This window comes from Streptomyces sp. NBC_00271 (assembly GCF_036178845.1).
In the GTDB taxonomy this organism is placed as follows: domain Bacteria; phylum Actinomycetota; class Actinomycetes; order Streptomycetales; family Streptomycetaceae; genus Streptomyces.
This window is the reverse complement of sequence record NZ_CP108070.1, coordinates 8,034,028-8,091,698: the sequence shown is the minus strand read 5'-3', so window position 1 is coordinate 8,091,698 and position 57,671 is coordinate 8,034,028. Positions and strand designations below refer to the sequence as shown.

Sequence of the window (57,671 nt, the reverse complement as noted above, 5' to 3'; positions counted from 1 at the left end):
CACGAGAAGTGTACGGGACCCGGAAGGTGCAGGGTGACGCCGCTGTCCACAACCGGCCGGTGGTCCACAGATCCCGGCCATGATCCGTCAGATGCGGGACCGTTCTCGCATGCGAGAGAAACGATGTGTGCGCACGTGGCTGGGGTTGCTGTTGGGAATGACGGTGACCGTGCTGGGCGCGACCGTGGTGGGTGCGCTGCCCCCCTCAGCCCTGGCCCGGGCGAACGGTCCGGCGCCGCCGTCCCCCGCCGGTCCACCGGCCCCCGACACGACGGTTGTGCCGCTCGCCCGCCTCTGGCCGGTGGGTCTGCGCCCCTCGGTCCTGCGGGGTTGGGACCCGCCGGCGACGCCGTACGCCCGCGGCCATCGCGGGGTGGACCTCACGGCGTCCCCGGGCGCCCCGGTCCGCTCCGTCGCGGCCGGCCGCGTCTCCTTCGCGGGGCGGGTCGCGGGGCGTGGCGCGGTCGCCGTCGAACTGACGGGCACGGGCGCTCCGCCCCTGCGGACGACCTTCACCCCGGTACGGGCGACGGTGCACCAGGGCGACGAGGTGACCGCGGGTGAGGTACTGGGCACGCTCGAACCGGGCGACGCCCACTGCGCAACGCCTTGCCTGCACTGGGGCCTGCGAAGAGACAGAACCTACTTGAACCCCCTGTCCCTGCTCCCACCCTGGCTCCTGCACAGGGATCCGTCCCGCCTGCTCCCGGTGACGAGCGCGCAGCCGTGAGAAACGGGAGAACCACTGGCCGCGACCACGCCTCAGGCCTGGCTGCCCGGCTTGCGCGGACTCAGCCCCGCGTGGACATGTGCGACGAACACCCGAAACGCCGCTCGCCGACCGGCCTGTGCGGAGCCAGGACACGGGTGAGGCGTGGAGCCAGGACATGGCTGAGGCCAGGAGAGGCGTATTCATCCGCGGCAGGAGAGGCAACTCCATCCGCAGGGGGAGCGGCGCCTTCACACAAAGCCGGGCCGGGCCGGCCGCGCCGTCCGCGCCGTCGCCCGGCGCCGGGCACCCGGCGCGCAGGGGCTCAGCCGCGTACGCCCCGCAGCGCCATCCCCACCGCGGCGTCCGTGATCGCGCCGGGCTCCTCCGCGGCCCCCAGCTCGATCCTCCGGACCGCCGCGTCGACCACACCCTGCAGGAGCATCGCGGCCAGCCGGGGCTCGGCGTGGCCCATCTGCCGCAGCGCGTCGACGATCATCGCCACCAGCCCGCCGTGCGCCGCGCGGATCTTCTCCCGGGCCCCGGCATCGAGCTCACTCGCGGAGATGGCCACGACAGCCCGGTGCCGCCGGTCCCCGACCAGCGCCAACTGCTGCCGAACGTACGCCTCGACCTTGCCCTCGGGCCCGTCCGCCGCGGCCATCGCCGCCGAGACCTCCGCGGCCCAGACCGGAAAGTCCACCTCGCACAGCTCTTCGACCACGGCCGCCCGGGACCGGAAGTACTCGTACACGGAGGACCGCGCGAGCCCCGTGCGCTCGGCGAGGGCCGGGAAGGTCAGCGCCTCCGTCCCGCCCTCGGACAGCAGGGATCGGGCCGCATCCAGCAGGGCGGCTCGCTGCATCGACCGGTGCTCGGCCACGGAGGCCGCTCGAATCCTTGGCACGCCCTCCACTTTACGGACGGACCGCCCCGGACGGCAGTCACTCCCACCACCCGATGGGAACGCGCCAGCGAGGGGGAGTGACCGGGCAGGGACGATTCAGCAGCTTGCCCCGCTCGAGGTCAGCGCCCGAAACTCGCCAGCTTGGCGCGCAACTGCAGCACCGACTTGGTGTGGATCTGGCTCACCCGGCTCTCCGTCACTCCCAGCACGTTCCCGATCTCCGCGAGCGTCAGGCCCTCGTAGTAGTAGAGCGTGACCACGGTCTTCTCCCGCTCCGGCAGCGTGTTGATCGCCCGTGCCAGAAACCTCCGCAGCTCCCGGTCCTCGGCGACCTCCACCGGATTGTCCGCCGCGGTGTCCTCCAGCGTGTCCATCAGACTCAGCCGGCCACCGCCCTCGCCGCCGACGTGCAGCAACTCCTCCAGCGCCACCACGTTGGCCAGCGACAACTGGCTGAAGACCGCGTGGAGTTCCTCCACCCCGATCCCCATCTCGGAGGCCACCTCACCCTCCGACGGCGTGCGCCGCAGCCGAGCCTCGAGCGTCGCGTACGCACGCTCCACATTGCGCGCCTTCTGCCGCACCGACCGGGGGATCCAGTCCAGCGCCCGCAACTCGTCGATCATCGCGCCCCGGATCCGCGTGATCGCGTATGTTTCGAACTTGATCTCCCGCTCGATGTCGAACTTCTCGATCGCGTCGATCAGCCCGAACACCCCCGACGAGACGAAGTCGGCCTGCTCCACATTGGCCGGCAGACCCACGCTCACCCGCCCGGCGACGTACTTCACCAGCGGCGAGTAGTGCAGGATCAACTGCTCGCGCAGCCGCTCGTCCCCCGTCGCCTTGTACGACCGCCACAACTCGTCGAGCGTCGAGGGAGCGGGCGGGCGCACGCTACCGCCGTCGCGGGCAGCTGGGGGGATCGCCGCCCGATCGGACCCGGAGGTGTGCTGGGGCATTCGTCGCCTTGTGCCGTTCTGCCGTGAACTGGGGGTACCTGGGTGAGCTGTCGCGCTGATGTCGAGTTGCCTGTCCTGCGTCGGAATCCACGTGAGCGTAGCGTGACTGGAGCGTCGCAGTGCGCGAAGGGGAGCGGATCAATCGTGCGCAGATACGTTCCGCTGTGCGTCCCCCGGGGGCATGTTCGTCGCCCTCCGTGATCGCCGAGAGACATCAACTGCGGGAATTGCCAAGGCTGTCGGCGTTCGCCCGGACGGCCGAACACGCTCGGTCAGCACCCGCGACGATCACCGCGGACCGAGATCATTGCCTGGCGTGTCAACTTCCAGCCGTCGCCGTGTCGTTCGACGAAACCAAGTGATCGGAGTTCGTACAGCCTCGCGACCGCGTCGTCCGTGGTGGTCCCTGCCCCGCGGGCGATGTCCTCCGCTCCCGCCAGACCGCGCGCCGGCAGCGCGGCCAGCACACGTCCGGCGCCCGGATCCAGCAGGTCACGCGGCAGCACGGGCCCGCGCCGGTCCTGGGCCAGCTCGCCGATGTCGCCCACCAGTTCGGCGACGTCCGCGGCGTCCGTGACCAGGACCGCTTCGCCGCGCAGCAGCTCGTGCACCCCGGCCGACAGCCCGCTGGTGACCGGGCCCGGCACCCCCATCGCGAACCGCCCCAGCCGCTGCGCCGCCCGCGCCGTGACCAGTGCGCCACTGCGGTACGCGGCCTCGACGACCACGGTCCCCCGGGTGAGCGCGGCGATGACCCGGTTCCTGAGGATGAATCTGCTCGGCGTGGGGTGGTCGCCCGGCGGCAACTCCCCCACGACCAGCCCCTGTTCGGCGATCCTGGTGATCAACTCGGTGTGCCCGCGCGGATAGGGCCGGTCGACTCCGCAGGCCAGCACGGCGACGGTGGCGCCGCCCGCCCCGAGGGCGCCCCGGTGCGCGGCGCCGTCCACCCCGTAGGCACCGCCCGACACCACCACCCAGCCCCGCTCGGCGAGCCCGGCACCGAGCGTGCCCGCCATATGGGCGCCGTACTCGGTACAGGCCCGGGCTCCGACCACGGCGACCGAGCGCAGCGCCCATATCCGCAGGCTGGGCCGCCCCCGCACCCACAGACCGGTGGGACGCGTGTCGCCGAGGTCGTCGAGTTGCGCCGGCCACTCGGGGTCCCCGGGGCACACGAACCGGGTCCCCTCCTCACGCGCCACCGCGAGGTCCCGCTCCGGATCCGCCCGCTCCGCCCGGGCCCGCAGTCCCGCCCAGCGCTTGTCCGTCACTCCCCGTGGCTGCTCGCCGCCCGCGACGAGCCGCCGGACCGCCTCCGCGGCACCGACCGCCCGCAGCCAGCGCCCGCAGACCTCGTCGCCCGGTTCGATCACCCGCGCGAGGAAGGCCCGCCGGAGCCTCTCGTCCTCCTGGCTCACGACAGCGCGCCGATCGCCATCGGCACCCCACGGGGGACCCCGGTGCGCAGTTGCAGGGCGAGGGCGACGTCCGTCGCGCCGGGTCGGTCGTGTCCCACCAGGTCCGCGACGGTCCAGGCGACACGCAGCACCCGGTCGAGGCCGCGGGCGGTCAGCGCACCTCGCTCAAGGCTCCGCTCCGCCTCGTCCATCGCGCCCAGGGACGCGTACCAGCGGCTGCGCAGCTCCCGGCCCGGCACTTCGCTGTTCGTCCGCCAGGGCGTGTCCGCCAGCCGCGCGGCGGCCCGCTCCCTGGCCGCCCGCACCCGGTCGGCGACCGTCTCGGTGGATTCGCCCCGCGCACCGCGCTCGGTCAGCTCGGACCGGGTGACGCGGTCCACCTCGACTCGCAGGTCGACGCGGTCGAGCAGTGGCCCGGAGAGCCTGGCCTGGTAGCGGCGGATCATGGAGGGCGGGCACTCGCACAGGTCGTCCCGCTGCGAGAAACGGCCGCAAGGGCAGGGGTTCGCCGCCAGCACCATGAGGAACCGCGCCGGAAACCGCACCACCCCCGCACTGCGCGCGATCACCACATGCCCAGCCTCCAGAGGCTGACGCAGCGCATCGAGAGCCTGGCTGCCGAATTCTGGCGTTTCATCCAGAAAGAGCACCCCGCGGTGAGCCAGGGACACCGCGCCCGGCCGCGCGATCCCCTGGCCGCCGCCGACGAGGGCCTGCATGGTCGCCGAGTGGTGCGGGGCGCAGTAGGGAGCGATGTCGACCAGGGGTTTGCCCGGTGGCAGCAGGCCGGCGACCGAGTGGACGGCGGTGACCTCCAGGGATTCGCCCTTGGTGAGCCGCGGCAGGATGGCCGGCAGCCGCTCGGCGAGCATCGTCTTGCCCGCTCCCGGGGGACCTTCCAGGAAGAGGTGGTGGCCGCCCGCCGCCGCGACCTCCACGGCGGTCCGTGCCGAGTGCTGACCCACGACGTCGGCGAGGTCGTGGTCGTGCTGGGCCGCGCCCATGCTGTGCATGCCGGTGGCGGCGCCTGTGCCCGGCATCCGCAGTCCCGCCATCAGCGGATCCGGTCGCCCCTGCTCGTCCGGATCCTCCTCGGGCACCGGCTCGTCCGTGAGCACCGCGATCAGCTGGCGCAGACTGCGCACCCCGAGCACCGAGATCCCCGGTACGAGCGAGGCCTCGGCCGCCGCGCACTCGGGCACCACCACCTGCTCGTACCCGGCGTCCGCCGCGGCCAGGACCGCCGGCAGCACGCCCCGCACCGGCCGTACACGTCCGTCGAGGCCCAGCTCGCCGATCATCACGATGTCGGAGAGCACCCGGGGATCGATGCGTTCGGCGGCTCCCAGCACCGCGCAGGCGACGGCCAGGTCGAAACCGCTGCCGCCCTTGGGTACTGATGCCGGGCTCAGGCCGACCGTGAGCTTCTTCTGGGGCCACGCCGAGCCGGAGTTCACCACCGCCGCCCGGACCCGGTCCTTGCTCTCGGTCAGGCTCTTGTCGGGCAGGCCGACCAGGGTGAAGGCCGCGACGCCCGGCTCCAGGTCCGCCTGGACCTCGACGACCACGCCCTCGACGCCCACGAGGGCCACCGCACAGGTACGCGCGAATCCCATCAGGCCACCCCCCGCGCGTGCTCGACCACGGGGGCGCCGCGATCGGGAAGGACGACGCCGATCAGATCGATGCGGACGCCGCCGGGTGGTGCCCCGCCGTGTTCCTGGAGCCAGCGTTCGGCCAAGCCGCGCAGGCGCTGTGCCTTGGCCGGCGTGACGGCCGCCATCGGGTGCTCGAAGGCCCCCGCCTTGCGCGTCTTGACCTCGCAGACGACGAGCGCGTCCCCGTCCCGGGCCACGATGTCGATCTCGCCGGTCCTGCCGCCGCGCCAGTTGCGCGCCAGGACCGTCATCCCGGTCTCGGTCAGCCGCCGTGCGGCCAGATCCTCGCCGTACTTACCCAGTGCGTTGCGTGCCTCAGGTGTGTTCATGTCGGCACCACCTCCGGCGCCAACACTGAGGCCACTTCGACCGGCTATTGGATCTTGGTGGACAAACGGCCGACTGTGGACAACTCCCTCACCCTCACGAGGGTTCTTGGCCCGTCATCAACCGCCCGGCAGTTCCAGATCGCTCTTGTTCAGCTCCTCGATATTCACGTCCTTGAACGTGAGGACCCGTACCTGCTTCACGAAACGAGCAGGTCGGTACATGTCCCACACCCAGGCGTCCGCCATGGACACCTCGAAGAACACCTCGCCCTGGACCGAGTGCACCTGCATCTCGTAGTCGTTGGTGAGGTAGAAGCGCCGTTCGGTCTCGATCACATATTTGAACAGACCGACGACGTCGCGGTACTCCCGATAGAGCTTCAGCTCCATCTCGGTCTCGTACTTCTCGAGGTCCTCGGCGCTCATGGCATGTTCCCCTTCAGCCGTGCGTCCCCCTATTGTGCGCCAGCCCCGCGAGCCTCTAGACGATTTCGGTGTCGAGGATCTCGGGCCTGGCCGGAGGACCCTCGTCGAGCAGCCTGCGCAGCAGCCCGGCGAGTCTGGTCGGATACACCGTCTCATGTGCCTCGGTCAGTTCCCGGCACGTCCACCAGCGTGCTCCGGCGACACTGCGCCGTTCCAGCTCCGTCAGCCCGGCGGCGACGGTTCCCTTCTGGCTCGTACGGGCCAGGAAGTACCACTCGTCCTGGTCCCAGCGTCGCCCCGCGAACGGGAACGAACAGCTCCGCTGCCACAGCACCGGGCCCAGCTCGACCTCGGTGATGCCGGTCTCCTCCACGAGTTCCCGCAGCGCGGCCTCCTGGCGCGTCTCGTCGCCCTCGAGGCCCCCGCCGGGTGTGAACCACCAGTCGTCCGCCGGATCGTCCGGCTCGTGACCGTGCAGCAGCAGAATGCGGTCCTGCTCGTCGAGCAGCACGACCCGGGCCACCTTCCGGGGCCCGCCGCCGTCGGTGTCCTCGGCCGAACCTCCGTACGACGCCTCAGGCGGCACCGGCGAGCTCCGTACGCGTCCGGCCGCGCCGGCTCAGCCGCGTGGCGATCGGGCCGTACGCCGCCCCGCCCAGCACCAGCACCGCGCCGACCACGATGGCGGTCAGGACCAGCCGCAGCGGCCCGGGCGAGGAGATCCCGCCCAGTGTCTCGAAGCCCGTGGGGCGCGCCAGCATGCCGTCCATCGGCCAGGCGATGGCGTCCACCCGGCCCTTCACCGCGCTGCGCGCGACGGTGCCGTTGAAGGCCTCGGTGAGGTGGGCCGTGGAGTCCAGTGAGCCGCTGCGCTCGTCGCCGAGCAGGAAGAGCCGGTCCTTGGGTACCTCGACGGTCGGGATCTGGGTCGACTCCGCGGCCTGGCCCTTGGCGAGATACGGCTCGTCGATCTGCTTGCCGTTGACGGTCAGCTTGCCGTTCGTGCAGCAGGCGACCGTGTCACCACCGACCGCGACGACCCGCTTGACGAGGAGCATGTCGCCCCAGCTCTTCTGCTTGAAGACGATGACATCGCCGCGCTTGACGTCACCGCCGTCGATCCGCTGGGCCAGAATGCGATCGCCCGCCTTGATGGTCGGCACCATCGACTCGGTCGGCACGGTGTACGGCTGGTATTCGATCGCGCCCCAGGCGAAGCCGCCGAGAAAGAGCACACAGCCGAGGGCCACGGCCAACCCCGACAGCACGCTGCCGAGCCGCCCGCGGCCCTCGTCCGTACGACCTGACGTCCTGCTCATCCCAGTGCTCCCCCAACTCGGAGAATCGATCCCGCGGCCCCACCTGCGGGCCGCGGAAGATCGGCGATCTGGGACGGCACCCTACCCGGCGGTACCCCGACCAGAAACCCTCGGGTTTCCCGCGGTAAGGCGACGCCTGCGCCACAGCACCAGCGGCACCGCGCCGGCCAGCCCGAGCGCGCCCGGTGCGGCCGCGCTGAGGTTCTGGTCGAAGGTGTCGGGGATCGGCAGTGTGTCCCAGCGGGTGGGCGGCCAGGCGATCACGATGGCGCGGCCGACGACATTGCCCACCGGCACGAAGCCCTTGTGATCGTCCTGCTGGTGATAGCGCGAGTCCAGCGAGTTCTGCCGGTGGTCACCCATGACCCAGATTTTGCCTTTGGGTACCGTCACCTTGAACTGGCCGCCCTGGTCGTCGACGCTGCACGGGGTGTTCCCGGCGTAGACGTACGAGTCCTCGTTCAGTGCCTTGCCGTTGACCGTCAGCGGGCCGGTGCCCTTGCACTCGATCGTGTCACCGGCGACGCCGATGACCCGCTTGATGAGGTCCTTCTCGTTGGCGGACGGCATCAGGCCGATCTTGCTGAGGAACGTCTGCGCGGCGTTCGGGTTGGGCGTGGGCTCGCCCGCCAGCCAGTTGTCGGGGTCGTGGAAGACGACGACCTCGCCGCGCGAGGGCTCCGAACCGAACCACGGGGTGAGCTTGTCGACCAGGACCCGGTCGCCCTGCTGAAGGGTGTTCTGCATCGAGTCCGAGGGAATCGAGAACGCCTGGACCAGGAAGGTCTTGATCAGCAGCGCGAGAACGAGCGCGATACCGATGAGGAGCGGGAGCTCCTTCCAGAAGGAACGCGGCTTCTTGGGCTTCGGCTCCTGCTCGCCCTGCTCCTTCGTACCGCCGCCGTCCCCGGAGTCACTCCCGGAGCCCATGACGTCGTTCGTGGCCGGGGTGGCCGATCCGTCGGGTCGCTCCGGCTGCTCCTCGGGGCCATCGTGTCCGGATCGTGCGCCGACCGCCAAATCCCCCACATCCACTCCTCACTCCGTGCCGCCGCCTGCGCCGGATCCGGCGCAGGCCCACCACTCCCATAACGAGCGGGAGTTCCGCAGGGCTCGGGAGCGGGATCAATCGATTGAGATCCGCGGACGCCACCCTATGCGACGCGCCGAGAGCGGTTGCCGACCCGCTCGGTACGGACGCGAACGTGTCCGGTTCCTTCAGACGGGTCCAGTGTCCGAAGGGCCAGGCGATGACCATGGCTCTGCCGACGACCGAACTCTCGGAGACGGTACCGCCGTATTTCTCGGTGCGGTGGTAGCGGGAGTCGGCGGAGTTGGCTCGATGGTCGCCCATCACCCAGAGACGGCCCTTGGGCACGGTCTCTTCGAAGGGGAAGTCCGACGGCTTGTTCCCTGCTTGGATGTACGGCTCGTTGAGCGGCATGCCGTTGACGGTCACGCGCCCTTGGGTGTCGCAGCACTTGACGGTGTCGCCGCCGACCGCGACGACCCGCTTGATGAGGTCCTTGTCGTTGTCGGAGGGCAGCAGACCGATGGCCGTCAGGCCCTCTTTGACCTGCTTGACGACGACGGGGTCGTTCTTCTTGGTGGTCTTCTCCCCGGCCAGCCAGTTGCCGGGGTCCTTGAAGACGACGACGTCGCCGCGCTGGGGCTTGGAGCCGAACCATGGCGTGAACTTGTCGACGAGCACACGGTCGCCGATCTGGATCGTGTTCTCCATGGAGCCCGACGGGATCACGAAGGCCTGGACGAGGAAGGTCTTGAGGACCAGGGCTATGAGTACCGCGACGCCCACGAGGAGGGGTATCTCCTTGATGGCGGAGCGCCGTCGGCGCCGCTTGACCTTGCGCTGGAGCTTGCGGCGCTCGGCACGGCCGGGCCGGACGGCGCCGCCGGCGGCGCGCCGGGTACCGGTGGGCAGCAGGTTGTCGGCGGCGTGGTCGGAGACCCCACGTGGCCTGCCACGGTTACCCATGGGCACCGTCCGCGGTGGGCACACGCGCGTAGGCGGCGGCACGTTGCAGCCGGGTCCAGTGGCCCGTGGGCCAGGCGATCCAGTCGGCCCTGCCGATCACATCACCGACGGGGATCATGCCGCCGCCGGGAGACCCCAGGTGGTCGCGGGAGTCGCTCGAGTCGCTGCGGTGGTCACCGAGGAGAAACAGGCTGCCGGTGGGCACCACGACGTCGAAGGAGACGTCGGACGGGCTGTCCCCCGGGTACAGAAACGTCGACTCGTCGACCGACCGGCCGTTCACCTCGAGCCTCCCCTCCTTGTCGCAGCAGACCACGTGGTCTCCCCCCACACCCACGACGCGTTTGACGTAGTCGGCGTTCCCGAAATACTCAGTGCCGTCGAACACGACGACATCGCCCCGCCGCGGCTCAGCACCGAAACGGTACGCCAACTTATTTACGAGAACGCGGTCTCCGATCCTCAATCCGCGCTCCATCGAGCTGCTCGGAATCTCGAACGGCTGCATCACGAAGTTGCTGAACAGCACCAGGAACAGCAGACAGACCAGCACGGTCAGAGTGATCCGCCCCCCTGGGAGCCAGTCAGCGGCCCGGGCCACCAACGCGAAACGCGACCGTCCCTCCGGCCCCTCGGCGCCCGAGATGACCTCGGACTCAGTGGGGCGGGAGGAGCGGTCGCGCTCCGTGTGCTGTGCTTCGGTGTCCATCGGAGCCAGATGTTATCCGGCGTCCATGTGAACCCCTTCGCGAGCTCAGTTGTCGCGCTTCTCCTTGATCTTCGCGGCCTTGCCGCGCAGGTCACGCAGGTAGTACAGCTTCGCGCGACGCACGTCACCACGGGTGACGAGCTCGATCTTCTCGACGATCGGGGTGTGCACCGGGAAGGTACGCTCGACACCGACCGAGAAGGAGACCTTGCGGACCGTGAAGGTCTCGCGGACACCGGCGCCCTGGCGACGGATGACTACGCCCTTGAACTGCTGCACACGGGAGCGGTTGCCCTCGATGACGCGGACGTGGACGTTGACGGTGTCACCCGGGCGGAAGGCCGGGATGTCGCTGCGCAGCGACGCGCTGTCGACGGAGTCGAGCAGGTGAGACATTTCGTCTGCTTTCTTCGCTGATGCCACAGGTCATCAACGGGAGCTAGTTTTCCAAGAGGGTGCTGCCGCGTCGGGACGGGCGTCGTGTCCCCCTGTGGCAGGGGCGCCCGGTCTACGCAGACAACAGCGGCCTATTCTTCCACGGCCTCTGGTCTGCGCCAAAATCGACCGTCGGGTTCCGGCTGCCAGCCGAGGATCGAGAGCATCTCGCGGTCCTTCTTGTCGAAGACGGAAGGGTCGCAGCGCTCGATGAGGTCGGGCCTGTTCGCCGCCGTACGGCGCAGGGCCTCGTCGCGGCGCCAGCGGGCGATCTTCCCGTGGTGACCGCTGACCAGCACGTCGGGGATCTCGCGGCCGCGCCACGCCGGGGGCTTGGTGTAGACGGGCCCCTCCAGGAGGTTGGCCATGGCGCCGGGGGCGAACGAGTCGTCCCGGTGGGACTCGGCGTTGCCGAGAACACCCGGCAGCAGCCGTGCCACGGCCTCCGTGACGACGAGTACGGCCGCCTCTCCGCCGGCGAGTACGTAGTCGCCGATGGACACCTCGTAGACGGGCATCCGGGTCGCGTATTCGTCGATGACCCTGCGGTCGATGCCCTCGTAGCGGGCGGGCGTGAAGACCAGCCACGGTCGCTCGGAGAGTTCGACGGCGAGTTCCTGGGTGAAGGGGCGTCCGCTCGGAGTGGGGACGACCATGACGGGCCCGTGGGAGCCGGTCTCGTAGCCGTCGGCCAGGACGGAGTCCAGGGCGTCGCCCCAGGGCTCGGTCTTCATGACCATGCCGGGGCCGCCGCCGTACGGGGTGTCGTCGACCGTGTTGTGGCGGTCGTACGTCCATTCCCGAAGGTCGTGCACGTGCACGTTCAGTTGCCCGCGCGCGCGTGCCTTACCGACGAGCGAGACGTTGAGGGGTTCCAGGTACTCGGGGAAGATCGTGACGACGTCGAGCCGCATCAGGCGTCGGCCCCCGAGGAGTCTTCGTCGTCCTTGGCGGAGGCGTTTTCCGTGTCCCTGGAGGAGTCGATTTCCGCCTGGTCGTCGATCAGGCCCGGCGGCGGGTCGATGACGGCCCGCTGCTCCTCCAGGTCGATCTCGGTGACGATCTCCTCGACGAAGGGGATCAAGACCTCGGTCCCGTCGGGCCGCTCGACCACGAACAGGTCCTGCGAGGGCAGATGGGAGATCTCCGTGATCCGTCCGACCTCCATCCCGTCCTTGGTGACCACGTCCAGGTCCATCAGCTGGTGGTCGTAGTACTCGTCCGGGTCCTCGGGCTGCTGGTCCGGGTCCACCTCGGCGATCAGGAGGGTGTTGCGCAGCGCCTCGGCGGCGTTCCGGTCGCGTACGCCCGCGAAGCGCAGCAGCAGACGGCCGCTGTGCACCCGACCGGTCTCAATGGTCAGCGGTCCGGCGGAGGCCGGATCGGTGAGCAGGACGGCGCCGGGCCCGAGCCTGAGTTCCGGCTCGTCCGTACGGACCTCTACGGTGACCTCGCCCTTGATGCCGTGGGCGCGGCCGACGCGAGCGACTACCAGCTGCACTGTGCTTGATCTCCTGTCGATGTGCCTACGGCATGGGTTCGGGGACGACTACGGGCCGGGGACGGCTCGAAAGCCCTCCCCGGCCCGAGCCGGTGCTGCCTGTTACGTCAGCGGACGTGGTCCACGTCGACGAGGTCGACGCGGACGCCTCGGCCGCCGATGGCACCCACGACGGTCCGCAGAGCGCGGGCGGTACGGCCGTTGCGGCCGATCACCTTGCCGAGGTCGTCGGGGTGTACCCGGACCTCGAGAACGCGCCCACGGCGCAGGTCGCGCGAGGCGACCTGCACATCGTCGGGGTTGTCGACAATGCCCTTCACGAGGTGCTCGAGAGCCTCCTCGAGCATGCTCAGGCCTCGGTCGACTCAGACGAAGAGGACGCGGCCGGGGCCTCGTCCTTCTTCTCAGCCTTCTTCTTCTGGGTGATGGCCTCACCCTTGCCCTCGTCGTCGCCGCCCAGGGCGTCGAACGACGGGCGCGTCGCCTTCGGCTCGGCCACGAGCAGCGGAGCAGGGGCGGGCTCGCCCTTGAACTTCTGCCAGTCGCCGGTCAGCTTCAGGATGGCGAGAACGGGCTCGGTCGGCTGCGCGCCGACACCCAGCCAGTACTGCGCACGGTCCGAGTCGACCTCGATGCGCGACGGGTTCTGCACCGGGTGGTACAGACCGATCTCCTCGATGGCCCGACCATCACGGCGGGTACGGGAGTCGGCGACGACGATGCGGTAGTGAGGCGAACGGATCTTGCCCAGACGCTTCAGCTTGATCTTGACTGCCACGGAAGTGGTGTCTCCTGGTCTTGACGTGGTTGGGCACGGCGAGATGGCCGCGTGGGGTTGCGGTACCCGAGTGCCCGATGGACGCGTCAGCCGGAGGAGAGAGGGGTCCTGTGCGGCTGTCGAGTACAGCTAGCCATTGTGCCACACCCTGGCGGGTCGCCTTCACGGGGCAGCGCGCGGTGACCCCCGGCGCCGGATGCCCGGCACCGGGGGCCACCGCCGAGGTCGGCAGCGCACCCGGCTCGGACCGGGTGCCGCCGCGCGGGGCTGACTCCGACTGAGTACGGCTGCCACGAGCAGCCGTCCGCTCAGCTCGCCGCGGCGCCCACGACCTCGGGGATGCGGAACGGCTTCCCGCATCCTCCGCACACGATCGGTGCCTGCGCCAGTACGGACGGAACCACCCGTACGTTGCGGCCGCAGTCGCACACCGCCTTGACGCGGACACCTCCCCCGGAGGAGCCGTGCCGGGCGGCCGGGCCCCGGAACGAGCGGGCCGTGTCCGCGGCGGTCGCGGCGGTGTGTGCCTTGAGGGCGCGTTGCAGCCGCTCGATCGTCGGGCGGTAGCGCCGCTTCGCCTCGGGGTTGAGCGTGACCAGGGAGAAGCCACTGCTGGGGTGCGGCTCCTCCGGGTGGTCGAGGCCCAGCTCTTCGGCGATGGCGAGGAATCTGCGGTTGTGGTACCGGCCGGCGCGCGAAGTGTCGCGGACTCCGCGGGCGGCGGCGATGCCATGGACTGCCTCATGCAGCAGTCGTTCGAAGGAGAGTTCGTGTCCGCAGGCGGACGACGATTCTCCGATCAGGGACTCTGGCGCGGCAAGATCGGGCAGTTCGGGGTGGTGCCGCTGAATGTCGGCCCACGCCCCTGCCAGCTCTGCGGCGAGAACAGGTGGTGTCGTGCTCACGTAATGACAACGAGCCGGGGGGCCTCTGTGTTCCTATTCCGGGCCATCCCAAATAATTTGCACGTACCCGTCAGTTGGTGCTGATGCGTCCGGACGAGGGCGGGTGCGCTGATCTGCGGAGAAGCCTCACAGCTCACAACAAGCCGGTACGTAGTAACGCGTACGCCCCGGCGCGTAGACGGTGTCCGCACGCCGGGGCCCCTGTGGTCATCAGATGCGCAAGAGGCGTTTCGGCCTCCCTGCGGGCCTAGTCAGTAAGCGCGCGCGACGACCGCGACGTTACCCGGTGCGTCGTCGGCGTCGGGCACCGACCCGTCCTCGGCGACCAGACACCGTACGGTCACGGAGTGCTCGGCGAGCTCGGCCTCGCCCTCTTCTCCGAGGTCGGCCCACGGAATGCGCGCCCAGCCGCCGGCGGCGGCCGTCTCGACGGCCTCCTGGATCGTCGACACTTCCGCGGTGCGGGACTCCCTGCGCTCACGCGACTGCTTCAGAAGCAGCGCCTGGTCCTCTTCGAGGAGGGTGGGGAGCAGTTCCACCAGAGCGTCGATGGCGACCGGTTCCTTGCCGCCGGGGATACGGCGGGCCAGCATCGCGGTGCCGTTCTCCAGGTCACGGGGACCGACCTCGACGCGGACGGGGACTCCCTTGAGCTCCCAGTCGACGGCGCGCCGCCCGAATGGGACGTCGGTGCGGTCGTCCACGTGGACGCGTACACCCGCCGCCTTCAACCGGTCGCCGATTTCGCGGACCTTGGCCAGAACCGCCTCGTCGCCCTTGATCGCGAGGACGACGGCCTGGATCTGGGCGAGCCGCGGCGGGACGCGCAGTCCGTTGTCGTCGCCGTGCATCATCACCAGGGCGCCGATCATGCGGGTCGTCGAGCCCCAGGAGGTCTGCCAGACCAGCTCCTGCTTGCCTTCCTTCGACAGGTACTGGGTGTTGAAGGCCTTGGCGAAGTTCTGGCCCAGCTCGTGGCTGGTGGCCATCTGGAGGGCCTTGCCGTCGCCCATCATGCCTTCGAGCGTGAGGGTGTTGATGGCACCCGCGAAGCGCTCCTTGGCGGTCTTGCGGCCGGGGACGACATCCATGCCGAGGACGTTCAGCATGAAGTCCTCGTACACCTGACGGTGGATGTGCGCGGCGAAGTCGCGGGCGTCCTCGTACGTGGCGTGCGCGGTGTGGCCCTCCTGCCAGAGGAACTCGGACGTACGCAGGAAGAGGCGGGGCCTCAGCTCCCAACGGACCACGTTCGCCCACTGATTGATCAGCAGCGGCAGGTCGCGGTAGCTCTGCACCCACTTCGAGAAGTACTCGTTGATGATCATCTCGGAGGTGGGCCGGACGACCGCGGGCTCCTCGAGCTCCTTGCCGCCGCCGTGCGTGACCACCGCGAGCTCCGGTGCGAAGCCCTCGACGTGGTCGGCCTCCTTGGTGAGGTACGACTGCGGGATCAGCAACGGGAAGTACGCGTTCTGGGTACCCGTCTCCTTGATGCGGGCGTCCATCTCCGCCTGCATCCGCTCCCACAGCCCGTACCCGTACGGTCGGATGACCATGGAGCCACGCACCGGTCCGTTGTCGGCGAGCTCGGCCTTGGCGATCAGATCCTGGTACCAGCGCGGGAAGTCGTCCGCCTGGGGCGTGAGAACGGGTGCCTTTGCCATGGCGCGATGGTACGGGCACACGTTGCCGACATGTGAATTCTTGTGCCGCGCGCGGACAGCGCGCAAGCAGCGCGCCACAACCCCTGGACGGCGCGACGAGTGCGGAGTTACCTGACATACGGGGGAAGAGCGAGCGCACTGCACGGGGGCAAGGGAAACGGGGCGCAGCGGCAACTCTCGGTGGATTGGGGCGCTTTCGATGACACCTACGCTCGTGCGGCATCACCTACCTCACGCGGCTGCGCCGCCCCGGGTGGATCCATGTGCACGCGCGCGTGACTGGGCCGAGATCCAGGAGCGGATGCTGGTGCCGCTCTACGAAGCCGTCTACGAGCGGCTCGAAGTGGGCGCCGGGACGCGGGTGCTCGGCCTGCGCTGCGGTACGGGGCTGGCCCTTCTGATGGCGGCCTCCCGGGGAGCGGCGGTGACCGGCGTCGACTCCTCTTCGCCCGAACGGGTGCGGCTCGCGCGGGAACGGTTGCTGCCGGACGGGTGGGGCACACGCGCGCGTGCCGACGCCCGGATCGTGGAGGGGTCCCCCTCGGACCTCGTCGACCCGGCGGCGGCCGCGTACACGCTGGTGACCGCGTTCGAGCCGATCGGGTGCGCGGCGGGGGACGCCGAGGAACTCGGGGAGCTGCTGTCTGCGGCGACTCCGCTCGCCGAGCGGGGGGCGGCCGTGGTGCTGGTCGGATGGGGGCCACCGGAGCGGTGTGCCACGTCCGCGGTGCTGCCGGGCGAGGGGTGCGGGCAGGTTCCTCGCCGGGACGACCTGGAGGAGGTGGCCCAGCGGGCCGGGCTCCGGCCGGACGGGTCAGGTCGGGTGGCGTGTCCCTTCGGGTACGCGGACGTGGAGAGCGCGGTGCGGGGGTTGTTGTCGACCGGGCTGTTCGACGCGGCGGTCGGTGCGACGGATGTGGTGCAGGTGGGCAAGGAGCTGACGGAGGCGCTGCATCCGTATCAGCGCGGGGACGGCACGGTGTGGATGCCGAACGTCTTCAGGTACCTGATCGCCCGCACGGGCTGAGGTCGCCGGGTCTTCGCCCCCGCCGCCCCTACCCGTCCCGTCCCTGGGGGCTCCGCCCCCAGACCCCCGCCAAAAGCTTGCACAGTTCCCCGTGCCCCTGGAAACGGGGCGCGGGGAACTGCCTCACAGCTCCTCCTTCTTCACGCGTGTCACGCCCGCGATCCGGTATGCCTGTGCCTCCTCCAGCGTCTCGTTCGCGAGGAGGGCCTCCGCGAGGGCGTTCAGTTGGTCCCGGTGGTCGCGGAGCTTCTGGCACGCCTCCTCGTAGCACTCGTCGACGATGCGCCGCATCTCGTGGTCGATGGAGTCGAGGGTGGCCGGCGCGGCGGCGAGGCCGTAGGCCTGCTGGGCGTCGTTCGGGAGGGCGGAGAGGCGGCCGACCCGTTCGCTCATGCCCCAGCGGGCGACCATGCCGCGAACGACGTTGGTGACCTGTTCGAGGTCGTTCTCGGAGCCGGTCGTGACGACTCCGTAGACGACGTGTTCGGCGGCCATGCCCCCCAGGGCACCGATGATCCGACCGCGCAGGTACTCCTCGGTGTACGAGTACCGGTCGGTGTCCGGTGTCGAGAGCGTGACGCCCAGCGCGCGCCCGCGCGGGACGATGGTGATCTTGCGAACCGGGTCGGCACCTGGCTGCAGCATGCCGAGAAGGGCGTGGCCGCTCTCGTGGTACGCGGTCCTGCGGCGCTCCTCGTAGGGCATCACCAGGGAACGCTCCGCACCGAGCTGCACCTTCTCCAGCGCCTCGGAGAGGTCCGGCGGCGCCACCTCGTCCTGCTTGCGCTTGACGGCGAGCAGCGCCGCCTCGTTGGCGAGGTTGGCCAGATCCGCACCGGTCATGCCCGGCGTCGTGCGGGCCACCTGGGCCAGGTCCACTTCCGGGGACAGCGGGATCTTGCGGGTGTGGATCCGCAGGATCGCCTCACGGCCACGGCGGTCGGGGGGCGCGACGTTGACGATCCGGTCGAAGCGGCCGGGCCGGGTCAGCGCCGGGTCCAGGATGTCCGCACGGTTCGTCGCCGCGATGACGATGACGCCCTCGAAGCCCGAGAAGCCGTCCATCTCGGTGAGGATCTGGTTCAGGGTCTGCTCGCGCTCGTCGTGGCCGCCCATCGCCGAGCCACCGGCCCGGGAGCGCCCGATGGTGTCGATCTCGTCGATGAAGATGATCGAAGGGGCCACTTTTCGGGCCTCGGCGAAGAGTTCCCGGACCCGGGACGCGCCCACGCCCACGATCATCTCGATGAACTCCGATGCCGAGGCCGAGAAGAACGGAACGCCCGCCTCCCCCGCCACGGCACGCGCGAGCAGGGTCTTTCCCGTGCCGGGCGCACCCGCGAGGAGCACACCGCGCGGCATCTTCGCGCCCATCCTGCGGTACGCGTCCGGATTCTTGAGGAAGTCGACGATGTCGTTCAGTTCGCCCTCGACCTCGTCGATTCCGGCCACGTCGGCGAAGGTCGTGCGCTGGGCGCCGGGCTGCAGTTCGACCGGTTTCGGGGGTGCCTTGCGGCCGAGCATGCCGCCCGGGCCTCCGATGCCCGCCCGCAGCCGCCGGGCGAAGAACATCCACAGCAGTACCAGGAGCACGATGGGGGCCAGGGAGATCAGCAGGTTGGAGAGGAAGCTGCGCTGCTGGACCACCGGTGAGGCGGTCACCGTGACGTGGCGTGACTCCAGGTTCTGCCAGAGCTTGTCGTCCGCGAAGGACGGGCGCTGGGTCTTGAACTTGGTGTACTTCCCGCCGCCGTCCGGATTGGCCTGGGCCGTCTTGAGCTGGCCCTGGATCGCATCACCCTTGGAGTAGATCTTGGTGATGTTGTCGTTGTCGACCTGCTTGCTGAACTCCGTGTACGAGATCGTCGGCTCGGTGCCCTCGTTGAAGAAGGACAGCACCAGGAGGGCGATCACGAACACGACCAGGACGGCGACGACGAGGCCGATCCAGCCGCCGGGCATCTTCCGTCGCCCGGAGGGCGGACCGGTCGAGTCCGGTGGTGTTCCCTCGGTACGCCACGGCTGGTCAGGGTCCTTGCGCGGCGGCACAGGGTTGCTCATATTAGGACGTTACGACACGAAATACTCGCCAGCATGCGCAGAAAATGCCACTGGGGGCACCCCTCCGACGAGGGGTGCCCCCAGTGCCGTACGAGAACGACCTCGTACGGAAGAACCCGTACGGAAAACCCCGTACGGAAACGAACCGTCAGCCCATGAACTTCTTGAACTCGTCCGGCAGCTCGAAGTCCTGAGCCTGCTGCCCGGCCGGCAGACCGAAGGCGCCGCCCGGCTGGGCACCGGCCTCACGGCGGGCCGCGGCCTCTTCCTCCTGCTGCTTGCGCTTCATCGGGTTGCCGGAGCGCTGCTTGCCCTTGGCCACCTTCTGCTTCTTCTTGGCCCGGCCGGGGCCGCCACCCATGCCCGGGATCCCGGGCATTCCGGGCATGCCGCCGCCCTGGGCCATGCGGGACATCATCTTGCGGGCCTCGAAGAAGCGCTCGACCAGGTTCTTGACCGCGCTGACCTCGACACCCGAGCCCTTGGCGATACGGGCGCGGCGCGAGCCGTTGATGATCGTCGGCTCCTGGCGCTCGCCCGGCGTCATCGACTTGATGATGGCGGCCGTGCGGTCGACGTCGCGCTCGTCGAGGTTGTTGATCTGGTCCTTGATCTGGCCCATGCCCGGGAGCATGCCGAGCAGCTTGCTGATGCTGCCCATCTTCCTGACCTGCTCCATCTGGGCCAGGAAGTCGTCCAGGGTGAAGTCCTGGCCCTTCTTGGACGCCAGCTTGGAGGCCATCTTCTCGGCCTCTTCTTGGCTGAACGTCTTCTCCGCCTGCTCGATCAGGGTGAGCAGGTCACCCATGTCGAGGATGCGGGAGGCCATCCGGTCCGGGTGGAAGGCGTCGAAGTCGTCGAGCTTCTCGCCGTTCGACGCGAACATGATCGGCTTGCCGGTGACCGAGGCGATGGAGAGCGCGGCACCACCACGGGCGTCACCGTCGAGCTTCGACAGGACGACGCCGTCGAAGCCGACGCCGTCACGGAAGGCCTCGGCGGTGTTGACCGCGTCCTGACCGATCATCGCGTCGACGACGAAAAGGATCTCGTCGGGGCTGACGGCGTCGCGGATGTCCGCGGCCTGCTGCATCAGCTCCTGGTCGATGCCGAGACGGCCGGCGGTGTCCACGATCACAATGTCGTGGACCTTGGTCTTCGCGAACTCCATGGAGTCCTTGGAGACCTTCACCGGGTCACCGACGCCGTTGCCCGGCTCGGGGGCGTAGACGGCCACACCGGCGCGCTCGGCGACGACGCTCAGCTGGTTCACGGCGTTCGGGCGCTGGAGGTCGGCGGCGACCAGCAGCGGGGAGTGGCCCTGGTCCTTGAGCCACTTGCCGAGCTTTCCGGCGAGCGTGGTCTTACCGGCACCCTGAAGACCCGCGAGCATGATCACGGTGGGCGGGTTCTTGGCGAACCGCAGGCGGCGGGTCTCGCCGCCGAGGATCGTGACGAGCTCGTCGTTCACGATCTTCAGGACCTGCTGGGCCGGGTTCAGCGCCTTGGAGACCTCGGAGCCGAGGGCGCGCTCCTTGACGTTCTTGATGAAGGTCCGCACGACCGGCAGGGCCACATCGGCTTCGAGGAGCGCGATACGGATCTCGCGGGCCGTGGCGTCGATGTCAGCCTCGGAGAGCCGGCCTTTCCCGCGGAGGTTTTTGAAAGTCGCGCTCAGGCGGTCTGAGAGGGTATCGAACACGGTGGCGTCGGTCCTCGGAGTCGGGGGCGGTTTGGGTTGCCCTCCAGGGTATCTGCCCGAAAAGGGTTGGTGTCCCCTGCCCGGTGTGAATACCCGACAGGGACCACGTTCGATGGACGGAGACAGGACCGCGAGGTCACTCCCGCAGCATCTGCCACGAGGTCATCCCCGCAGCATCTCCTCCAGCCCCCGCGCCACCGACACCGCCTCCTCCGCCGGCAGGGGCGCGCCCTTGGGGCCGGTCACGTAGAAGGCGTCCACGGCGTTGGCGCCGAGGGTGGAGACATGCATGCTGCGCACCCATACGCTCGCGTCCTCCAGGGCCCGCCCGATGCGGTGCAGCAGGCCGGGAGCGTCGTGGGCGCGGACCTCGATGACCGTCGCGTGGCGGGAGGCGGCGGAGGCGACCGTCACCCGGGGCGGCGGCGCGATCGTGCCCCGGCGGCGCGGGTAGGCGGCGTCGCGCTCGGCGAGTCGGGCCGCGATGTCCAGGGAGCCGTCCAGGGCGCGCACGAGGTCGGCGCGCAGCCGGGCGGCCTGCGGCAGGGAGCCGTACTCGGCGGCGACCCGCCAGTTGAGCAGCAGCACCGAGCCCTCGACGCCGTCGGGCAGATCCAGGGCGCGCAGCTCGGCCGTGCGCACGGTCAGGCGGTGCATCGCGAGGACACCGGCGACCGCGGGAAGCACTCCGGGCTGGTCGGGCACGGCGATGAGCAGTTCCACGCCCAGGGGCTCGGGATCGCCGCTGGGCTCCTCCTCCGTGGGCGGTTCGGTCTGCGCGCGCAGTGCCAGTACGGGGCCGCCGGTGCGGAACGCCTCGATGGCGAGCCGCTCCTGCTCGGCCGTGGGCGCGGCGGCCTCGGGCTCCTCGGGGGAGTCTCCGGCGAGCACGGCTGCGACCCGTTTGACCAGGTCGGTGACGAGGGATCCGCGCCAGGAGGACCAGGCCGCGGGCCCGGTGGCCAGCGCGTCCGCCTCGGTGAGGGCGTGCAGCAGTTCGAGGGTGCTCTGCGATCCGACGGCCTCGGCGACCGAACGGACGGTCGCCGGGTCCTCCAGGTCGCGTCGGGTCGCGGTGTCGATGAGCAGCAGGTGGTGGCGTACGAGGGTGGCGAGCACCGCCACGTCGGCGCGGTCGAAGCCGATGCGGGCGGCCACGTCCCGGGCGATGATCTCGCCGGCCACGGAGTGGTCGCCGGGCCAGCCCTTGCCGATGTCGTGCAGCAGGGCGGAGACGAGGAGGAGGTCGGGGCGGCCCACGCGGCGGGCCAGTTCGGAGGCGCGGACGGCCGTCTCGATGAGGTGGCGGTCGACGGTCCAGATGTGCACGGCGTTGCGCTGCGGGCGGCAGCGCACCCGCTCCCAGTCGGGCAGGAGCCGGGTGATCAGGCCCTCGGCCTCCAGTGCCTCCCAGACCTCGATGGTCGGGCGGCCCGAGCCGAGCAGCGTGACGAGCTGTTCCCGGGCCTCGGCGGGCCAGGGCGTGGGCAGTGGGCGGGCGACGGCGGCCATGCGCCGTACGGCGTGCAGGGAGAGCGGGAGCCCGGCCTGTGCGGCGGCGGCCGCGGCACGCAGCGGGAGTACGGGGTCGCGCTCGGGGCGTGCGGCGCGGGCGAGTACCACCTCGCCGTCCATCTCGACCACACCCTCGGCGAGCGGTGAGCGCTCCACGGCGGGCTTGGCACCGCCGCCGAGCATGGCGCGCAGCCGTGGCCGCACAGCGCGCGACTTGAGCACGCGTCCCACTTCGCGCCAGGTGACGTCGCTGGCGTACGACACGACGCGCGCGGCCTCGTACACCTGGCGCAGGAGGGTGTCGGCGTCCAGGAGTCCGAGTTCGGCGGCGACCTGGTCCTGCTCCTGGAGCGCGAGGCGGTCGGTGGCGCGGCCGGTGGTGAGGTGGAGGGCGTCGCGGACGTCCAGGAGCCTGCGCCGGGCGTCGGCGAGGCCCTCACGGGGCGCGTCCGCGAGCCAGGAGGCGGCGACGGCACGCAGGGCGGTGGCGTCGCGCAGGCCGCCGCGAGCCTCCTTCAGGTCCGGTTCCAGGAGGTACTGCAGCTCGCCCTGGCGCTCGGCGCGCTCGGCGCACAGTTCCTGGAGTTCGGGGAGGCGTTTCGGCGCCTGGTTGCGCCAGTCGGCGAGGACGGCGGTACGCAATCCGGCGGTGAGGCCGAGGTCGCCCGCGATGTGGCGGGCGTCCAGCAGGCCGAGCTGCACCTTGAGGTCCCCGCTCGCGGTCTTGCGTGCCTCCCCGGGCGTACGCACCGAGTGGTCGAGGGCCAGGCCCAGGTCCCAGATGGGGTACCAGATGCGGTCGGCGAGCGCGGCGACCGTGCCGGAGTCGGCGCCGTCGTGCAGGAGCAGCAGGTCGAGATCGCTGCGTGGCGAGAGTTCTCCGCGGCCGTAGCCGCCGACGGCGACGAGCGAGACGCCGCGCAGTCCCTCGGCACCCGCGCCGAACAGGCCGGTCAGCCATTCGTCCGTGAGTTCGGCGAGGGCGGCACGGCGCGGCGGCCCGGACTGCGCCCCCTCCTGGAGGAGGCGCAGCCGGGCCGCCGCATAGCCGCTGGGTCCCGAGTCCTCTGCTTCCGTACGCATCTCCGTACTCGTCACCCAGTGGCTCCTGTTCTGATCTTCTGTTTAGAGCGCGTCCGGGCCGCGCTCGCCGGTCCGGACCCGGACGGCCGTCTCGACCGGGATGGACCACACCTTGCCGTCACCGATCTTGCCGGTGCGGGCCGCCTTCACGACGACATCGATCAGCTGTTCGGCGTCGTCGTCCTCGGCCAGCACCTCGATGCGGATCTTGGGGACCAGGTCGACGGTGTACTCGGCTCCACGGTAGACCTCGGTGTGTCCCCGCTGCCGACCGTAGCCGCTGGCCTCGGTGACCGTGAGGCCGTGCACCCCGAAGGCCTGCAGGGCCTCCTTGATCTCGTCGAGCCGGTGGGGCTTCACGACGGCGGTGATGAGCTTCATGCGTCCACCTTCTTGCTCTCCGTACCCGCGAGGGCGGAAACCGAGCCGCCGACGATGCCGCCGCCCGCTCCACTGAAGTCGTATGCGGTCTCGGCGTGCTCGGCCTGGTCGATGCCGGCGATCTCCTCGTCCTCGCTGACCCGCATGCCCATCGTCTTGTCGATGATGAAGGCGAGGATCGCGGAGACGACCAGGGAGTAGCCGAGGACGGCGAAGACACCGGCGCACTGCTTCCAGAACTGGGTGAGACCGCCGCCGTAGAAGAGGCCCTCGACGGTGGACTGGCCCTTGCCGCTGGCGAAGAAGCCGATCAGCAGGGAGCCGATGACACCGCCGACGAGGTGCACGCCGACCACGTCGAGGGAGTCGTCGTAGCCGAACTTGTACTTGAGGCCGACGGCCATGGCGCACACGACACCGGCGATGGCGCCGACGGCGATCGCGCCGAGCGGGGAGACCGCGCCACCCGACGGGGTGATGGCGACCAGACCGGCGACCGCGCCGGAGGCGGCGCCCAGCGTGGTGAACGCGCCGTGGCGGATCTTCTCGTAGATGAGCCAGGCCAGCATGGCGGCCGCGGTGGCGATCTGCGTGTTGACGAACATCAGCGCGCCGACGCCGTCGTCGTTGCCGAGCCACGAGCCGGCGTTGAATCCGAACCAGCCGAACCACAGCAGACCGGAGCCGAGCATCACCAGCGGGAGGCTGTGCGGACGCATCGGGTCCTTCTTGAAGCCGACGCGCTTGCCGATGACCAGGATCACGCCGAGCGCCGCGGCACCCGCGTTGATGTGGACCGCCGTACCACCGGCGAAGTCGATCACGCCGAGGTCGAACGCCCAGCCGCCGGTGCCCCAGACCCAGTGCGCGACCGGGAAGTAGACGACCGTGGCCCACAGCGCGATGAACAGCGACCACGCCGTGAACTTCACCCGGTCCGCCAGCGCACCGCTTATCAGCGCGGGCGTGATGATGGCGAACATCAGCTGGAAGACCATGAAGACGAAGATCGGGATGGTGTATCCCGGCCACAGCTCCGTCAGGCCGATGTTGCTGAGGCCGACCCAGTCCGAGGTCCAGCCGATGAACGAACCCTTGTCCGTGCCGAAGGCGAGGGAGAAGCCGTAAAGCACCCACAGGATCGTGATGATCCCCATGCTGATGAAGCTCATCATCAGCATGTTCAGGGTGCTCTTGACACGGACCATGCCTCCGTAGAAGAAGGCGAGGCCGGGGGTCATGATCAGCACCAGGGCGGAACAGATGAGCATGAACCCGGTGTTGGCGGCCGAGAGCTTGGGAGCTTCTGCGGCTAGCGTGATGGCTGGTGCCATCGGCGTCTCCTCGTCGTTGGTACGGCCCCGTGCGGGCGAAGCCTGAGCGGTCATGAGGGGTGGGCCGGTTATGCGCCATGAGATTGACGCAGCGCGGTTTCCGTCGACGCCCCTCGATGTTTCGCCGCAGTGACGAAGGCACCTCGTGTGTTACGCCTCCATGAACTGGCTGATACCGGGCGGAGCGATCGTTATCGTGGCGCAACCTTCCCAGAAGGCAAACGAACCGGCCACGGCTGGTCGTCCGATGACCTGGCATGGGGGAGCCGAGTCGGGCGGTTCGGGACGACCGGCCGTGGCCGGGGTACTGGGATCGGACCGCTTCCGCGGCCCGGGCTCAGACCGCTTCCGCGGTCTCGGGAAGGTCGGCGGCGAGCTGCTCGGTGAGGTCCACGACCTCGGCGAGGTCACCGAAGTCGCGGACGGCCGTGTCGACCGTCTTTCGGATACGAGTGTTGACGCGCTCGGAGCGCACCTTCTTGGCGATCGCCATCGCGTCCTTGGCCAATACCGCACTCTGCTCGGGCTCGCGCCGCAGCAGGTGCACGGTGGCCATGCCGATGAGATTGAGTGCGTACGAACGCTGGTGCTCGCCGTCCTTGGCGAAGAGGTCGACGGCCTGCTGCATCAGGGGCTCGGCGAGCGAGGCGTACGTGGGGCTGCGGCCCGCGACATAGGCCAGGTCGCGGTAGGAGTGCGAGTTCTCGCCGTGCAGCTCGGCCAGCGAGAAGAAGCGGATCCAGTCGGGGTCTGGGTCGTCCCACTCGTGAACGTCCTCGAAGCTGTCCTCGGCCATCCGGACGGCCCGCTTGCACTTTCCGGGCTGGCCCATGTTCGCGTAGGCGCGGGCCTCCATCGCATACAGCATGGCCTGGGTGCGCGGGCTCGCGCAGTCACGGCTTCCGTACTGCGCCAGATGGATGAGTTCGAGCGCGTCGTCGGGCCGGCCGAGGTGGATCATCTGGCGGCTCATGCTGGAGAGGATGTACGAGCCCAGCGGCTTGTCGCCCGCCTCCTTGGCGGCGTGCAGGGCGAGCACGAAGTACTTCTGCGCGGTGGGTTGCAGTCCCACGTCGTAGCTCATCCAGCCCGCCAGCTCGGCCAGCTCGGCGGCGACCTTGAACAGGCGTTTGCTGGTCGCCCCGGGCTGCGGCTCCTGGAGCAGGTCGGTCACCTCGTGCAGCTGGCCGACGACCGCCTTGCGGCGCAGACCTCCGCCGCACTGGGCGTCCCACTGGCGGAACATCACCGTGGTCGACTCCAGGAGGTCCAGCTCGGGCTGGGAGAGCCGGCCGGGGCGGCGCGCGGCGGCCGGGGACTCGGGCTCCTCCTGGGGCGCGGCGGGCGAGGGCACCAGCCAGCGCTGCATGGGCTCGATGAGGGCGGGGCCCGCGGCGAGGGCCAGCGAGCTGCCGAGGAAGCCACGTCGCGCCAGCATCAGGTCACTGCGCGAGTACTCGCTGATCAGCGCCACGGTCTGTGGGCCGGTCCAGGGCAGGTCGACACCCGACACGGACGGTGACTGGTGGGCGGCGCGCAGACCGAGGTCCTCAACGGCGACCACACAGCCGAACCGCTCGGAGAACAGCTCGGACAGGATCCGCGGAATCGGCTCACGCGGATTCTCGCCGTCCAGCCAGCGGCGCACCCGGGAGGTGTCCGTGGAGATGTGGTTGGCCCCCAACTGGCGGGCCCTTCGGTTCACTTGCCGCGCCAGCTCGCCCTTCGACCAGCCACTGCGCACGAACCACGAGCCCAACAGCTCATTCGGGCGCTTGTCAGCGTTCGTACCGCTTCCGCCGTTGCCGCCCACTGGAACGCCCCCATCCCTGAGACCACTTGTACGCTGCGTGCGCCAAGCCCTATCAGAATGCCGGTAAATACGGCCGCGCGTCCGGCAGTTCTCACCCTTCGAACGGGAAGCCGACTTGCCTCCGGCATACCCACGAGTGCATACGTCCCCAGGACTCGTGCACTCAAAGTAATCCTACGATCACGCGTCCAGCCATGGCGATCCCGGAAACGCCACCATTCGCCACCCCTTCGAATGAACTCCTGATCGCCTGTACGCGATTCACTTGACATAGGACAGCCAGAAGTGGCGAAACGATGCATTCGGGGGCGCACGTCGCCAGGTGCACCACCCGGGACGCTTCCGGGCGCCGCCGGGATCGCGTCGCCAACCACGTGACATCCGGGGACTTGAACACACTGAGTGATGTTTCGCGTTCATGGCGTAACCGTCGACGCGTCGGACCCGTTGGAGGGGGCATGGGCTTCACGATCGGCAGCAGTCGGGGAATGCGCGAAAGCCGGCCCGGCACCCGTCGCCGCGGCCGCTCGTCGGAGTGCACCGCGGTGGCCGAGTTCACCGGGCTGTGGGGCTGGGACGTGGTCCCCGGCGCCCGGGCCGCCGCGGGCGCGTGCTCCTGCGGCAAGGCCGGCTGCCCCACGCCGGGGGCGCATCCGCTGGACTTCGCGCCGGTGCTCGAAGCGGGCGCAACGCTCGACGAGGTCTCCGAGACCTGGGGCGATTTCCCGGGTGCCGCGGTGATGCTGCCGGTCGGCCGCGCGTTCGACGTCATCGAGGTCGCCGAGGCCGCCGGGCGCAGGGCGCTCGTCCGCCTGGAGCGGATGGGCCTGCCCACCGGACCGGTCACCGCGACGCCGGACGGCCGCGCCCACTTCCTCGTCGCCCCCGGCGCCGCGGCCGAGCTCCCCGAGCTGCTCTACCGGATGGGCTGGGACGACGCCTCCCTCGACCTGCACGGCCTCGGCCCCGGTACGTACGTCACCGCCCCGCCCTCCGACCGCGCCGGCCTCGGTCCGGTCCGCTGGCTGCGCTCCCCCGCCCTGGACTCGGCGACGAAGCCGCCGCAGGCGCGGTTGCTGCTGGGGACGCTGGCGTACGTGGCGCACCGGTCGCGCGCGTAACGACGCCGATACCGGTACCGACGTACACAGCAAAGCGTCCGCCCCCGAACTGCACCTCGGGGGCGGACGCTTCCGGAACCACCTACCAACCTCGGGAGGTGGGGTTCACTCTCCGATAAGGGCGTCAACGAACGCCTCCGGCTCGAACGGCGCCAGATCGTCCGCGCCCTCGCCCAGACCCACCAGCTTGACCGGCACCCCCAGCTCGCGCTGGACCGCGATCACGATGCCGCCCTTCGCGGTGCCGTCGAGCTTGGTCAGCACGATGCCGGTGATGTCGACGACCTCGGCGAAGACGCGGGCCTGCACCAGACCGTTCTGGCCGGTCGTGGCGTCGAGGACCAGCAGCACCTCGTCGAGCGGGGCGTGCTTCTCGACGACACGCTTGACCTTGCCGAGCTCGTCCATGAGCCCGGTCTTGGTGTGCAGCCGTCCGGCCGTGTCGATGAGGACTGCGTCGGCACCCTCCTCGATGCCCTCCTTGACCGCGTCGAAGGCGATCGAGGCGGGATCGCCGCCCTCGGGGCCGCGCACGGTACGGGCACCCACGCGCTCGCCCCAGGTCTGCAGCTGGTCGGCGGCGGCGGCACGGAAGGTGTCGGCGGCGCCGAGCACCACGTGCTTGCCGTCGGCGACGAGGACGCGGGCGAGCTTGCCGGTGGTGGTGGTCTTCCCGGTGCCGTTGACACCGACGACCATCACGATGCCCGGGGTGTCGAGGTTCGAGTCGGTCTTGACCGTACGGTCGAACTCGGGGACGAGAAGCTGCAGCAGCTCCTCGCGCAGCAGGGTGCGCAGCTCGTCGGGCGTCCGCGTACCGAGCACCTTCACGCGCTCACGCAGCCGCTCGACCAGCTCCTGGGTGGGCTGCACGCCGACGTCGGCGGTCAGCAGCGTGTCCTCGATCTCCTCCCAGGTGTCCTCGTCGAGGTGCTCGCGCGAGAGGAGCGTGAGCAGCCCCTTGCCGAGCGCGTTCTGCGAGCGCGAGAGGCGGGCGCGCAGCCGCACCAGGCGCCCGGCGGTCGGCTCCGGGATCTCGATCGCGGGAACTTCGACAACGGGTTGGGGTTCCTCGACGACGACCGGCGCGGCCGAGCCGTCCGGGAGATCCACCTCCTCTATCGTCCGGCGCTCTTCGTCGTGCGGGATCTCGGCCTCGTCGCCGATGTGCGGCTCGGCCGGAGGGGCGGTGATGTCGGGCGTGGTGGGGGGCGCCGGGGGCAGCGACTTCTTGCGGCGACTGCCGATGAGGAGCCCGCCGAGTGCGCCGATCACGACCACGGCGATGACTACAGCAAGGATGACGGTTTCCATAACAAGCCCAGTATGGCGTGACCACCCGCTCGACCGTTCGCTGTCCGCGTGGGGGCATGTCCTACGGGTCGCGCGCAGCGTACTCAGGGCGTGTCACGGCCCATGCCGTGGACCGTGACACGCCCTCGCCGCCACCATCGACGTGTCGCTGACCATGGGCGCGGCCCTGGCCGTCTCCTACGGACTCAATTTTCGGCGGCTTCTCCGTGCTCGTCCCCGGCCACCTGGTCGCGGACACGGACTGGGGCAGGGTCTTCGGGCAGCCCGCCGTCCCGACACCCCTGATGATCACGGGGGTCGGCTGATCGCGGCGGGCGGCATCAGCCGGGCGCCGGCGTCGTCGCACTCCCCCTGATCCTGATGGACGCCGTGATGGCCGTCTCGACACCGCACCTGGCCTCGGCCGCCGACCCGGTCTCCTGCGTCGGCACGATCCTGCCGCTGTGGATCGCGGTGGCCTACCTGCTCATCGCCCTGGTCGGCCTGCGCACCGGGCGGTCGCGGTCAACGCCGTGATCTCACTGGTCCTCGGCGGCGTCCTGATGCTGGTGGCGACCTCCTTCATGGGCTCGTTCATCGCGTTCCTGTCGCTGCTGGCGCTCGCGTTCTCGGCCTGGGTCGGCGTCTTCGGCGCGGACATGCCGCGCCGCGAGGAGTACGACGCCGGGGCCCTGCTCGACACCACGCGCACCAGCGCCTACTGGTACCGGGGCGGCTTCAGCCCGGACGCGGTCGCCGCGTGGGCGCTCGGGCCTGCTGTTCAGCACGTCCGACTGGTTCACCGGTCCGCTGGCGTCGAACAACCCCGTCGGCGGGTACGGCCTCGGCTGGGTGGCGACCGTCGCGGTCTCCTTCCTGCTGTACGCGGTGCTGCCGAAGCCCGCGGTGGCGCCCGTGGCGCAGCCCGCGAAAGGGTCCGCGACTATGGCTGTCTGACGAACCGTCAGCTACCGTCCCCCTCCACACCGAAGGGGGGCTTCCATGCCCGTAACCGTCGTGCGCTTCAACCTCGTCGACCCCGCCGCCACCCCCGCCTCGCTGAGCGCCCGCTACAAGGCGGCCATCGAGATGTCCGCCTACGCCGACGACCGCGGCATCACCACCGTGCAGACCGAGGAACACCACGGCGTCGCCAACAACTGGCTGCCCTCGCCGTTCGCGTTCGCGGGCGCGGTCTTCGGAGCGACCCGGCACCTCGCGGTCACCGTCTCCGCGGTCATCGGCCCGCTGCACGATCCACTGCGCCTCGCCGAGGACATCGCCGTACTCGACCTGCTCAGCGGCGGCCGCCTCGTCACCGTCGCCGGCATCGGCTACCGGCCCGAGGAGTACGCCCTCTTCGACGTCGACTGGAAGCGGCGCGGGGCACTCCAGGACGAGCTCCTGGAGACCGTGCTGAAGGCGTGGACCGGCGAGGAGTTCACCTACCGTGACCGTACGGTACGGGTCACACCGCGCCCGTTCTCCGACCCGCACCCGCTGCTGCTGGTCGGCGGCTCGTCCAGGGCCGCGGCCCGGCGCGCCGCTCGGCTCGGGCTCCCCTTCTTCCCCAGCGCGCACCTCCCCGAGCTGGAGGCGTACTACAAGGAGCGGCTCGTCGAGTACGGCACCGAGGGCTGGACCATGATGCCCGCCGCCGAGACCCCGCTGCTGCACATCGCCGAGGACCCGGACCGGGCGTGGGCCGAGTACGGCGGGCACTTCCTGCACGAGGCACGGACGTACGCCTCCTGGCAGTCCGGTGACATCCGCTCGGCGGTGAAGTCGGCTGCCACGACGGTCGAGGAACTGCGCGCGGAGGGCGTGTACCGGATCCTGACCCCCGACCAGTGCGTGGCGCAGGGTCTCGACAACCATGTGCTGCACCCGCTGTCCGGCGGGATGCCGATCGACGAGGGCTGGCGCAGCCTGCACCTGTTCTGCGAAGACGTACTGCCCCGGCTCGGGGATTGAGCCGGGGCAGTACGTCTTACGGGTACGAGGAGAGGGGCAGCGGGGACTTGGCCCTTCTCCTCGAGTCTCGGGGCCTCTTCAGGAGGCTCAGCCCATTTCCTCCAGCGTCTTGCCCTTGGTCTCCTTCACGTACTTGAGCACGAAGGGGATGGAGAGCGCGGCGAAGATCGTGTAGATCACGTAGGTCGCGGAGAGGTTCCAGTCGGCCAGCGACGGGAAGCTCGCGGTGATGGCCCAGTTGGCGATCCACTGCGCGGAGGCGGCGACGCCAAGGGCGGCGGCGCGGATCCGGTTCGGGAACATCTCGCCGAGGAAGACCCAGACCACGACACCCCAGGACAGGGCGAAGAAGAGGACGAAGACATGCGCGGCGATGAGGGCGACCCAGCCCTGTGTCGCCGGCAGCTTGCCGTCCACGAGGTCGTACGAGAAGGCCCAGGCCTCGAGCCCGAGACCGATGACCATACCGACGGAACCGATGAGGGCCAGCGGCTTGCGGCCGATCCGGTCCACGAAGATCATCGCGATCACGGTGCCGATGATGTTGATGATCGACGTCGTGAACGAGTAGAAGAACGACTCCGAGGGGTCGACGCCGACCGACTGCCACAGCGTCGATGAGTAGTAGAACGCGACGTTGATGCCGACGAACTGCTGGAAGACCGAGAGGCCGATGCCGACCCAGACGATCGGCTTGAAGAAGAAGCTGCCGCCGAGCAGGTCCTTGAAGGTCGACTTGTGCTCGCTCTTCATGGCGTGCTCGATCTCGGCGACGCGGGCCTGCAGATCGATCTTGTCGCCCTCGACCTCCTTGAGCACCTCACGGGCGCGGTCTTCCTTGCCCACGGAGATCAGGAAGCGCGGCGACTCGGGGATCGCGAAGGAGAGCAGACCGTAGAGGACGGCCGGGATGACCATGACACCGAGCATGACCTGCCAGGCCTCGACGCCCATCAGCTTGCCGCGCTGGTCGCCGCCGGCGGCGTTCAGGATGCCCCAGTTGACCAGCTGCGAGATGGCGATGCCGACGACGATCGCGGCCTGCTGGAAGGAGCCCAGGCGTCCGCGGTACGCGGCCGGGGAGACCTCGGCGATGTAGGCGGGGCCGATGACGGAGGCCATACCGATGGCGAATCCGCCGATGATGCGCCAGAAGGCGAGGTCCCACAGCGCGAACGGCAGCGCGGAACCGACGGCGCTGACCGTGAAGAGGACGGCGGAGATCTGCATGCATCGGATGCGGCCGATGCGGTCGGCTATGCGGCCCGCGGTCGCGGCGCCGATGGCGCAGCCGATCAGCGCGATGGCGATGACCTGGGCCAGGGTCGCCGAGCCGATGTCGTAGCGGCTTCGGATCGCCTCGACGGCGCCGTTGATCACGGCGCTGTCGTAACCGAACAGGAAGCCGCCCATTGCGGCCGCCGCCGCGATGAAGATGACATGCCCGAGATGTTCGGGGTGAGCCGTCCTGGCTCCTGGTTGGGGCGCCTGCGCGGTGCTGGTCACGTGTAACTCCTCGGGCCACCCGGCCTCGCTGCCGGGGGTGTGGGGGCAAGCCCTTCGGTGGTGGTACCAGTGGCGCATAACTTCGCAGCCCCCACCACCTGAAGGTAAAAGCAACGTTGCAGAGACTATGCCTTCAAGTTTCGAAGTCAACAGTTCAGCAGCTGTGAATTTTTCGCACCCAAGCGGTCATCGCGTGTTCACTACTTGAACTCAACTAGAAGCCCAGGTCACGACCGGTGTGCACTACACGCATCTAGCGGAGCCGCTGGCTGATGACCTTCGACACACCGTCGCCCTGCATGGAGACGCCGTACAGCGCGTCGGCGACCTCCATCGTCCGCTTCTGGTGCGTGATCACGATCAGCTGCGAGGCCTCCTGCAGCTCCTGCATGATCCGGATCAGCCGCTGCAGGTTGGTGTCGTCGAGCGCCGCCTCCACCTCGTCCATGACATAGAACGGACTGGGCCGCGCCTTGAAGATCGACACAAGGAGCGCGACGGCGGTCAGAGACCTCTCCCCACCGGACAGCAGGGACAGCCGCTTCACCTTCTTGCCGGGGGGCCGTGCCTCGACGTCCACGCCCGTGGTGAGCATGTTGTCGGGGTCGGTCAGGATCAGTCGCCCGTCCCCTCCCGGGAACAGCCTGCTGAAGACACCCTCGAACTCGCGCGCGGTGTCCCGGTACGCCTCGGTGAAGACCTGTTCGACGCGTTCGTCGACCTCCTTCACCACCTGCAGCAGATCGGCCCGCGTCTTCTTGAGGTCCTCCAGCTGCTCGCTGAGGAACTTGTGACGCTCCTCCAACGCGGCGAACTCCTCCAACGCCAGCGGATTGACCTTCCCCAGCTGCGCGTAGGCCCGCTCGGCCGACTTGAGACGTCGCTCCTGCTCGGCACGGTGGAAGGGCCGGGGCTGGTTGCGCGGGTGCTCCGGGTCCTCGGGCAGTTCCTCGCCCTCGGCGGGGAGCGAGGGCGGCACGAGCTGGCCCGGACCGTAGTCCGCGACAAGCCCCGCCGGTTCGACACCGAGCTCCTCCAGCGCCTTCGTCTCCAGCTGCTCTATCCGCAGCCGCTTCTCGGCGCCGAGTACCTCGCCGCGGTGAACCGAATCCGTGAGTTTGTCGAGCTCCGCCTTGAGATCGCGGCCTTCGTTGCGCGCGGCGACAAGATCCCGCTCACGGCGGGCCTTGGCCGCGTCGGCGGCGGTGCGCTCCTCCTCGGCCCGGCGCAGCGACACCTCGACGTGCGCCAGAAGTTGCCGCGCTCCGGAGGCGACGGCCTCGGCGACCGCAGCCTCGTGCCGCAGCCGGGCCCGCCGCTGCTCCGCACGCGCGCGTGCCTCACGCTCCGCCCGCGCGGCCCGGTCGAGCCCGTCGGCCCGTCCCGCGAGCCCCTTCACCCGCTCCTCGTGCGTACGCACCTGGAGCCGGGCCTCCATCTCGGTCTGCCGCGCGTTGGCGCCGTCCGCGGCGAGCCGATCCCGCACGGCCGTGTCGGGCTCCTCCTCGACGGGCATCTCCTCGGCCACGGCGAGCCGCTCCGCCAGCTCCTCGGCCTCCTCCACGGCCCGGTCGAGCGCCTCCTGCGCCCGCGCCGCGGCGGCGGTGCTCCGCTCGGCCTCCCCGGCCGCGCCGCGCGCCTGCCCGGCCAGCCGCCCCAACTGCTGCGCCACGGACGACTTCTCGCGCTCGGCGGCCCGCCGCCGCTCCCCCAGCTCCTCGACGAGCGCGGCCCGCTCCCCCCGCTCCTCGGCGGCCCGGTGCTGCGCCGCGCCGAGTTCCTCACACCGCACGGCGAGCTCCTCGAGCTCGGCAGCCGCCTCGTCCACGGACGCCTGCACTTCGAGGAGGCTGGGCGCCCCGGCGGACCCACCGTGCGCGAAGTGCGCTCCGAGCAGGTCCCCCTCCGCGGTGACCGCGGTCAACTCCGGCCGCGCGTAGACCAGATCCTCGGCGTCCTCAAGGGTGCCGACCACGACGATCTCGCGCAGCAGCCGCCGTACGGCGGGCATGAGCTCGGCGGGACCACGGACGAGATCGGCGGCGTACGGCGGCCCGGTGGGGGCCGTCCGCGGCGCTGCGTCACCGGAGGCGGCGTTCGCAGGCAGAGCCCCTGAGGCGGCCCTTGGGGTCACGCCGTCCAGAGAGGCCACGGAGGGGCCCGCGCCGCCGGATGCCTCACGCCCGTCGGGGTGACCGCCGACGGGCACCGCACCGGAAGCGATGCCGCCCGCCGCCCGGTACTGCCCGCCGCCGTCGATGCCCTTGGTCTCGTGTGTCCCCGCCTCCTCCGGAGCCCCGGCCAGCAGCAGGGCCGCACGGCCGGCGTCCTGCTTGCGCAGCAGGCGGATGGCTTCGGCGGCCGAGGCGGGGGTGGTGACCGCGATGGCGTCCGCCGCGGCGCCGAAGGCGGCGGCGAGCGCGACCTCGTGGCCGGGGGTGACGGACAGCAGCTCGGCCGCGGGCCCGAGGAGCCCCGTGAGGCGGTCCCTGGCCCCCAGGAGCGCCCCCGTGCCGTCCTTGCGGCGCAGACCGAGGGCGAGGGCCTCGTGGCGGGCCTGGGTGGCGGCGCGCCTGCGTTCGGCCGACGTGGCCGCCTCACGGGCGGCGCTCAGCGCGGCCTCCGCCTCGGACAGCGCCCGCTTGGCCGCCTCGTGCCGCTCCGTCAGTTCCGCGTCGCCCGCGTCCAGGCCGTCGACCTCGGCCTTCAGCTGCTCGTACTCCTCCTGCGCGGCGAACGCCCGCTCCTGCGCCTCGTCCCGGGCGACGGCGAGCCGGTCGATCTCGGCCTGGGCGGAGGCAGCCCGCGAACGGGCTGCGTTGACCTGGCCGTTGAGGCGGGCCAGGCCCTCACGGCGGTCGGCGATGGCGCGGGCCACGTCCTTGAGGCGGCGCTCCTCGACGGCGAGCTCGCGCTCCAGTTCGGCCCGGTGCGCGACCGTGTCCTCCAAGGCGTGCTCGGCCGCCTCGAGGGCCGCTTCGAGCTCGGCCTCCTGCTCACGGATCCGCGCCGCCTCGCGCTCCATGTCCTCGGGGTCGCGCCCGCGCCGCTCCTCGGCGGGCGCCGAAGTGGCGCTCTTCACCCGCGCGTCGGCCAGCGAGATCGTGCCGCGCACCCGCTCGGCGAGCTGCGAGAGCTCGTACCAGGTCTGCTGGGCGCGCTGGAGCCGGGGCGTGAGCTGCCGGACCTCGTCCTCCAGGAGCGCCTCCCGCTGGAGCGCCTTCTTCAGTTCGGCCTCGGCGGTTTCCTTGCGTTGCTTGAGCGCGGCCTCGTCGGCGATCTCGGACTGGAGCGCCTGTCGCAGTCGTACGAGATCGTCGGCGAGGAGGCGCAGACGGGCGTCGCGCAGGTCGGCCTGGATGACGGCGGCGCGACGGGCGACGGCGGCCTGCCGGCCCAGTGGCTTGAGCTGGCGGCGCAGTTCGTCGGTGAGGTCCTGGACGCGGGCCAGGTTCGCCTGCATCGCGTCCAGTTTCCGCAGCGCCTTCTCCTTGCGCTTGCGGTGCTTGAGGACGCCCGCCGCCTCCTCGATGAACGCGCGGCGGCCCATCGGGTCGGCGTGCAGGACGGAGTCGAGCTGGCCCTGACCGACGATGACGTGCATCTCGCGGCCGATGCCGGAGTCGGACAGCAGTTCCTGGATGTCGAGGAGACGGCAGGTGTCACCGTTGATCTGGTACTCGCTGCCGCCGTTGCGGAACATGATCCGCGTGATGGTGACCTCGGCGTACTCGATGGGCAGCGCCCCGTCGGAGTTGTCGATGGTCAGGGACACCTCGGCCCGGCCGAGCGGCGGCCGCCCGGTGGTGCCGGCGAAGATGACGTCCTCCATCTTGCCGCCACGCAGCGACTTGGCCCCCTGCTCACCCATGACCCAGCTCAGGGCGTCCACGACATTGGACTTGCCCGAACCATTGGGGCCCACGACACAGGTGATGCCCGGCTCGAACCGCAGCGTGGTCGCCGAGGCGAACGACTTGAACCCGCGCAGGGTCAGGGCCTTGAGGTGCACGCCGCCGGACTCTACCTTTCGGGCTGGTCTCACTCCATGAACCCACGGTTTCACCCATGAACGTGCAGGGCACACCAGACGTTAAAGAGAGTGGGAGGGCACGCGGGGGAAAGAAGAAGGGACGCCGAAGAGGCGTCCCTTGCAATTCTGACAACTGACAACTTAGCGGTTGACACGGGCAGCCCAACCACTGCTGTCGTAGTGCGGTGCAGTGATCAGGTGAGCGCAGGCTCCGCCTGGGGTACGTCGATGCTCTCGAGAAGCGAGTCGTGAGAAGCGGCAGCCGCGAGCGCGTCGTTCTCGGCCTGAATCCGTACGAGCTCGGATTCGAGGTCCTGTACACGCTGCTGGAGCCGTCGCATCTCGGCGATGAGTCGCGGGTCGGAACCGCCGACGTAACCGAGAAGCGCCTTTGCCATGATGGATGGTCCTCCACACTGAGTGACCGACCGAAGCGGTGTGGGTCGTGAGGGAATCGCACCCGCGATGCTTGACACTTACTAAATTTTTGCTGCGGTTCCACATGCCAAACAGCTAAGGTGCGCGGGGCTTTCAGCGTCTCACCAAAAAGTTTGACGGTCAACACGATCACGCCCCGTATTGGCGGGCAACCCGCTGTCGCGCGGCCCTTCGGACGGCTGCGCTGCGACTCCTGCAAGACCCGGGGGGCGTGGAGATCATCCTTCTCTGCGGAGCCTGCCACGCCGAGCCGTTCTTGGCAACCACCAGGTCATTTCTGCTTCTGGCAGGTGCCGGTGGCATGCCATACCGCTTCCGCCAGGGCCGTTGCGCACGTCGCCGTCACCGGATCGCGAAGCCGTCGTAGATCCCCCGGGGCGTGTCCCAGATCTCAGTGACTCCGTCCACACGCCCGGGTGTGTCGTCCCCCTGGAGCCAGTCGAGCAGACCCTGGCATCCGGACCGGGTTCCTTCCGCGACAACCTGGACCCGTCCGTCGTCCAAATTGAGAGCAAAGCCACTCAGGCCGCCGATCTCCAGCGCCTTGGCCCGGGTGAACCAGCGGAAACCCACACCTTGGACCCGCCCGCGCACCCAGACGACCAGCCGCACAACCTCGTTCATGGGTGCACGCTAACCGGACAAAGTCTCTCGCAGCACTTCCTCCCCTCCCGCCATGCGGTACCGTCCCGACCCAATGAGTCTCATATGAAACTCACTCTTTTGAGTGAGGGACGCTGACCAGGAACGAGGAAGGCCAGGAGATGGGACGCCACGGACGCTCCGCCGTCGGCCGCGCCGCCACGGGCCGCGCCACAGGGGTTACGGAGAACCACGGACCCCTTACGGAAAGTTACGGCCCGGAGAACCTGTACGGCTACGCCGCCGTCGCCGACCTCCCGCCGACCGCCGCTGCCCGCTCGCACCGCAAGCGGAAGACCGCGACGCCGGTACGCACGGGTCTGCTCGGCGTCTCCGCGGCCGTGGCACTGGGCACCGTGGCCGTCGCCTCCGGCGTGCTGCCCGGCACCGAGAACTACTCGCTCGGTGGTGGCAGCAACAACTCCGACAACGTGCAGGCCGTGGGGTCCCCGTCCAGTCAGGAGACCCAGCAGGGCGGTACGTCGGGCAGCGCGAGCGCGGACGGCCGCGAGGGCACGTCGACGAGCCGTGACGCCGACCGCGCCGCGTCGCCCTCGGCTTCGGCGTCGACCGCTCCCGTGACCTCGCCGGCCGCGCCGACGACGGCACCCTCCCAGGAGCCCACCACCACCAAGCCGGGCAAGTCCGCCAACGCGAACAAGCCCGCGACTCCGCCAGGTCAGGCCTCGAAGACCAAGGCGCCCAAGACCACCGCTCCGGTCGACGTCTCCGCCCAAACGGCGGCCGAGACCGAGGTGCTCAAGCTGGTCAACGACGAGCGGGCCAAGGTCGGCTGCAGTCCGGTGGCGGCGAGCAGCGCCCTGTCCGACCTCGCCCAGGCCTTCAGCGAGGACATGGCCGCGCGCGACTTCTTCGACCACACCGACCCGAGCGGGCTCAGCCCCTGGGACCGGGCGGCCAAGTCCGGGATCACCAGCCTCGGCGGCGAGAACATAGCCCGCGGCCAGGCCGACGCCGCCGCCGTCATGGAGGCCTGGATGAACAGCCCCGGCCACCGCGCCAACATTCTGAACTGCGACTTCAAGACCCTGGGCGTGGGTGTGCACCTCGGCACCGGCGGCCCCTGGTGGACGCAGGACTTCGGCTACTGAGATAGCCGCAGGTCAGCGCCCTATCCACTGCCCTGGCCGTCTCGGGGCCGTCATCCGCAGGTTCACCGTCTCTGAAGACGCGATCGACGGCGGCCCGGGTACGGGTCCCGCTCGACGGCATCAGGTGCGTGTACGTACGCGGCGTGAAGCCGGGATCATGGTGTCCCAGGAACTCGCTGAGCGCGTTGATGTTCTCCCCCCCATCAAGGGCCCGCGCAGAACGAGCCTCCGGCGGGGGCGCTCAGGCTCCGAGATGGAGGGGATGCCGTCCGCGAGTGCCGGCCGTGAGTGGTGGGTTGGGGCGGGTCGCGGGGAAGTCGGCTGAAGCGACCAAAGCCGACCTCAGCTACTTGTCCGCTCGGTAGAGCTTGATGTCCTTGTTGACGAAGAGGTGCACGTAACCGCAGCGCCAGCAGATCAGGCCCGTGGCGTTCTCATCAGCCCAGGCCAACTTCATGAACTCCATACCGGAGCTGTTGAGCAGGACACCCCGCTCTCGGAACAGATCTCCTTGGCAGACCTGGCAGTTGAGCCAGACGTCGCCCAGTGCCGCACGTACCGGCTTCTTCGCCATCGCGTAAACGCCCCCCGCCCTTGCCATGTGGTCGGACCCGAGACTACGGGGCAGTGCGAGCCGCTCACAGCCTGCCTGAGCAGCTCGGCAGACCTCAGCAAGCGCCCCGCCCGTAGTTCGCATCGAGGGGCGCCGACTGGTCGGAGTGACTCAGCCATTTTCCGCGACCAGCGGAACTACACCCCCGCCCCACCGGCCGTGCCCCAGGTTAGACCGGACAACGGTCTTGGACCGTTGCCCATCAGGTCTATGACCTGCGATGACCCGAGACCGATCCATGATCACGGGGGAGTCCGGGCATGCGACCTTTGAAGCCAGGCAGTCCCAACATCGCGTCCTGCCTGAGCATGAAACGACCGCGTATTTCGCTGCTGGTCGCGCTGGGCCTCGCGGCCTTCTCCGTGACGGGGTGCAGCAGTTCCGACGATGAAGGACTGCCGGTGCGGGTGGTCAATGAGTCGGCCTGGGATGCCCGCGTGGTCGGTTGTCCGCCGTGCGGAGAGCGCGGTGCTGTGGTCGAGGGAGATCCCGACCGAACACCGGGCGAGGGCGGCGGTGAATACTTTGGGTGGACCGAAGAACGCGCATGGCCTGTGACGTACAAGATTGTCGTCCGAGGCGTCGAGTCGGTTTGCCCGGTCATCGACCCCGAGCCCGGCAAGGCGGACGCAGTGGGCACCCGTGACGTCATCTACCTAGTGGACGGGGCCGGGAATTGCGTCGCAGGCCCAGGGAGCATGGACGACGTCTGACATCAGGGGCTGACATCAACAAGGGCGAACAGCGAGGGTCAACGCCGGATCGCAACGGACGATCAGTCGGAGCGTAGAGCCGATGAGCTGACGTCGGCAGTCCCCCACGATCGGACTTGATAAGGGTGGGGGCGGAGGGCAAACCCGCACCTTGACTCGGGCATTGAGACCTCAGCATGGGCTTGCCCAGACGCTGTCTTCAACTGTTCCATGACCCCCATGACGCAGCGATCTTTCGTAGAAGAACTTAAGCGCCGATTTAGCTCATATCCCACTGAAATACCACGAACAACTTGGCAGAAACTCAATAGAGCCAAGACGGACTCTGGCTGGCCACTACTGGCGCTCAATTTTTTCATTTCCGTCCTCTTTGTCGCGATTTTCATATACTCTGCGATCTCTACCCACGTACTCTCGCCCTTCTATTGGTGGTTGAGCGTCGGCTGCCTCCTTAGTCTTCTGCGGACTGGACACGTAATGGTGTGTGTCGTCAGAGGCCAGGCGGGACAGCTCGCACCAGAAGCGCCCGGGACTTCGCCAGACACTGGCAGGTATCGGGGCAGGCATACCTAAGGCCCGCACGTGGCCAGGAGGCGCCGTACCGCAGCGTCACTTCTTCGGCTACTAGCCGACGGCCCACCCCTCACGACACCGACGAAGCCGCGCCCCTCGCTGAACGATGGGGCGCGGCTTCGTCGTGCGGGCGCAGGAATGTGGTGCGGGCCGCGTAAACGATTGCGTAAACGCTTACGCACGCCTTTACGCGACCGTGGACGCGGGCTCACGCAAGCCCTTGCGCGACCGTTTGCACAGAGCCGCGCATGCGTTTACGCAAACGATTGCGTAAGCGTTTACGCGGCCGCCCCTGCCACCGCCGCGCGCCCCAGCGCGACCACCCGCGCCGACTCCGCGACCCGGCGCCCGAGGTGCTCCGCCGTGGCGATGTCCGCCTTGTGAACCGTCTCCGGACCCTCGTCGACGTTGGTCTGGGCGGCCGCGCCGGCGAAGACGCCGAGGCGGTTGAGGTCGTGCTCGGAAGCCGAGGAGCTGTTCCAGCCCGGGTGCAGACCGAGGTTGACCCAATTCATGCCGTGCTGGGCGGCCAGGATCTGGAAGAACTGCAGGGTGTGCAGCTTGTCGCCGCTCTTGGAGCCGGAGTTGGTGAAGCCGGCGGCGAGCTTGTCGCGCCAGTCCTGTCCGAACCAGCGCTTCGAGGACGCCTCGGCGAAGACGTGGAAGGCGCCGGAAGCGGTGCCCATGTAGGTGGGCGAGCCGAACACGATCGCGTCGGAGGCGTCGAGCAGTTCCCACTGGGCGTCGGTGATCTCGTCGACGTTGATCAGGTGCGCCTGGGCACCGGCCTCGACGGCACCAGAGCGAACGGCCTCGGCGAGGACGGCGGTGTGGCCGTAGCCGGAGTGGTAGGCGATGGAAACGACAGGGGTACTCGGGGTGCTCACGATGGGGACTCCTCCAGGTGGTGACAACGAACCAAAGGAAAGCACTAACTTCTAGTTAGTGCAACCCTGTGGTTAGCGCTGCGTCGGAGTATGGTGAGCCCATGGAACCCAGCGTGCAGACCGCCGAGCGCGGTGAGTGTCAGGACCTGCCGTACAACGTGTTCGCACGCAGTTGCCCGTCCCGGGGCACGCTGGAGCACGTCACCGGACGCTGGGGATCACTCACGCTCGGAGCGCTGTACGAGGGCACGTTCCGCTTCAACGAGCTGCGGCGCAGGGTCGACGGCGTCAGCGAGAAGATGCTCTCCCAGACACTGCACGCGCTGGAGCGCGACGGCCTGGTGCACCGCGAGGCACAGCCCACGAACCCCCCGCGCGTCGACTACACCCTCACCCCGCTCGGTCGCGAGGTCTCCGAGCGCCTGCTGACCCTCATCCACTTCGTCGAGGGCCGCATGGACGATGTCCTGGAGGCCCGCGAGCGCTACGACGAGAGCCGCGCGGCTACGGAGTGACGCGCGGCGGGCGCTGGCAGCGCGGGCAGAAGTAGCTGGACCGGTTCATCCAGGCGCGCCGCCGCATCGGCGTCCCGCACCGGCGGCAGGGCTCGCCCTCCCGGCCGTACGCGTCGAGCGAGCGGTCGAAGTAGCCGGACTCGCCATTGACGTTGACGTACAGGCTGTCGAAGCTGGTGCCGCCGACGGCGAGGGCCTCGTTCATGACGTCGCGGATGTGTCCGAGGAGTTCGGCGGTGCGCGGCCGGGTGAAGCCGGCCACGGGGCGTTCGTAGTGCAGTTTGGCGCGCCAGAGCGCCTCGTCCGCGTAGATGTTGCCGACCCCGCTGATCAGCGACTGGTCGAGCAGGGCGCGCTTGATCGTCGTACGCCGGGCGCGCAGGGCCGTGTGGAAGGCCGCGTCGTCGAAGAGGGGATCCAGCGGGTCGCGGGCGATGTGCGCGATGACGTCCGGCAGGCCGTCCGGGGTGTTCTCGTGGAGGGAGAGCCCGCCGAAGGTGCGCTGGTCGACGAAGCGCAGCTCGGTGCCCTCCGCCCCGGCGGGGGCGGGCGTCCGGGTGTCGTCGAAGCGGATGCGGATGCGCAGATGCTTCTCGTCCGGGGCGTCCTCCGGCTGCACCAGGAGCTGGCCGCTCATGCCGAGGTGCGCGAGGACGGAGAACGGGGAGTCGTCGAGGGGCAGCCAGAGGTACTTGCCGCGGCGCATGGCCGGTCCTACGCGGTGGCCCGCGAGCGCCTTCGCGAACCCCTCGGGTCCGGCGAGATGCCGCCGTACGGCGCGCGGGTGCCGTACCTCGACCGAGGTCACGGTCCGCCCGCTGACCCACCGCGCCAGGCCGCGCCGCACGACTTCGACCTCGGGCAACTCGGGCACGGGACTCCTCCGGAGGGGCGGGCACGGGAACGACGCCCGAAGGTTACCTCGTGCTCGCGTCACCCGGACGGGGGCCCAGGACGCACGGACACACGACGCATCAGGCCCCTGTGGCGGCGCGGACGCCGCCACAGGGGCCTGATGCTTACGAAGGTGCTGTCGAAGGAATCAGGCCGTGGCCGAGTCGCTCGTCGGAGCCGAGGGGGCGTCGGTGATCCCCTCGGCGGCCTCGGCTGCCTGCTCGGCGGCCTGAGCCGCTTCCTCGGCGGCCTGGGCCGACTTCGCGCGTTCGTCCGCGGCGGCGCGGATGGCACGCCACGCGGACTCCGCGGCCTGCTGCTCCGCTTCCTTCTTGCTGCGGCCGGTGCCGGTGCCGTACGAGACGCCTCCGACGCGGGCGGCAGCAGTAAAGGTCTTCTCGTGGTCCGGGCCGGTCTCCGAGACCAGGTACTCGGGAACGCCGAGCCCCTCGGTCGCGGTGAGTTCCTGGAGACTGGTCTTCCAGTCCAGGCCCGCTCCCAGATTCGAGGACTTCTCGATCAGTGGGTCGAAGAGCCGGTGGACGAGTTCGCCCGCCGCGTCCAGACCCTGGTCGAGATAGACCGCGCCGATCACCGCTTCAAGGGTGTCGGCGAGGATGGATGCCTTGTCCCGGCCTCCCGTGCCTTCCTCGCCCCGGCCGAGCCGGATGAAGAGGCCGAGTTCGAGGCCGCGGCCCACTTCCGCCAGCGCACGCGAGTTGACCACCGCGGCCCGCAACTTGGCCAGCTGGCCTTCGGGCAGGTCGGGGTGGGTGCGGTACAGCGTGTCCGTGACCACGAGGCCGAGCACGGAGTCCCCGAGGAACTCCAGACGCTCGTTGGTCGGCAGACCGCCGTTCTCGTACGCGTAGGAACGGTGGGTCAGCGCACGTACCAGAAGGGCGGACTCGAGCTTGTACCCGAGCCGCCCTTCCAGAAGCGTGTGGGACGAGGCTGTGTTGTCCGCCTTTTTCTTGGCGTTTGGGTCCGCCTTGGCGTCAGACATCAGACCTCTCACCAGCCGCTCAGACCTCGAGGACCTGGCGCTTGTTGTAGGTGCCGCAAGCAGGGCAGGCGATGTGCTGCTGCTTGGGCTCGTGGCAGCGCTCGCACGCAACCAGGGTGGGGACCGCAGCCTTCCACTGCGACCGGCGGTGGCGCGTGTTGCTGCGCGACATCTTCCGCTTCGGAACAGCCACGGCTACTTCTCCTGCTTCTCGTCGGCGTGCGCTGATGGAAGCGCGCCGCCGCTCAACTCGTCCTTCTCGCCGTCTCCGGATGAACCAGCGAGTCCCTGCAGTGCCGCCCAACGGATGTCGACGGCGTCGTGGTGGTGGTCCGGGTCGTCCGCGAGCCGGGCTCCACATTGGGAGCACAGGCCCAGGCAGTCGTCCTGGCACACCGGCTGCATCGGCAGTGCGAGCACCACCGCATCACGCAGCACGGGTTCGAGGTCGAACAGTCCGTCCTCGATGAAGAGCCTGTCCTCGTCTTCCTCGGCGTCGTCGGCCGGCTCCGCTTTGACACGGCCCCGGTCGTCGGCGTCAGGGTACGAGAACATCTCCTGGAAGTCCGCGGCGAGCTCCAGCTCGAGCGGCTCCAGACACCTTACGCACTCCCCCTCGGCCCGTGCACGGGCGGTGCCTGTGACAAGCACACCTTCCATGACCGACTCGAGCCGGAGTTCGAGCTCCATCGGGGCGCCTTCCGGCACTCCGATGACTCCCTGGATCCCGAGATCCTTGGGAGCGTCGATCGTGCGGGTCAAGCGCTGCAGCGCACCAGGACGCCGCCCCAGCTCGTGTGTGTCGAACACGAGAGGGTTGCGGTGGTCGAGGTGGGTGTTCAGAGCCGTTCCTGCTTTCGATCTTCGAAACTCGGGGGGTCGCCGCCCCTGGTGTTCCCGGGCAGCAGTAATCGCGGACGTACACGCGACCGAAGAACCAGGATACTGGACCTTTCGCTCTCGGCCCAATCCGGTGCCCAGCCGGTGCCCGGACCGTGTCCGTCCGGCGTCCGTCCGGGGTCAGCGACCCTGTTCGTACGCCCGCAGCTGCTCGGCGCTGATCATGGTGGTGTCGAAGAGGCTGGTCTCGTCCAGGGCGTTCGCCATCGGGTCCAGGGCCCCCTGCTGCTGCGGATAGGCCTGCTGCCCGCTCTGGTCGTACGCCGTCTGCTGGTCGTAGCCCTGCTGCTGCGGGTAGGCGGCGTACGGGTCGGCCTGCTGGTAGCCGTACGCGTCCTGCTGGGCGTACTGCTGCTGATAGCCGTAGGGGTCGGGCTGCTGCTGGTACGCGTAGGCGTCCTGCTGCTGTCCGTAGTTCGGCTGGGCCGGCACCTCGGGGGTCGACGCGGGCCGCTCGGGGGCCTCCGAGAGCTCGGCGAGGCCGGCCAGGTAGTCGGAGTCGCTGGTGTGATGGCCGGGCGTCCCGTCCTCCGCGAAGGTGCCCAGCTCGCCCAGGTCGTCGCTGGCGATACGGCCGTGCAGCTTCTGGCGCCCCTTGCCCACGGCCTCCAGGGTCTTGGCGAGGACCGCTTCGAAGGCGCCGAGCTTGACGTCCACGTAGGTGTCGGCGTCCCGGCGCAGGGTCTCCGGGTCATGGCTGCGCTCGGGGGCGTCCTCGTCCTCGTAGCCCTGCTCGTCGGTGCCGGGGCCGGTACCGAGGAGCTTCTCGCGGCCGCGGCCGACGGAGCCGAGGGTCTTGGTGAGGACGACCTCGAAGTTGGCGAGCTTGGAGTCGACGTAGTCGTCGGCCTCCGCGCGGATCTCCTCGGCCTCCTGGCGGGCCTCGGCGAGGATGCGGTCCGCCTCGTTCTGGGAGCGGCGGGCGACCTCGGTGTCGGAGATCAGGGAGCCGCGCTGGGCGTGCGCCGACTCGATGATCCGCTCGGCCTCCTGGCGGGCCTGCTCGACCATCTGCTCGCGGCCGCCGATCAGCTCCTCGGCCTGCGCGAGGGAGCCGGGCAGCGCCTGGCGCACCTCTTCGAGCATCGAGAGGAGGTCGGCGCGGTTGACCACGCACGAGGCCGACATGGGCATCGAACGGGCGCTGCCGACCGCCGCGACGATCTCATCGAGCTTCTTCTGCACGTCCACCGTGTGCTCGCCACTCTCTACAGCTGTGATGGAGACGGACGGGTCGACTGTACGACCACTCCCACCCCGCCCGACACCTGGTGACGCACTGTCAGGCGCTCAGCTCTTTCCGAGCCGTCCCTTGAGTGCCTCCAGCACGACCTCCGGCACCAGGTGGGAGATGTCGCCGCCCCACTGGGCGACCTCCTTCACGAGCGAGGAGGACAGGAAGCTGTAGGTGGGGCTGGTCGGGATGAACAGCGTCTCGACGCCCGAGAGGCCGTTGTTCATCTGGGCCATCTGGAGCTCGTAGTCGAAGTCGCTGACCGCCCGCAGACCCTTCACGATGGCGGGGATGTCGCGCTGCTTGCAGAAGTCGACGAGGAGGCCGTGGTAGGCCTCGACCTGGATGTTGCCGTACTCGGCGGTGACCTCGCGGATCAGCTCGATCCGCTCGTCGACGGTGAACAGGCCCTGCTTCGACTGATTGATCATCACCACGACGTGCACGACGTCGTAGAGCCTGGAAGCGCGGGCGATGATGTCGAGGTGTCCATTGGTGATGGGGTCGAATGACCCCGGACAGACGGCGCGGCGCAACTGTGGTTCCTCGCTCTCCGGTCCGGTCATCGTGCGTCTTCGCACGTAGAGGCGGCGCGACCGTACCAAAACGTCCCCTCGCCGTAACGACGGGCCCGGATCGCGTCGAAACCGTCCGGCCAGCTGAATTCGCCGCCTCTGGTGCTGCGCTCCACGGTGACGAGCGCTTCGGCCGCGAGCCAGCCCTGCGTCCGTAGTGTGAGCAGAATCTCGCGAAGATCGTCGTCGGTCACGGCGTACGGCGGGTCGAGGAAGACCAGGTCGTACGGATCCGTCGGCGCCGATCCCTGGACGATCTGCTCCGCTTTGCCCGATCTGACCTCGGCGCCGGGCAGGCCCAGCGTTTTCACGTTCTCGCGGATGATGCGGGCCGCGCGGGCGTCGGCCTCGACGAGGAGGGCGTGGCCGGCGCCGCGGCTGAGCGCCTCCAGGCCGACGGCGCCCGAGCCCGCGTACAGGTCGAGGACCCGCTCGCCCTCCAGCGGGCCGCCGAGCAGGGACTGCCAGGTGGAGAAGAGGCCCTCGCGCGCCCGGTCGGAGGTGGGGCGGGTGCCGGTGCCCGGCGGGACGGCCAGACGGCGTCCGCCGGCCCGGCCGGCGATCACGCGGGTCATGAGGGTCCTTTGCGCTGGAAGTGTGTCGGGGCCAGTCTCTCAGCCCTTGTCCAGATACTGCTCGCGCTCCTCGTCGAGGAGGGCCTCCAGGGCCGTGCGCAGGCCGGGGAGGGCGGTGAGCTCGGGGTCGGCGGCGACGACTGCGGCGGCCTCCTCGCGGGCCTCGGCGATGATCTCCTCGTCCTCGATGACGGCGAGCATGCGCAGCGAGGAGCGGACGCCGGACTGGGCCTGGCCGAGCACGTCGCCCTCACGGCGCTGTTCGAGGTCGATGCGGGAGAGCTCGAAGCCGTCGAGCGTGGACGCCACCGCGGTCAGGCGCTGACGCGCCGGGCTCGCCTCCGGCATCTCGGTGACCAGGAGGCACAGTCCGGCGGCGGAGCCACGACCTACGCGGCCGCGCAGCTGGTGGAGCTGGGACACGCCGAACCGGTCGGCATCCATGATCACCATGGCCGTGGCGTTCGGTACGTTTACCCCGACCTCGATCACCGTCGTGGCGACCAGGACGTCCGTCTCGCCCGCGGCGAAGCGGCGCATCACGGCGTCCTTGTCGTCGGGCTGCATACGGCCGTGCAGGACCTCGACCTTGAGTCCTCGGAGGGGCCCCGTGGCGAGCTGGTCGGCGATGTCGAGGACGGCGAGGGGCGGGCGCTTCTCGGCCTCGTCCTCGGGGGACTTCTTCTTGGCCTTCTTCGGGTCGGCAGGTTCGTCGACGTCGTCGCCGATGCGCGGGCAGACCACGTACGCCTGATGGCCGTTCTCCACTTCTTCGCGCACGCGCTCCCACGCGCGCGTGAGGAAGTGCGGTTTGTCGGCGGCGGGGACGACATGGCTGGCGATCGGCGAACGCCCGGCGGGAAGCTGGTCGAGGACCGAGGTCTCCAGGTCGCCGAAGACGGTCATCGCGACCGTGCGCGGAATGGGCGTGGCGGTCATCACCAGGAGGTGCGGCGGCTGCTTGCCCTTGCCGCGCAGGGCGTCGCGCTGCTCGACACCGAAGCGGTGCTGCTCGTCCACCACGACCAGGCCCAGGTCGTGGAACTGCACCTTGTCCTCGATCAGCGCGTGGGTGCCGATCACGATCCCGGCCTCACCGGTGACCAGGTCGAGCAGCGCCTGCCGCCGCCCCGCCGCCCCCATGGAACCGGTGAGCAGCACGACCTTGGTGGAGTGCTCGGACCCGCCGAGCATGCCGCCCTCGGCCAGCTCGCCCATCATCTCGGTGATCGACCGGTGGTGCTGCTGGGCGAGCACCTCGGTCGGCGCGAGCATCGCGGCCTGCCCGCCCGCGTCGACGACGGCGAGCATGGCGCGCAGGGCGACCATCGTCTTCCCGGAACCGACTTCTCCCTGGAGCAGCCGGTGCATCGGGTGCTCGGTGGCGAGGTCGTCGAAGATCTCCTTGGAGACCTTCTGCTGGCCCTCGGTGAGGGTGAAGGGCAGCTTCGCGTCGAAGGCGGTCAGCAGCCCGTCCGGCTTGGGGAGACGGGCCACGGCGGGGAGTTGGGCGTCGGCGTGGCGGCGGCGGGCCAGGGCGACCTGGAGGACGAAGGCCTCGTCCCACTTGAGACGGGCGCGGGCGTCGTGGATGTCCGCCTTGGTGTGCGGGCGGTGGATCTTCAGAAGGGCCTCGGGGAGGGGGACCAGGCCGCGGCCGTCCCGGAGGGAGTCCGGCAGCGGGTCGACGGCCTCCTGGGCGCTCAGCAGCACCGTCTGCACCGACTTGGCGATCTTCCAGGACTCCAGCTTGGCGGTGGCCGGGTAGATCGGGATGAGCGCGCCCGCCCAGGAGTCGACGGTCTCGGCGGCGTCGTCGCTGTCGGCGCGCAGCGGCTCGTACGCCGGATGGGCCAGCTGGAGGCGGTGGTTGAAGACGGAGACCTTGCCCGAGAACATCGCGCGCGTGCCGGGCAGCAGGTCCTTGTGGGGTTTGTGCACCCCGTTGCCGAAGAAGACCAGCTGGAGGCGACCGCTGCCGTCGGTGATGGTCACTTCGAGGCGCTGGCCCTTGCCGCGGGGCGCCTTGGCGGAGGCGAAGGTCAGCAGGCGCGCGTCGGCGACCTGGGCGACCACCGTGACGTGCTCGTCCATGGGCAGGTCGGCGAGGTGGGTGAGCTGCCCGCGCTCCTCGTATCTGCGCGGGTAGTGGTGCAGCAGGTCGCCGACGGTGTGCAGGCCGAGGTGCTCGGCCATCACCTTCGCGGTGGGGGGACCGAGCACCTTCTTCAGTGGTTCATCGAGCGCGGGCACGAGATCCATTGCACACCACACCACTGACATTGCCGTATACGTCCCGGAAATCTGCTGGTCAGACGGCTCGTTCCGGGCCTAGGATGACGCGCTCCGGCCCTCTTCGCGGTCACCGTCCCCCGGGACCGCCCGACCCCGCGCCGTCGCACGTCCCCCCACCCTCGGCGCAGCGACGATGGACTCCCAGACCTCACAGTCATCACAGGCATCCCAGTCACCTCACACCTTCCAGGTCGACCTGCGTGGTCTGGTGGACCTGCTCTCCCATCACCTCTACTCCAGCCCCAAGGTCTACCTGCGCGAACTGCTGCAGAACGCTGTGGACGCGATCACCGCCCGGCGGGCGGAGCAGCCCGACGCCCCGGCCGCCGTGCGCCTGTACGCCGAGGGCGGCACCCTGCGTGTGGAGGACTCCGGCATCGGGCTCACCGAGTCCGACGTGCACAGCCTCCTCGCCACGATCGGCCGCAGTTCCAAGCGGGAGGACGGCCTGCAGGCGGCGCGCTCCGACTTTCTGGGGCAGTTCGGCATCGGGTTGCTGGCGTGCTTCGTGGTCGCCGAACGCATCCGCGTCGTCAGCCGCAGCGCGCGTACGCCCGACGCGGCGCCCGTGGAGTGGACGGCGACCGACGACGGCTCGTACACCGTGCGCACACTGCCGCACGAGGCCCGTCCCGAACCGGGTACCACCGTGCACCTGGTGGCGCGCGCCGGAGCCGGCGAATGGCTCACCGAGGAGCGGGTCCGCTCCCTGGCCCGGGACTTCGGCTCGCTGCTGCCGTACGACGTACGGGTCGGCGACGAGGCGATCGCGGAGCTTCCCGCGCCCTGGGACCGCACCCATCCGAGCCCCGCCACCCGCAGGGTGGCCCTGGCCCGTCACTGCCACGACCTGTTCGGCTTCACACCGCTGGACACGATCGACCTGAACGTGCCGCTCGCCGGAGTCCGCGGCGTGGCGTACGTCCTGCCGTCGGCGGTCAGCCCTGCCCAGCGCGCGAGCCATCGGGTGCATCTGAAGGGCATGCTGCTCACCGAGCGGGCCGAACAGCTGTTGCCCGACTGGGCGTTCTTCGTGCGCTGCGTCCTGGACACGGACAGCCTGCGGCCCACCGCCTCGCGCGAGTCGCTGTACGAGGACGAGACCCTGGCGGCCGTACGCGAGGCCCTGGGCGAGCGCATCCGGTCGTGGCTGACGGGGCTCGCGGCGGGCGACCCGGAGCGGCTGGCGGCCTTCCTGTCGGTCCACCACCTGGGTGTGAAGTCCCTGGCGCGGCACGACAACGAGATGCTGCGCACGATGCTGCCGTGGCTGCCCTTCGAGACGACCGACGGACGGCTGTCCCTGGAGGAGTTCGCGCTGCGCCACCCGGTGGTGCACTTCACGCGGACCGTGGAGGAGTACCGGCAGGTCGCGCCCATCGCCTCCGCCCAGGGCATCGGGGTGATCAACGGCGGCTACACGTACGACAGCGAGCTGGTCGAGGCGCTGCCGTCGGTGCGTCCGGGGACGGTCGTCTCGGAGCTGGACGCGGACACCGTGACGGCGCACCTGGACGCCGTCGACCCGGCCGAGGAACTGGCCCTCTCGGGCTTCCTGATGGCCGCCCGGGCCAAGCTCGACCCCCTGGGCTGCGACGTGGTGCTGCGCGCCTTCCACCCGCTCTCCGTGCCCGCCCTGCACCTGGACGACCGGGCGGCCCGCCACGAGCAGGCCCGCGCGGAGGCCGAGGAGCAGGCCGACGACCTGTGGGCGGGCATTCTCGGCTCGCTGCGCGGCAGCGCGCCCCGTGCCCGCCTGGTCCTCAACCACCTCAACCCACTGATCAGAAGGATCAGTTCACTGCGCGACCCGGAGCTGATAGGCACCGCCACGGAGTCCCTCTACGGACAGGCCCTCCTCATGGCGCAGCGCCCCCTGCGGCCCGCCGACTCCGCGCTCCTCAACCGCGCGTTCATCGGCCTCCTGGAGTGGGCCACCCACACCGAGCCCGGGAAGGACGACCTCCGATGAGCCAGGCCATGGGCATGGACTTCGACACCCTGCGCCAGGCGATGGCGGACAACCAGGAGCAGCCGGAGGGTCCCGCACGCAACGCGCGCGCGGAGCAACTGCTCGTCGAGGCCGAGAAGCTGAACATCCCGCTCGCCGTGATCGAGGCGCTCGGACACCAGCTGAAGGTCTACAACTACAGCTCCGAGAAGGACAAGATGTTCGTCCCCTTCGCGCGTCTGCTGCGCATGTGGGACGAGCGCCCCGAGGACTTCGACGAGTACGAGACCCACTCCCTGCACTGGGTCTTCAAGTGGATGTCGGCCGGCATGCTCGACCAGCCGCACATCCCGCTCGCCTCCATAGAGAAGTGGCTCGGCGAGATGGAGCACCGTTACCGGCTGGCCGGACACTCCGAACGGGCGGTGCGCGGAGCCGAGTTCAGCGTCGCCGCGCACCTGGGCGACCTGGGGCGCGCCGAGCGGGCGTACACCGCCTGGCTGGCCGCCGACCGGGACACCATGGCCGACTGCCACGCGTGCGAACTCCACAGCCAGGGGTGGTGGCGGGCGGAGCGCGACGCCGACGAGGAGGCGCTGGAACTGTGGCGCCCGGTTCTGGAGGGCGAGTACACGTGCGCCCACGAGCCGCACACCGTCCTGGCGTCCTCGCTGGTCCCCCTGCTGCGTCTGGGCCGCCTGGACGAGGCCCGGGCCCATCACCTGCGGGGCTTCCGGCTGGTGCGCCCCATGGAGAGCATGCGCGGCGCGTACGCGGACCACGTGGAGTTCTGCGCGCTCTCCGGCAACGAGGCGCGCGCCCTGGAGCTGCTCGCGGAGCGGCCCGCCTACTTCACCGACTCCGGGGACCCGCGCAGCAGGCTCGACTTCATGGCCGTGACGGCCCTCCTCATGGACCGCCTGACCGGGCTCGGTCTCGGCGATCAGCCGGTGCCGGGACCGGCCGGCCGGGAGTGGACCGCGAGAGGGCTCGCTGTCCACGCGCGCGGGGAGGCCCTTTCCCTGGCGGCGCTCTTCGACGCGCGCAACGGCACGTCGTACGTCAGTGAGCGGGCTCGTGGGCGGATGGATCAGCGGCCGTTGGTCGAGCGCCTGCCGCTGGGGGTGCGGTCCCGGTCCACGCGACACTTGTCGCCTTCGGCCTCCGCTGCGGGTTCGGGTTCGGGTTCGGGTTCCGCGGCGGCTTCGGCTTCGGCCCGATCGTCGGCCGCCGTCGTGGAGTCGGACGCCGGCTCGGACCCGTCCTCGCTCTCGGCGCTGCTCGCCGAGGCCCGGCGACTGTCCGCGACCCGGAGCCCGGACGCCGTCGAGGCCTGGGCGGCGGCCTCACGGGCCGCCGAGGGCCAGGAGCTGGACGTCCGGGACCGCGCGGAGATCGCCGACCACGCGGCGATGGAACGAGGTCCCGAAGGCATCGAGCTCTTCCATGAGGCGGCCGAGCTCTACGCCGAGGCGAGCGACCCCGGTGAGGCGCTCGCGGCCCGTGCCCGCGCCGCGTACGTCCTCGCCCTCACCGGCGGGCCCGAGGAGGCGCTCGCGACCGTCTCGGAGCTGTACGAGGGGGTGCTCGCCCTCCTCGCGGACGGCGGGACGGGGGTGTCCCAGGCGGCGTCCGTGCTGGTGGGACGGGCGCGGATATTGATGCTGTTGGTGCAGGAGGACGCGAACGAGGACGCGGGCGAGTCGGGGGCGACGGCCTCCGGGACGGCCGGTTCCGGGACCGGCGATTCCGGGACCGGCGGGGACGAGGTCGTGGGCGCCGCCGAGGCGGCCGTACGGGAACTGCTGGCGCTGGCCGAGCCGCACCTCTCGGACGTGCGGATGGCCTCGCGGGCCGCGGAGGCGCGGGCGATGCTCGGGGAGCTCGCGGCGCACGCCGGGGACGCCGAGGCCGCCGCGGAACTGCTCGCGCAGGCCGCGGCGGCGTTCGTGGCCGCGGGGTTGCCGTGGTTCGCCGTCGAGTACGAGTCCCGGCTCGCCGGGATCGCCCGGCACCTGGGCGACGCGGAGGAGGCCGAGCGGGCCGCACGCGCGGCGCTGGAGCACGGAGGGCCTCGCCTGGAGCCGATGGGGCACGCGCAGCTGCACCTGCAGCTCGCCGAGGTCCTGGGCGCCACCGGGCAGTTCGGGCCCGCCTCGGAACACGCCCTGGAGGCCGCGCACTGGGCCGACGAGGCGGGCGAGGGACCCACACTCGGCGCCTGGGCCCGGCACCAGCTCGGCGGGTTCCTGCTCCGTCAGGGGCGGTGGGCCGAGGCCGCGGAGATCCTGGAGTCGGCGCTGCCCGACCTGACCACCGACATGCACGGCGACGGTGCGATCGTGCAGACGCGGTGGTGGCTCGGCGACTGTCTCACCGAGCTCGGCGAACACCGTGCGGCGGCCGAGCACTGGCTGCGGGCCGCGGACGTCGCCCGGCACTGGCCCGAGCAGCGTGACCACGCGATGCTCGCCCATCTCGCCGCCGAGGCGCTCGGCCACGCCGAACTGCCCGCGCAGGCCGAGCAGGCGTACGCGCGCGCCGGTGACCTGTGGCGTGGCCTCGGCAACGTCCACGGTCTGATCCGGTCGCTGCGGGCCCGGGCGTGGGTCGCGCTGCGTACGGACTCAGGGCTGGACGGGGCGCGGGAGTCGATGGCGGCGGCGGTGCGGGAGTGCGAGGAGGGACTTCGGGCGGTGTCGTCCTCCGTTGGGGCCGAGGCTGTGGAGGCCTCGGACGCCATGGCGGGCTCCGATGCCGCGGAGGCCCGTCATCGCCTTGTCGCCGAACTCGGTCACACCCATCGGCAGTTCGGTGACCTGATCGCCCGTTCCGTTCCGGACGACACGGAGGAGGCTCTGGCCCACTACACGCGGGCCATCTCCGTCTTCGCGTCCCTCGGGGACGACGCCCTCGACGCGCGCACCGGGGCCGAGCTCGCGGCGGGGTGGCTGGAGGCCGATCTGCTCCGACCCGCGGCGGCGGCCGCACGCGCGCGTGCGGTGCTTTCCGCGTACGCGGGTGTGGACGGGGAGGCCGCCCAGGCGCGTCGGGCCGAGGCGGAGAACATGCTGGGCGTGACGGAGAAGGCGTGATGGAGGAACAGCGGGACCAGTGACGGGCCGGGGCGGGGCGCGGGGAACCGCGCGCCCAGCCCCCACCCACCGGCGGCCGAAGAACACACCCGGCGCCCCGAGGCGGAGCCCCCGGCGGCTACTCCACCCCGATCAGCAGCAACGCGCCCTGTCGACCGCCCCGGTACGCCACCGTGTCCACCGCCAAGTACGACTCCCGGACCCGTGCTTCGAGGTGGGCGGCGATGGAGCCGGGAGCCTCGTCGCCCAGGACGAGGGTGACCATCTCCCCGCCGGCGGCGAGCATGCGGTCGAGGACGGTTTCGGCGGTGGCGGTGATGTCGGAGCCGATCACGGCGACATCGCCGTCGATGAGCCCGAGGACGTCGCCTGCCTGGCAGATGCCGGCCATGGTCCAGGACTGACGCTCGGCGACGGCGACCTCGGCGTAACGCGTGGCGCCCGCCGCGGAGGTCATGGCGACGACGTCCTCGTCGAAGCGGCGTTCGGGCTCGTGGACGGCGAGCGCGGCGATGCCCTGGACCGCGGAGCGGGTCGGGATCAGCGCGACCCGGACGCCCTCCGTACGGGCCTGCTCGGCGGCGGCCGCCGCGGTGTGGCGCAGGTCGGCGTCATTGGGCAGTAGCACCACCTCGCGCGCGTGGGCCCGGCGTACGGCCTCGACGAGTTCCCCGCTCGCGGGCGGTTCCCCGGGCCGCGCGAGCACGGTGGTCGCCCCGGCCTCGGCGTACAGCCCGGCCAGCCCTTCGCCGGGCACGACCGCCACCACGGCCCGCTGCGCCCGCTCCCGGGGCGGCCGCCCGGCCGCGCCCGCCGTGTGGGCGTCGCCGAGCCCGAAGTGCGTGATCCGGATCCGGTACGGCCGCCCGGCCTCGACCCCCGCCTCCACGGCGGCACCGGCGTCGTCCGCGTGCACATGGACGTTCCACAGCCCGTCCCCGCCGACCACGACGAGCGAGTTGCCGAGGCGGTCGAGCCGGGCCCGCAGCCGCGCCACGTCCGCGTCCTCCGCCTCCAGCAGGTAGGTCACCTCGAAGGCCGGACTGTCCTCCCCCGGCGGGCCGTCCACGCACACGCCGTTCACATCCACACGGTCCACGCCATCCACACGGTCCACGCCACTCACGCCGTTCATGCCCTTCACGCCGTCCATGCCATTCACGCGCGTGTGGACCTCGACCGCCACCCGTCCGGCGCCCGGGGACTCCCCCGTGAACGTCTCCGCCAGTGCCGCCAGCACCGCCAGCAGCCCCCGCCCACCCGCGTCGACCACGCCGGCACGCTCCAGCACGGCCAGCTGGCCGGGGGTCGCCATGAGGGCCGCCCGTGCTCCCTCGTACGCCGCGCACGCGACCGTGCCGCAGTCGCCCTCCGTGCCGGTGGCCGCCTCGGCGGCGGCCGTGGCGACCGTGAGGACCGTGCCCTCCACGGGGTGCGCGACGGCTTCGCGTGCGGAGTCGGCGGCCTGCCGGAGGGCCAGCCGGAGGGCCTGTCCGTCGGTGTGAGCGGTCTCACCCTCGGTCGCACCGCCGGTCCCACCACCGGCCGCACCGTCGACCTCACCAGCAGCCGCGCCATCGACCTCACCGTCGGCGGCGAGCACCTGTGCCATGCCGCGCAGCAACTGCGCGAGGATCGTCCCGGAGTTCCCGCGGGCCCCGATCAGCGCCCCGTGCGCCATCGCCCGCACGGCGTCGGCGAGCGTGGGCAGACCGGCCCCCGTGACTCCCGTGGAAACGGCCCCGGAGACAGCGGACCCCGTGGGACCGGCGACGCCCGTCACCGTCTCGTAGCCCGCGAAAACCGCCTCCACCGCCGCTGCCGCCGACTCCACCGTCAGATACAGATTCGTCCCGGTGTCCCCGTCCGCGACCGGGTAGACATTGATGGCATCGATCTCCTCGCGCGCCCGCCCCAGCGCCTCCAGCGCGAGGCCGCACCAGGTGCGCACCGCGAGAGCATCCAATGTCTGCGGCACCTGCGGCACCTGCGCCTCCTTGAGCCTCTGGACGTGGCACGCAGCGTAGACCCAGAATGGGTTACTGGCGGTAGGGGGCCCCAAGGAGGGCCGGGGTGAGCCCCGGGGCAGCCATGGTAGTTTCGTTCTCCGGACGCAGTCGTTGTATGCTGCTCCAGTTGCCCGATTCGATCGGGTCTTCCCCCTGGCACCGCCACTCAGATCCTAGATCTCGATTCCGGCATGCCGGGATCAACCGTAAGAGCATCTGAAGTCTTTGGAGTGACCCGTGGCTGCCAACTGCGACGTCTGCGGCAAGGGGCCGGGCTTCGGCAACAACATCTCGCACTCGCACCGCCGTACGTCCCGTCGCTGGAACCCCAACATCCAGCGCGTCCGTACCGTGGTGGGCGGGACGCCGAAGCGCGTGAACGCTTGCACCTCGTGCATCAAGGCCGGCAAGGTCTCGCGCTGACGCAACTCCCCCAAGCTCTCGACTCCGCTCGAGCAGGGGGGACCCGCATGCGCGCGGCCACTGCTGGTTCGCTAAAAACCGGTCCACCTCACGGTGGGCCGGTTTTTTGTTGTCCGGACCTGCCAGAATCTGCCGAATGCGCTTCGGCATCCTGGGCCCCCTCGAGATCCGCACCACGGACGGCAGCCCCTTGGACCCCGGTGGCCCCCGCCCCCGCGCGCTGCTCACCCTGCTCCTCCTGGACGCGGGCCGGACCGTCTCCACGGAGCGGCTGACCGACGGTCTGTACGGCGCCGATCCGCCGGCCGGGGCCGCCAACGCCCTCCAGTCCCAGGTCTCCCGGCTGCGCAGGCGACTCGGCCCCGACACCCGGATCGAGGCCGACCCCACCGGTTACCGCATCGTCGTCTCCCCCGACGCCGTCGACTCCCACCGTTTCGAACGGCTCTCCCGCGACGGAACCGCGGCCCTCACCCAGGGCGACCACTCCCGAGCAGCGGCCTTGCTCCGGGAGGCGCTCACCCTGTGGCGCGGCCCGGCCCTGGCCGACCTCCCCGGCGCGCACGCCCAGGTGACCCGCCTCGAAGAGCTGAGGCTCGGTGCCTCACAGGACCTGATCGACGCGGACCTCGCGCTCGGCGGCGCCCCCGCACTCG

At 70.2% G+C, this 57,671-nt stretch carries 51 protein-coding genes and 1 pseudogene (1 of these 52 running past the window's edge); 12 read left to right on the top strand and 40 right to left on the bottom strand.

Going from position 1 to position 57,671, the window contains the following annotated elements; genetic code table 11:
* Positions 1 to 109 precede the first annotated feature (109 nt).
* On the top strand, positions 110 to 730 hold the full coding sequence (locus tag OG798_RS36835; protein WP_257016565.1) for a M23 family metallopeptidase: 621 nt from the start codon (positions 110 to 112) through the stop codon (positions 728 to 730).
* A gap of 304 nt (positions 731 to 1,034) precedes the next feature.
* Here OG798_RS36835 and OG798_RS36830 read toward each other — a convergent pair whose 3' ends face one another.
* The 18 genes from OG798_RS36830 to proS form a co-directional block, all read right to left on the bottom strand.
* Complete coding sequence (locus tag OG798_RS36830) at positions 1,035 to 1,592, bottom strand: TetR/AcrR family transcriptional regulator (RefSeq protein WP_095852376.1); 558 nt, start codon at positions 1,590 to 1,592, stop codon at positions 1,035 to 1,037.
* 143 nt (positions 1,593 to 1,735) lie between these two features.
* Positions 1,736 to 2,578 carry an RNA polymerase sigma factor WhiG gene (gene whiG, locus OG798_RS36825; RefSeq protein WP_067371119.1) on the bottom strand — a complete coding sequence of 281 codons (843 nt, stop codon included), beginning with the start codon at positions 2,576 to 2,578 and terminating at the stop codon, positions 1,736 to 1,738.
* A gap of 272 nt (positions 2,579 to 2,850) precedes the next feature.
* Positions 2,851 to 3,999, bottom strand: a complete 1,149-nt coding sequence (gene dprA / locus OG798_RS36820) for a DNA-processing protein DprA (RefSeq protein ID WP_328758344.1) — start codon at positions 3,997 to 3,999, stop codon at positions 2,851 to 2,853.
* Positions 3,996 to 5,615: a YifB family Mg chelatase-like AAA ATPase gene (locus tag OG798_RS36815; protein WP_095852378.1), complete on the bottom strand. Its 1,620-nt coding sequence runs from the start codon at positions 5,613 to 5,615 to the stop codon at positions 3,996 to 3,998. Before OG798_RS36815 ends, dprA begins: the two co-directional genes overlap by 4 nt.
* Complete coding sequence (locus OG798_RS36810) at positions 5,615 to 5,986, bottom strand: YraN family protein (RefSeq protein WP_095852379.1); 372 nt, start codon at positions 5,984 to 5,986, stop codon at positions 5,615 to 5,617. The genes OG798_RS36815 and OG798_RS36810 overlap by 1 nt, the downstream gene beginning before the upstream one ends.
* A 117-nt stretch (positions 5,987 to 6,103) precedes the next feature.
* Positions 6,104 to 6,412 carry a DUF2469 domain-containing protein gene (locus OG798_RS36805; protein ID WP_003965949.1) on the bottom strand — a complete coding sequence of 103 codons (309 nt, stop codon included), beginning with the start codon at positions 6,410 to 6,412 and terminating at the stop codon, positions 6,104 to 6,106.
* Between the two features lie 55 nt (positions 6,413 to 6,467).
* Positions 6,468 to 6,998 (bottom strand): NUDIX hydrolase, encoded by a 531-nt coding sequence (locus OG798_RS36800; protein WP_328758343.1) that lies wholly within the window; start codon positions 6,996 to 6,998, stop codon positions 6,468 to 6,470.
* On the bottom strand, positions 6,988 to 7,731 hold the full coding sequence (lepB, locus tag OG798_RS36795; protein ID WP_075031230.1) for a signal peptidase I: 744 nt from the start codon (positions 7,729 to 7,731) through the stop codon (positions 6,988 to 6,990). Before lepB (OG798_RS36795) ends, OG798_RS36800 begins: the two co-directional genes overlap by 11 nt.
* Before the next feature lie 81 nt (positions 7,732 to 7,812).
* Positions 7,813 to 8,760 carry a signal peptidase I gene (gene lepB / locus OG798_RS36790; protein ID WP_095852382.1) on the bottom strand — a complete coding sequence of 316 codons (948 nt, stop codon included), beginning with the start codon at positions 8,758 to 8,760 and terminating at the stop codon, positions 7,813 to 7,815.
* Positions 8,645 to 9,727: a signal peptidase I gene (gene lepB, locus OG798_RS36785; RefSeq protein ID WP_120985395.1), complete on the bottom strand. Its 1,083-nt coding sequence runs from the start codon at positions 9,725 to 9,727 to the stop codon at positions 8,645 to 8,647. The genes lepB (OG798_RS36790) and lepB (OG798_RS36785) overlap by 116 nt, the downstream gene beginning before the upstream one ends.
* The gene (gene lepB, locus OG798_RS36780; RefSeq protein WP_328758342.1) at positions 9,720 to 10,436 is read right to left on the bottom strand and encodes a signal peptidase I; all 717 of its coding nucleotides are present in this window, start codon (positions 10,434 to 10,436) and stop codon (positions 9,720 to 9,722) included. The genes lepB (OG798_RS36785) and lepB (OG798_RS36780) overlap by 8 nt, the downstream gene beginning before the upstream one ends.
* A 45-nt stretch (positions 10,437 to 10,481) precedes the next feature.
* On the bottom strand, positions 10,482 to 10,832 hold the full coding sequence (gene rplS / locus OG798_RS36775; RefSeq protein WP_054235359.1) for a 50S ribosomal protein L19: 351 nt from the start codon (positions 10,830 to 10,832) through the stop codon (positions 10,482 to 10,484).
* 131 nt (positions 10,833 to 10,963) lie between these two features.
* Positions 10,964 to 11,785: a tRNA (guanosine(37)-N1)-methyltransferase TrmD gene (gene trmD, locus OG798_RS36770; RefSeq protein WP_097224661.1), complete on the bottom strand. Its 822-nt coding sequence runs from the start codon at positions 11,783 to 11,785 to the stop codon at positions 10,964 to 10,966.
* Positions 11,785 to 12,372: a ribosome maturation factor RimM gene (rimM, locus tag OG798_RS36765; protein WP_095852385.1), complete on the bottom strand. Its 588-nt coding sequence runs from the start codon at positions 12,370 to 12,372 to the stop codon at positions 11,785 to 11,787. Before rimM ends, trmD begins: the two co-directional genes overlap by 1 nt.
* 107 nt (positions 12,373 to 12,479) lie before the next feature.
* Positions 12,480 to 12,719 (bottom strand): RNA-binding protein, encoded by a 240-nt coding sequence (locus OG798_RS36760; protein ID WP_005479813.1) that lies wholly within the window; start codon positions 12,717 to 12,719, stop codon positions 12,480 to 12,482.
* A 2-nt stretch (positions 12,720 to 12,721) separates the two neighbouring features.
* Positions 12,722 to 13,150 carry a 30S ribosomal protein S16 gene (rpsP, locus tag OG798_RS36755; protein ID WP_060901212.1) on the bottom strand — a complete coding sequence of 143 codons (429 nt, stop codon included), beginning with the start codon at positions 13,148 to 13,150 and terminating at the stop codon, positions 12,722 to 12,724.
* A 308-nt stretch (positions 13,151 to 13,458) separates the two neighbouring features.
* Positions 13,459 to 14,055, bottom strand: a complete 597-nt coding sequence (locus tag OG798_RS36750) for a hypothetical protein (protein ID WP_054235363.1) — start codon at positions 14,053 to 14,055, stop codon at positions 13,459 to 13,461.
* Between the two features lie 251 nt (positions 14,056 to 14,306).
* Positions 14,307 to 15,722, bottom strand: coding sequence for a proline--tRNA ligase (gene proS, locus OG798_RS36745; RefSeq protein ID WP_095852386.1), 1,416 nt, complete (start codon positions 15,720 to 15,722; stop codon positions 14,307 to 14,309).
* A gap of 199 nt (positions 15,723 to 15,921) precedes the next feature.
* Here proS and OG798_RS36740 point away from each other — a divergent pair, with 199 nt between their 5' ends.
* Positions 15,922 to 16,749: a class I SAM-dependent methyltransferase gene (locus tag OG798_RS36740; RefSeq protein ID WP_328758341.1), complete on the top strand. Its 828-nt coding sequence runs from the start codon at positions 15,922 to 15,924 to the stop codon at positions 16,747 to 16,749.
* Between the two features lie 123 nt (positions 16,750 to 16,872).
* On the opposite strand, the gene ftsH is transcribed toward OG798_RS36740, so the two are convergent.
* From ftsH to nsdA, 6 genes are all read right to left on the bottom strand, one after another.
* Positions 16,873 to 18,810, bottom strand: coding sequence for an ATP-dependent zinc metalloprotease FtsH (gene ftsH, locus OG798_RS36735; protein ID WP_095852388.1), 1,938 nt, complete (start codon positions 18,808 to 18,810; stop codon positions 16,873 to 16,875).
* Between the two features lie 148 nt (positions 18,811 to 18,958).
* The gene (gene ffh / locus OG798_RS36730; protein ID WP_095852389.1) at positions 18,959 to 20,512 is read right to left on the bottom strand and encodes a signal recognition particle protein; all 1,554 of its coding nucleotides are present in this window, start codon (positions 20,510 to 20,512) and stop codon (positions 18,959 to 18,961) included.
* Positions 20,513 to 20,674: 162 nt separating this feature from the next.
* Positions 20,675 to 23,125 (bottom strand): [protein-PII] uridylyltransferase, encoded by a 2,451-nt coding sequence (locus OG798_RS36725; protein WP_097224664.1) that lies wholly within the window; start codon positions 23,123 to 23,125, stop codon positions 20,675 to 20,677.
* Between the two features lie 27 nt (positions 23,126 to 23,152).
* Complete coding sequence (locus tag OG798_RS36720; protein ID WP_054235369.1) at positions 23,153 to 23,491, bottom strand: P-II family nitrogen regulator; 339 nt, start codon at positions 23,489 to 23,491, stop codon at positions 23,153 to 23,155.
* On the bottom strand, positions 23,488 to 24,825 hold the full coding sequence (locus tag OG798_RS36715; RefSeq protein ID WP_095852391.1) for an ammonium transporter: 1,338 nt from the start codon (positions 24,823 to 24,825) through the stop codon (positions 23,488 to 23,490). Before OG798_RS36715 ends, OG798_RS36720 begins: the two co-directional genes overlap by 4 nt.
* A gap of 337 nt (positions 24,826 to 25,162) precedes the next feature.
* Positions 25,163 to 26,638, bottom strand: a complete 1,476-nt coding sequence (gene nsdA, locus OG798_RS36710) for a transcriptional repressor NsdA (protein ID WP_095852392.1) — start codon at positions 26,636 to 26,638, stop codon at positions 25,163 to 25,165.
* Between the two features lie 458 nt (positions 26,639 to 27,096).
* Here nsdA and OG798_RS36705 point away from each other — a divergent pair, with 458 nt between their 5' ends.
* Entirely contained in the window at positions 27,097 to 27,759 is a 663-nt protein-coding gene (locus OG798_RS36705) for a bifunctional DNA primase/polymerase (RefSeq protein WP_095852393.1), read from the top strand.
* Between the two features lie 105 nt (positions 27,760 to 27,864).
* Here OG798_RS36705 and ftsY read toward each other — a convergent pair whose 3' ends face one another.
* Positions 27,865 to 29,073, bottom strand: a complete 1,209-nt coding sequence (gene ftsY, locus OG798_RS36700) for a signal recognition particle-docking protein FtsY (protein WP_121414913.1) — start codon at positions 29,071 to 29,073, stop codon at positions 27,865 to 27,867.
* Between the two features lie 188 nt (positions 29,074 to 29,261).
* On the opposite strand from ftsY, the pseudogene OG798_RS36695 reads away from it, so the two are divergent.
* Positions 29,262 to 30,009, top strand: a pseudogene (locus OG798_RS36695) (cytosine permease); the annotation flags it as partial.
* Positions 30,010 to 30,054: 45 nt separating this feature from the next.
* On the top strand, positions 30,055 to 31,026 hold the full coding sequence (locus OG798_RS36690) for an LLM class flavin-dependent oxidoreductase (protein WP_097224665.1): 972 nt from the start codon (positions 30,055 to 30,057) through the stop codon (positions 31,024 to 31,026).
* Between the two features lie 87 nt (positions 31,027 to 31,113).
* Here the strand turns inward: OG798_RS36690 and OG798_RS36685 are convergent, their stop codons facing one another.
* From OG798_RS36685 to OG798_RS36670, 4 genes are all read right to left on the bottom strand, one after another.
* Positions 31,114 to 32,532, bottom strand: a complete 1,419-nt coding sequence (locus OG798_RS36685; protein ID WP_097224666.1) for a sugar porter family MFS transporter — start codon at positions 32,530 to 32,532, stop codon at positions 31,114 to 31,116.
* 253 nt (positions 32,533 to 32,785) lie between these two features.
* Complete coding sequence (locus tag OG798_RS36680) at positions 32,786 to 36,544, bottom strand: AAA family ATPase (protein ID WP_328758340.1); 3,759 nt, start codon at positions 36,542 to 36,544, stop codon at positions 32,786 to 32,788.
* A gap of 215 nt (positions 36,545 to 36,759) precedes the next feature.
* Complete coding sequence (locus OG798_RS36675; protein ID WP_028802434.1) at positions 36,760 to 36,963, bottom strand: hypothetical protein; 204 nt, start codon at positions 36,961 to 36,963, stop codon at positions 36,760 to 36,762.
* A gap of 382 nt (positions 36,964 to 37,345) precedes the next feature.
* Entirely contained in the window at positions 37,346 to 37,627 is a 282-nt protein-coding gene (locus tag OG798_RS36670; RefSeq protein ID WP_095852398.1) for an acylphosphatase, read from the bottom strand.
* Between the two features lie 140 nt (positions 37,628 to 37,767).
* Between OG798_RS36670 and OG798_RS36665 the strand changes: the two genes are divergently transcribed.
* Entirely contained in the window at positions 37,768 to 38,757 is a 990-nt protein-coding gene (locus tag OG798_RS36665) for a CAP domain-containing protein (protein WP_097224668.1), read from the top strand.
* Between the two features lie 346 nt (positions 38,758 to 39,103).
* Here OG798_RS36665 and OG798_RS36660 read toward each other — a convergent pair whose 3' ends face one another.
* Positions 39,104 to 39,331: a hypothetical protein gene (locus tag OG798_RS36660; RefSeq protein WP_121414916.1), complete on the bottom strand. Its 228-nt coding sequence runs from the start codon at positions 39,329 to 39,331 to the stop codon at positions 39,104 to 39,106.
* A 299-nt stretch (positions 39,332 to 39,630) separates the two neighbouring features.
* Here OG798_RS36660 and OG798_RS36655 point away from each other — a divergent pair, with 299 nt between their 5' ends.
* Complete coding sequence (locus OG798_RS36655; RefSeq protein ID WP_328758339.1) at positions 39,631 to 40,083, top strand: hypothetical protein; 453 nt, start codon at positions 39,631 to 39,633, stop codon at positions 40,081 to 40,083.
* An 851-nt stretch (positions 40,084 to 40,934) separates the two neighbouring features.
* Here OG798_RS36655 and OG798_RS36650 read toward each other — a convergent pair.
* Positions 40,935 to 41,543, bottom strand: a complete 609-nt coding sequence (locus OG798_RS36650) for a flavodoxin family protein (RefSeq protein WP_095852401.1) — start codon at positions 41,541 to 41,543, stop codon at positions 40,935 to 40,937.
* A 101-nt stretch (positions 41,544 to 41,644) separates the two neighbouring features.
* Here OG798_RS36650 and OG798_RS36645 point away from each other — a divergent pair, with 101 nt between their 5' ends.
* On the top strand, positions 41,645 to 42,058 hold the full coding sequence (locus OG798_RS36645; protein WP_095852402.1) for a winged helix-turn-helix transcriptional regulator: 414 nt from the start codon (positions 41,645 to 41,647) through the stop codon (positions 42,056 to 42,058).
* Here OG798_RS36645 and mutM read toward each other — a convergent pair.
* The 8 genes from mutM to recG form a co-directional block, all read right to left on the bottom strand.
* Complete coding sequence (gene mutM / locus OG798_RS36640) at positions 42,048 to 42,932, bottom strand: bifunctional DNA-formamidopyrimidine glycosylase/DNA-(apurinic or apyrimidinic site) lyase (protein WP_095852403.1); 885 nt, start codon at positions 42,930 to 42,932, stop codon at positions 42,048 to 42,050. The genes OG798_RS36645 and mutM overlap by 11 nt on opposite strands.
* A gap of 168 nt (positions 42,933 to 43,100) precedes the next feature.
* Entirely contained in the window at positions 43,101 to 43,958 is an 858-nt protein-coding gene (gene rnc / locus OG798_RS36635; RefSeq protein WP_097224670.1) for a ribonuclease III, read from the bottom strand.
* A gap of 19 nt (positions 43,959 to 43,977) precedes the next feature.
* Complete coding sequence (gene rpmF, locus OG798_RS36630) at positions 43,978 to 44,151, bottom strand: 50S ribosomal protein L32 (protein WP_028802425.1); 174 nt, start codon at positions 44,149 to 44,151, stop codon at positions 43,978 to 43,980.
* A gap of 2 nt (positions 44,152 to 44,153) precedes the next feature.
* The gene (locus OG798_RS36625; protein WP_267063923.1) at positions 44,154 to 44,801 is read right to left on the bottom strand and encodes a YceD family protein; all 648 of its coding nucleotides are present in this window, start codon (positions 44,799 to 44,801) and stop codon (positions 44,154 to 44,156) included.
* 177 nt (positions 44,802 to 44,978) lie between these two features.
* Positions 44,979 to 46,049, bottom strand: coding sequence for an ATP synthase F0 subunit B (locus OG798_RS36620; RefSeq protein WP_328758338.1), 1,071 nt, complete (start codon positions 46,047 to 46,049; stop codon positions 44,979 to 44,981).
* 99 nt (positions 46,050 to 46,148) lie between these two features.
* A complete protein-coding gene (gene coaD / locus OG798_RS36615) occupies positions 46,149 to 46,628 on the bottom strand; it encodes a pantetheine-phosphate adenylyltransferase (protein ID WP_306454782.1) in 480 nt (159 codons plus the stop codon).
* Positions 46,629 to 46,654: 26 nt separating this feature from the next.
* Complete coding sequence (gene rsmD, locus OG798_RS36610) at positions 46,655 to 47,242, bottom strand: 16S rRNA (guanine(966)-N(2))-methyltransferase RsmD (RefSeq protein ID WP_121414917.1); 588 nt, start codon at positions 47,240 to 47,242, stop codon at positions 46,655 to 46,657.
* Positions 47,243 to 47,281: 39 nt separating this feature from the next.
* Positions 47,282 to 49,504 carry an ATP-dependent DNA helicase RecG gene (gene recG / locus OG798_RS36605; RefSeq protein ID WP_267062925.1) on the bottom strand — a complete coding sequence of 741 codons (2,223 nt, stop codon included), beginning with the start codon at positions 49,502 to 49,504 and terminating at the stop codon, positions 47,282 to 47,284.
* Positions 49,505 to 49,670: 166 nt separating this feature from the next.
* Here recG and OG798_RS36600 point away from each other — a divergent pair, with 166 nt between their 5' ends.
* Positions 49,671 to 51,509 (top strand): HSP90 family protein, encoded by a 1,839-nt coding sequence (locus OG798_RS36600; protein ID WP_095852408.1) that lies wholly within the window; start codon positions 49,671 to 49,673, stop codon positions 51,507 to 51,509.
* Positions 51,506 to 54,583 carry a tetratricopeptide repeat protein gene (locus tag OG798_RS36595; RefSeq protein ID WP_328758336.1) on the top strand — a complete coding sequence of 1,026 codons (3,078 nt, stop codon included), beginning with the start codon at positions 51,506 to 51,508 and terminating at the stop codon, positions 54,581 to 54,583. The genes OG798_RS36600 and OG798_RS36595 overlap by 4 nt, the downstream gene beginning before the upstream one ends.
* Positions 54,584 to 54,701: 118 nt before the next feature.
* On the opposite strand, the gene OG798_RS36590 is transcribed toward OG798_RS36595, so the two are convergent.
* Positions 54,702 to 56,570: a DAK2 domain-containing protein gene (locus OG798_RS36590; protein ID WP_328758335.1), complete on the bottom strand. Its 1,869-nt coding sequence runs from the start codon at positions 56,568 to 56,570 to the stop codon at positions 54,702 to 54,704.
* Positions 56,571 to 56,829: 259 nt separating this feature from the next.
* Here OG798_RS36590 and rpmB point away from each other — a divergent pair, with 259 nt between their 5' ends.
* Positions 56,830 to 57,015, top strand: coding sequence for a 50S ribosomal protein L28 (gene rpmB / locus OG798_RS36585; protein WP_003993230.1), 186 nt, complete (start codon positions 56,830 to 56,832; stop codon positions 57,013 to 57,015).
* Between the two features lie 136 nt (positions 57,016 to 57,151).
* Positions 57,152 to 57,671, top strand: partial view of a BTAD domain-containing putative transcriptional regulator gene (locus tag OG798_RS36580; protein ID WP_328758334.1) — the 5' end (the start) only. It continues 2,558 nt past the right edge of the window; only the first 520 of its 3,078 coding nucleotides appear in the window; the start codon lies at positions 57,152 to 57,154; its stop codon lies off the right edge, out of view.

Coding starts and splice junctions, on each gene's coding strand:
- OG798_RS36835 (WP_257016565.1), top strand. CDS start 110: ATGCGAGAGAAACGATGTGTGCGCACGTGGCTGGGGTTGCTGTTGGGA.
- whiG (WP_067371119.1), bottom strand. CDS start 2,578: ATGCCCCAGCACACCTCCGGGTCCGATCGGGCGGCGATCCCCCCAGCT.
- OG798_RS36815 (WP_095852378.1), bottom strand. CDS start 5,615: ATGGGATTCGCGCGTACCTGTGCGGTGGCCCTCGTGGGCGTCGAGGGC.
- OG798_RS36810 (WP_095852379.1), bottom strand. CDS start 5,986: ATGAACACACCTGAGGCACGCAACGCACTGGGTAAGTACGGCGAGGAT.
- OG798_RS36805 (WP_003965949.1), bottom strand. CDS start 6,412: ATGAGCGCCGAGGACCTCGAGAAGTACGAGACCGAGATGGAGCTGAAG.
- lepB (WP_075031230.1), bottom strand. CDS start 7,731: ATGAGCAGGACGTCAGGTCGTACGGACGAGGGCCGCGGGCGGCTCGGC.
- lepB (WP_120985395.1), bottom strand. CDS start 9,727: ATGGGTAACCGTGGCAGGCCACGTGGGGTCTCCGACCACGCCGCCGAC.
- lepB (WP_328758342.1), bottom strand. CDS start 10,436: ATGGACACCGAAGCACAGCACACGGAGCGCGACCGCTCCTCCCGCCCC.
- rplS (WP_054235359.1), bottom strand. CDS start 10,832: ATGTCTCACCTGCTCGACTCCGTCGACAGCGCGTCGCTGCGCAGCGAC.
- trmD (WP_097224661.1), bottom strand. CDS start 11,785: ATGCGGCTCGACGTCGTCACGATCTTCCCCGAGTACCTGGAACCCCTC.
- OG798_RS36760 (WP_005479813.1), bottom strand. CDS start 12,719: ATGCTCGAGGAGGCTCTCGAGCACCTCGTGAAGGGCATTGTCGACAAC.
- proS (WP_095852386.1), bottom strand. CDS start 15,722: ATGGCAAAGGCACCCGTTCTCACGCCCCAGGCGGACGACTTCCCGCGC.
- OG798_RS36740 (WP_328758341.1), top strand. CDS start 15,922: ATGACACCTACGCTCGTGCGGCATCACCTACCTCACGCGGCTGCGCCG.
- ftsH (WP_095852388.1), bottom strand. CDS start 18,810: ATGAGCAACCCTGTGCCGCCGCGCAAGGACCCTGACCAGCCGTGGCGT.
- OG798_RS36720 (WP_054235369.1), bottom strand. CDS start 23,491: ATGAAGCTCATCACCGCCGTCGTGAAGCCCCACCGGCTCGACGAGATC.
- OG798_RS36715 (WP_095852391.1), bottom strand. CDS start 24,825: ATGGCACCAGCCATCACGCTAGCCGCAGAAGCTCCCAAGCTCTCGGCC.
- OG798_RS36705 (WP_095852393.1), top strand. CDS start 27,097: ATGGGCTTCACGATCGGCAGCAGTCGGGGAATGCGCGAAAGCCGGCCC.
- ftsY (WP_121414913.1), bottom strand. CDS start 29,073: ATGGAAACCGTCATCCTTGCTGTAGTCATCGCCGTGGTCGTGATCGGC.
- OG798_RS36690 (WP_097224665.1), top strand. CDS start 30,055: ATGCCCGTAACCGTCGTGCGCTTCAACCTCGTCGACCCCGCCGCCACC.
- OG798_RS36675 (WP_028802434.1), bottom strand. CDS start 36,963: ATGGCAAAGGCGCTTCTCGGTTACGTCGGCGGTTCCGACCCGCGACTC.
- OG798_RS36670 (WP_095852398.1), bottom strand. CDS start 37,627: ATGAACGAGGTTGTGCGGCTGGTCGTCTGGGTGCGCGGGCGGGTCCAA.
- OG798_RS36665 (WP_097224668.1), top strand. CDS start 37,768: ATGGGACGCCACGGACGCTCCGCCGTCGGCCGCGCCGCCACGGGCCGC.
- OG798_RS36660 (WP_121414916.1), bottom strand. CDS start 39,331: ATGGCGAAGAAGCCGGTACGTGCGGCACTGGGCGACGTCTGGCTCAAC.
- OG798_RS36655 (WP_328758339.1), top strand. CDS start 39,631: ATGCGACCTTTGAAGCCAGGCAGTCCCAACATCGCGTCCTGCCTGAGC.
- OG798_RS36645 (WP_095852402.1), top strand. CDS start 41,645: ATGGAACCCAGCGTGCAGACCGCCGAGCGCGGTGAGTGTCAGGACCTG.
- rnc (WP_097224670.1), bottom strand. CDS start 43,958: ATGTCTGACGCCAAGGCGGACCCAAACGCCAAGAAAAAGGCGGACAAC.
- rsmD (WP_121414917.1), bottom strand. CDS start 47,242: ATGACCCGCGTGATCGCCGGCCGGGCCGGCGGACGCCGTCTGGCCGTC.
- recG (WP_267062925.1), bottom strand. CDS start 49,504: ATGGATCTCGTGCCCGCGCTCGATGAACCACTGAAGAAGGTGCTCGGT.
- OG798_RS36600 (WP_095852408.1), top strand. CDS start 49,671: ATGGACTCCCAGACCTCACAGTCATCACAGGCATCCCAGTCACCTCAC.
- OG798_RS36595 (WP_328758336.1), top strand. CDS start 51,506: ATGAGCCAGGCCATGGGCATGGACTTCGACACCCTGCGCCAGGCGATG.